Source organism: Streptococcus cristatus, assembly GCF_003943815.1.
Classification (GTDB): domain Bacteria; phylum Bacillota; class Bacilli; order Lactobacillales; family Streptococcaceae; genus Streptococcus; species Streptococcus cristatus_F.
In genome coordinates, this window is record NZ_RJNA01000008.1 from 57672 (window position 1) to 112466 (window position 54795).

Sequence of the window (54795 nt, forward strand, 5' to 3'; positions counted from 1 at the left end):
CACTGGATATTTTGTCTCTGCTGTGCTCTTTTTCGCGCTTTCTGTTTTGGAGGAAGATTGCGAAGTTGAGCTTTCTTTCGTACTTTCCTTAGATGAAGAATTGCAGGCTGCCATTGTCAATGCAGCAGTTGCGACGAGTAAGATACTGAGTGTTTTTTTCATATTGCCTTCCTTTCTTGGGCTTGGAGCTTGTATAGATAAAGCTGAAAACAGACTCTTATAGATACTGAATCATGGCCTGTCGATCCTTGGTCCAGATTACTTTGCTCTGAATGCCGTAAACGGCTTGCAGTGAATCATGAGTGATGGCCTCCTTTGGAGCGCCTTGGTATGCAATCTCACCTCCCTTCATGAGGTACAAATAGTCTGAATAACGACAAGCCAGTTGGATATCGTGTAAAACAGCTAAAACATTGATGTTCAGGTCTTTGACTATACGCAGCATATCCAGCTGGTATTTGATGTCCAGATGATTGGTTGGCTCGTCTAGGAGTAGTAGGCTTGGCTGTTGAGCCAAAGCGCGTGCCAGCAAGACTCTTTGCTTCTCACCACCAGACAGGGAAAGATAGGTTCGCTCTCTCTTGTCCAGCATGTCCACCTGACCCAAGGCATGACGGACAAGGGCGTAGTCTTTTTCGCTCTCTTTTTGAAAAAGGGACAGATGCGGCGTCCTGCCCAGCATGACGATTTCTTGGACGGTACAGTCAAACTGAAGATGGTTAAACTGAGTTACAACGGCTATTTTCTGGGCTGTTTTTTTTATGCTGACCTGTTCAAGCGGCCTTCCGTCTAGATAAATGTTCCCGCTGTCAGGTTTGATCTGACGGTAGATTGTTTTGAGCAGACTAGTTTTGCCGCTTCCGTTGGGTCCTAAAATAGTGTGAAACTGATTTCGCTCGACCTTGAGTGAAATCCCTTTTAAGATCTCTTTTTGGCCGACAGCATAGTGGATATTTTGGCAAGTTAGATCCATATCAGCTGCTTACCTCCTTTCGGCTTTTGGCTACAATGTAGATAAAGAAGGGTGCACCGACCAAAGCAGTGAAGATTCCAATCGGCAGTTCGGCATTTTTGACCAAAATTCGAGCCAAAACATCTGCCCAGACAAGAAAGAGTGAGCCGAGCAGAGTAGCGATAGGAAAGAGTCTTTTGTAGTTGGTACCGACTAATCTACGAGCAATGTGCGGAGTGATTAGTCCGACAAAGCCGATAATACCACAGCAGGCAACCAGCACCGCTGTCATGACTGCGACAACTGTTATATAGAGGAACCAGTAAAAACGCAGAGGGACTCCCAGGGTCAAAGCTGCTTCGTCCCCCATCATCATAGTATTGAAAATACGATACTGAGAACAGAAAAACAAAAAGGAGAGACCAACAACAAGAGCCGGCAAGGCTAAATCTGACCAAGAAGTTCCAGCCAGTGAGCCCATAGTCCAGAACTTGATTGTCATAAGGCTATCAGCATTGGCACCGACGGAAATGATAAAGTTGGAAAAAGCGATAAAGAGGGCATTTACAACTGTTCCTGATAAAATCAGACTGCTTGTCGTCATCTTTCCCTGCATGGATGCGATAAAAAGGACCACAGCTGATGCCAGAATGGCTCCTATAAAGGCGCCTGCGCCAGTAATGGATTTGAGCCCTAAGATGATACTTAGTGTGGCTCCGAAGGTTGCACCCGCTGAAATTCCTAAGATATAAGGCTCTGCGATAGGATTATTGACAGTAGATTGCATAACGCTGCCACAGACAGAAAGGCCAGCACCAGCCAGGATTCCCAAGAGCACTCTTGGAACCCGCATGTTCCAAACAATAGCGATTGTGGACGGAGATAGTTTGCCTGTGCCAAGGGGAAATCCGAGTTTGCTGAAAATAATCTGGTAAGTGTCTTGTATATCAATAGTGACCGATCCCAAGGAGACAGCTAAAAAGAGAGAACAAGCCAGAAAAATGACGAGAAGCAAGAGCAGGCAGATATAGCGAGAAAATCCGTGATTTTCTGACTTTTTAAAGAGCATCCAGACCTCCTTAACAGCAAAGATTAGAATTTTTAGACAATTTTTCATAAAAAATTATAACATTTTTAAATCAGAAGGGCAAGAAGGGCTAGAAACCTCTGATATGATAAGGATTTGTAACGCTTTCTCTTATCAATGATGAAAGCATCTTGTTGGTGTAAAAACTGGTTAGTGCAGAGCAAAAGAGTTCTTCGGAAAGTCTCGAGAGACGACTTCATTGGAGGAAAAGCAGGTGAACCTAAATGACTTGGTATAATTATTAGGAAACAAGAAAAAACGACAGAAAGTTTTCTATCGTTTTTTGAAATTATAAATGCTTAAGGACTAAGACAGCTATAACGATGCACAACAATGATAGCTCAAATAACCAGAAGTCCTTTGCCAAGTCCAATAATCATTCAAAATATAATATAGACTCATAAAATTCTATTCAAAATACAGTAGGTCCTTGCTGGTTTCGGTGAAGAGTTCAAAACCATTTTTAGTGACATAGCCGCAGTCCTCGATGCGGACGCCAACCTTGCCAGGAATGTAAATGCCGGGCTCGACAGAGAAGCACATGCCTTCCTCGATGACCATGTCATTGCCTTCCATGATAGATGGGAATTCGTGGACATCCATACCGATGCCGTGTCCAAGGCGGTGGTTAAAGTATTCACCATAGCCAGCTTTTTCGATGACCTCGCGGGCTGCTCGGTCTACTTCATGAGCTGTGACGCCTGGTTTGATAAAGTCAAGCGCTGCTTGCTGGGCTTCCAAAGTCAGATAATAGATATCTTTTTTGAACTGGTCTGGCTGACCGACAGCGACGGTCCGTGTCATATCGCTGGCGTAGCCATTGACCATGCAGCCCAAGTCAAAGAGGAGGAGGGCATTGTTTTCGATTTTATTGGCTCCGGGAATGCCGTGCGGATTAGCTGCATTATTGCCTGTCAGAACCATAGTTTCAAAACTCATCTCATAGCCTTCTCGCTTAATAGCAAAGTCGATTTGAGCGATGATATCTGTTTCGGTATTGTCCAGTGAAATATTGTCAAAACCAATATTGACAGCCTTGTCAGCATATTGGCCAGCTACCAGCATTTTCTGGATTTCGTCGGCTGACTTGATCAAGCGCAAGCGGTTGATGTAAGGAGTCAGATTGACAAATTCAGCCCCATCAAAAACAGTACGCAGGCCGTGATACTTGGTTAAAATCAGATTGTCAAACTCGACCGCTACTTGTTTGAAGGTTTGAGATGGTAGAGAAGTCTTGATCTTTTCCCAAGGATTTTCAGAATCGACATAGCCTACAACCTGAAAGTCTACGGTAGAAGAAGCACGCTCAACCTCTAGTGCTGGTACGAAAAGAAGTGGCTCATGGTCAGTGTAGACAAATAGGAACATCTGGCGTTCATGTGGATCGCTGTAAAAGCCTGTTAGGTAATGGATGGTTACAGGATCGGAGATAACAGCTACATCCTGCTTTTCATTTTCAAGATAAGTGATGATTTGATTGATTTTTGTCATAGTTCAACCTTCTTTCTATGCCTCTATTTTTGCAGAAAAAGTGAAAAAAATCAAGGATTTTAGTGAGGATTCCTCCTCCTTGACTGAGATTTTTGGTAGAAAGAGAGTTGAGTTGAAATTTCTATAAGAATGTTGGAATATAGTGTACGAAAATAGTATTTTTTAAGGAAAATTTGATATAATAGTGCTTATGGAGCAGTAGGACAAGTACAAAAACAATAGATGTCTAAGCTTAAAAATGTATAGATATGAAGGTAAAAAATGAAAAAAATATTAGTTGTAGATGACGAGAAGCCAATCTCGGACATTATAAAGTTTAACATGTCTAAGGAAGGCTATGAAGTACTGACAGCCTTTGATGGTAAGGAAGCTCTAGAAATGTTTGAAGCAGAGCAGCCGGATATCTTAATTCTGGATTTGATGTTGCCAGAAGTGGACGGACTGGATGTTGCTCGTACGATTCGCAAGACCAGCAATGTGCCGATTATTGTACTTTCGGCCAAAGATAGCGAGTTCGATAAGGTAATTGGTCTGGAAATCGGTGCCGATGACTATGTGACCAAGCCCTTTTCAAATCGTGAATTGCTGGCTCGGGTCAAGGCCTTGTTGCGCCGTTCTGAACTAATCCCAGATAGCCATGTGGACGAGAGCAGTCCAAAGGAACTGTTTATTGGGGATTTGCAGATTCTTCCAGATGCTTTTGTGGTGAAAAAACATGGGAAAGAATTGGAATTAACCCATCGTGAATTTGAGCTCTTGCACCATTTGGCGACTCATGTTGGTCAGGTCATGACGCGTGAGCACTTGCTGGAAACCGTCTGGGGCTATGATTACTTTGGAGATGTGCGGACAGTCGATGTGACCATTCGCCGTCTGCGCGAAAAAATCGAAGATACTCCAAGCCGTCCGGAGTATATCCTGACTCGTCGCGGTGTCGGTTATTACATAAGAAATAATGATTGAAACACTAAAAGAATTTGTGCTTTCTCCTGACTTTGTCTTTTCACTGATCGTTGTCGGCTTTATTATCGTTGTGGCTCTTTTACTTCTGGAAAATCGACGAGATACTCAAAAGCTGGTGCAGTTAAATCAAAAGATCAAGGGATTGATCGCAGGAGATTATTCAGAAGTTTTAGATATGCAGGGCAGTCCTGAAATCACGGACATGACCAATTCCATCAATGATCTTTCTGAAGTGATTCGCCTGACGCATGAAAATTTGGAGCAAGAAACCAAGCGTCTATCCAGTATCCTGTCTTACATGACGGATGGTGTACTTGCGACCAACCGTCGAGGACAGATTATCACTATCAATGACATGGCGACCAAGCAATTGGGAGTCAAGCGTGATGATGTACTTAATACCAGTATTTTAGATTTGCTGGATATTGCCGATGAGTACGATTTGCGCGAATTGATTACCAATGTTCCAGAATTGACCATTGATTCTCAAGATGAAAATGGTGAATATGTAAGCCTGCGGGTTCGATTTGCCTTGATCAGACGGGAGTCAGGTTTTATATCCGGGTTGGTAGCAGTGCTGCATGATACGACGGAGCAGGACAAGGAAGAACGGGAGCGTCGGCTTTTCGTTTCCAATGTTAGCCATGAATTGCGGACGCCTCTAACCAGTGTAAAATCCTATCTGGAAGCCTTGGATGATGGTGCTCTGTCAGAGCCTGTTGCACCGGAATTTGTCAAAGTTTCACTAACTGAGACAAACCGGATGATGCGGATGGTGACGGACTTGCTTAGCTTATCGCGGATTGATAATAATACCAGCCATCTGGACGTTGAGCTGACTAATTTTACGGCCTTTATCACCTATATCCTCAACCGTTTTGATAAGATAAAAAATCAGGATGAGACCAAAAAATATGAGATTATCAGGGATTATTCAATTACGCCGATTTGGGTAGAGATTGATACGGATAAGATGACCCAGGTTATTGATAATATCATGAACAATGCCATCAAGTATTCACCTGATGGTGGGACGATTACGGTTTCTGTGAGGACAACAGATGTTCAGTTGATTCTTTCAATTTCGGATGAAGGTTTGGGCATTCCCAAGCAGGATCTGCCAAAGATTTTTGATCGTTTCTATCGGGTGGATAAGGCCCGCAGTCGAGCCCAGGGAGGAACGGGCTTGGGTCTGGCTATTGCTAAAGAAATTATCAAGCAGCATCATGGCTTTATCTGGGCCAAAAGTGAGTACGGAAAGGGCTCTACCTTTACCATTGTCCTTCCATATGATAACGATGCTGTCCGTGTAGATGACTGGGAAAATGAAGAGAATGTAGAAAGTGAACATGACTAAGGGATTTCAATATAGTATTCTAGCATCAGGCTCGAGTGGTAATTGCTTTTATCTGGAAACAGACCAAAAACGCCTGCTTGTCGATGCTGGTCTATCAGGGAAAAAAATTACGAGCCTTTTGAGTGAAATTGATCGCAAACCAGAGGATTTAGATGCTATTTTGGTCACCCATGAGCACAAGGATCACATCCATGGTGTAGGGGTTTTGGCTCGTAAATACAATCTAGACATTTATGCCAACGAAGCAACCTGGCGAGCGATGGAAAAGGACTTGGGCAAGCTGGATGCCAGTCAGAAGCATATCTTTGAAATGGGTAAGATGAAAACCTTTGGCGATTTAGATGTCGAAAGTTTTGGAGTGAGCCACGATGCAGCTGCTCCCCAGTTTTACCGCTTTATGAAGGATGACAAGAGCTTTGTCATGCTGACGGATACGGGCTATGTCAGTGACCGCATGGCAGGAGTGATTGAGAATGCAGATGCTTATTTGATTGAGAGCAATCATGATATCGAGATTCTTCGGAGCGGTGCCTACCCGTGGAGCTTGAAACAGCGCATCCTATCTGACTTGGGGCACTTATCCAATGAAGATGGTGCGGAAACCATGATTCGCACACTTGGCAATCGCACCAAGCGCATCTATCTGGGGCATTTGAGCAAGGAAAATAATATCAAGGAATTGGCTCATATGACTATGGTTAATCAGTTAGCTCAAGCCGATATGGCGGTCGGTCACGACTTCCAAGTCTATGATACCTCGCCTGATACTGCGACACCTTTAACGAGTATTTAAAAGTTTTCATCAAAGGAACTTTTTGAAGTGAAAAGATGGACAAAATCGAAAGTAAGTTACTTCTCAATTAGGGTTTGCAACCTCAACAGTCACTTGTTGTTGAGCAATCAGATAGCGAATCAAGACCTTTTGAACATAGTAAAGCTAGACTGAGACACTTTTGTCCCAGTCTCTTTTCCTCTACTTTAAAGGACTGTGTGATATAATAAGTTAATACAAAAATAGTTGTGGTGAGTTTTTATGCGAGAAGCTGATTTCAATCGTATTGCCCAAGGAGTTTTTTAGCAATGAAGAAGTATTTGAACAAAAAGTTTATTCTCTTTCTACTTCCATTACTTGTTGTTCTAGTGGGGACTGGAATCGTTATCTTTTTACACCAAAAACAATCAATCCCTAAAAAAGAGTTCCGTATACTGAAACAACAAGTTGTGGAACATGTAGACTTTTTTGGAGAGCAAAATCAGTATGTTTATCTGAAGCTGTCCCCTGGTGGTTATGATGCTCATATCAATCTTGGTAAAAAATATTTTGTGACATTTGAGCGTCGATTTCAAAACACGTCTTCTGAACGTCCCTTAGATGGATGGTACTGGTATGCTTATATTTATGATATTGAGCAAAAGGAACCAAGTGCTCAGAAGGTAGATTTGTATGCATTAGTTAAAAAATATGATTCGTCTTACTATCTCAATCAGCAAGGGACAATTCTTTATCAAGATGGGAAAGAGTATCAGATATTGGAGCTTCGTAAATCGAAAGATGATAGTTCTAAATTTGTTTTATTGAATCTCGAAAGCCATCAGATCGAAGATAAGCACCCTCAATTACAAAATTTAAAGTATGCAGAACAATATAGAATAGGTAGTTTGGCGATAGGTGCAAATATATTTGACCAGATAACTAAATCAGGATTTTTACAGAATAGAGATTCCTTGATTGTGAATTCTGAAAACGATATAGTGGAAACAAATAATTTTGCAAAGGAGTATCCAGATATTCTGAAAAAAATACGCATAAATTCAGATAAGAGTTATATTGGTTTCCGTCAAGGATTGGTTAGTGCCGAAGATGAATATCAGACTTTGCGACACTGGTTTGCGCCAGTTGGCCAGGACAAACTGGAAGTAATCGGTACCAATAGCTATACGGGCGAAACAAAGGTGTTAAATACCTATGATGAATTTCAAGAATGGGGAGCATGGAATAAGAATGAGCAGAAGAACAATTAAAAATTCATCTATACCCGTTTTAAATATTAAAAATCGTTAGTTTGAACTTTTCTTAGTCAGAGAATGAACTTAAGTGATTCTTAAATATCGGAAAGGAGCTTGTATGCGGCCAATTTACTTTGTGGTAGGTCTCTTATCTTTAGGGTTAGGAGTTTTGGGGATTTTTCTTCCTCTCCTGCCGACGACACCATTTCTTCTCTTGTCCATCGCCTGCTTTTCACGCAGCTCCAAGCGGATTGAGAATTGGCTTTATCACACCAAAATGTATCAAATCTATGTCGCAGATTTTCGGGAGACAGGCTCGATTGCCAAAGAGCGCAAGAAAAAGATTATCGTGTCCATCTATATCTTGATGGGAATTTCTATTACCTTCGCGCCCATTATTTGGGTGAAAATTTTCTTGTTCGCCCTGACAATCTTTATTACTTATTACCTTTTCAAAGTCATCCCAGATAAGGAATAGACCGGGAATTACGCTAAGAAGACAAGTAAACAAGTGCGTTGGCACTTGTTTTTTGGTATAATGGTAGATAGTTCACAAAGAACATCATTTTAGAAAGGATGGATTGGACTCATGCTCTGCCTTGGCCTAGCATGAAAAAGAAACTATGGAACAATTAAAAGATGCACTGCTGGAGCAGTTTGGGCTGGTGTTTGAAGACAGTAGTCTGCTAGAGACCGCTTTTACTCACACCAGCTATGCCAATGAGCACCGCCTCTTAAAAATTTCACACAATGAACGCCTGGAATTTTTAGGAGACGCTGTTCTGCAGCTGATTATTTCTGAGTATTTATATAAAAAATACCCCAAAAAACCAGAAGGAGATTTGTCAAAACTACGGTCCATGATTGTTCGGGAGGAGAGTTTGGCTGGCTTTGCACGGGACTGTCAGTTCGATCAGTTTATCAAGCTGGGTCGCGGTGAGGAAAAGTCAGGAGGCCGCAATCGCGATACCATTCTGGGTGACTTATTTGAGGCCTTTTTGGGTGCCCTTCTTTTGGATAAGGATGTGGAGACTGTCAAAGACTTTATTTACCAAGTCATGATTCCCAAGGTAGAAGCAGGTGACTTTGAGCAGGTGACTGACTATAAGACTAAGCTGCAAGAACTCCTACAGGTTAATGGGGATGTGGAGATTGTCTATCAGGTTACAGATGAGACAGGGCCAGCCCATGCTAAGAACTTTGCTGTGGCTGTGTTAATCAATGGTCAGAAAGCGGGTCAGGGACAAGGCCGTTCTAAGAAACTGGCTGAGCAGGAAGCTGCCAAGGATGCATTTGAAAAGGAAAGTCACTAATGTTTTTAAAGGAAATTGAAATTCAGGGCTTCAAGTCATTTGCAGATAAGACCAAGGTGGTTTTTGACCAAGGTGTGACTGCTGTTGTTGGTCCCAATGGCTCAGGCAAGTCCAACATTACAGAGAGCCTGCGCTGGGCTCTGGGTGAGTCGAGTGTCAAGAGTCTGCGGGGTGGCAAGATGCCCGATGTCATTTTTGCAGGGACGGAGAACCGCAAGCCCCTCAACTATGCTTCGGTCGTTGTGGTTTTGGATAATCAGGATCAGTTTATCAAGCAAGCAAGCAAGGAAATCCGCGTCGAGCGCCATATCTATCGCAGTGGTGATAGCGAGTACAAGATTGACGGCAAAAAGGTCCGTCTGCGCGATGTCCATGACCTTTTCATGGATACAGGACTGGGACGGGATTCTTTCTCCATTATTTCCCAAGGAAAGGTCGAGGAAATCTTTAACAGTAAGCCAGAGGAGCGTCGGGCTATTTTTGAAGAAGCGGCCGGAGTGCTCAAATATAAGACCCGTCGCAAGGAAACAGAAAGCAAACTAGCGCAGACTCAAGACAATTTGGATCGCTTGGAAGATATTATCTACGAGCTGGATAGTCAAGTCAAGCCACTGGAAAAGCAGGCTGAGACGGCCAAGCGCTTTTTAGAACTGGATCATGAGCGTCAGGAGCTTTATCTGGATGTCTTGGTGGCTCAAATCAAGGCGAATAAAACTGATTTGACGGCGGCAGAAGCTGATTTGGAGAGTATCAAGCAGGAACTAGCGGCCTATTATACGAAACGGGATGAATTGGAGCGTGAAAACCAAGAGATTAAGGTTAAACGTCAGGAAGTGAATCAAAAACTGTCTGACGATCAGGCCAGTCTTTTGGAGTTGACGCGTTTGATCAGTGATTTGGAACGCCAGATAGACCTAGCTAAGCTGGAATCTAGTCAGGCGGCCAGCAGCCGTTTGGAAAATGAAGAACGCTTGGCTGGGTTGAGAGAAAAAAGCCAGCAGCTGACAGCTGATATTTCCTCCAAGGAAGATCATCTGGCTGATTTAGCAGTCCAGTTGACAGAAAATCAAGAGGCTATGAGCCAGTTGGAAGCAGAATTGGCGGACTTTTCAGATGACCCAGATCAGTTGATTGAAAATCTGCGGGATCGTTACGTCAAGCTCATGCAAGAAGAAGCAGATCTGTCTAACGACTTGACCTCGCTCGAAAATCGTCTGGAGAATGAGCGGATCCAAGCGGCCAGCAAACAGGCTGAGTTTAGCAAACTGCAGGCTGATTTAAAAGCTGTTAGGGAAGAAGAAGTGGCTAGACAGGCAGAATTAGAAGAGGCTCAGACTGCCCTCAGAGCCTTGCTAGATCAGTATCAGGAGCAGCAGAAGCAGGTTGAGAAGTTGGCGACTGCTTATCAAAATGAGCAGACCAGCATGTTTGCCCTGCTGGATGATTTGAAAAATAAAAAAGCCCGTGCAGCCAGTTTAGAAGCCATCCTCAAAAATCACAGCAATTTTTATGCAGGTGTGAAAAGTGTTTTGCAGGAGGCTGATCGTCTGGGTGGTATTGTTGGAGCGGTTAGCGAGAAATTGAGCTTCGATCCTCATTACCAGACTGCTTTGGAAATTGCGCTGGGGGCAAGCAGCCAGCATATCATCGTTGAGGATGAGGGAGCAGCGACCAGAGCCATTGATTTTCTTAAGAAAAATCGAGCTGGTCGGGCTACCTTCCTACCTCTCACGACTATCAAAGCTCGTCAACTTCCCGAGCAAAATCAATCCAGAATTGAGGCTAGTCCAGGCTTCCTAGGTTTGGCTTCGGAGCTGGTGACCTATGAGGCAGGTTTGGAGAATATTTTCCAAAATCTGCTGGGAACAACCGCTATTTTTGATACGATTGAACATGCGCGTGCAGCTGCTCGTCAGGTTCGTTACCAAGTCAGAATTGTAACGCTGGACGGTACGGAACTGCGCACAGGCGGTTCTTATGCCGGAGGAGCTAATCGCAATAATAACACAATCTTTATCAAGCCGGAACTGGACAGCCTGCTTGGAGAAATGGAGCGGCAGTCCCAGAAGCTGAAAGCTCAGGAGCAGCAAGTCGAAAGCTTGCAGTCTCAGCTATCAGAGGCTAAGCAAGCCTTGGAAGCTATCAAGTCTGAGGGTGAGCAAGCTCGCTTGACGGAGCAAAGAGTCAAGTTGGCCTACGAACAGGTTGCAGAGCGGGTTGCAGAACTCAGCCAGCTAGAGCAATTGCAGGAGCAAGATTTGGCTAGCCAGTCTGAGACTGCAGGGCTTGCTGAAAAGAAAAAAATGGAAGAGCGGCTGTCGGCTATTGAGGCTGCAAAAACAGCTATTACTGCTGAAATTGAGCAACTCAAGTCGAATAAAAACGCTGTTCAGGATCGCTTCGATCAGCTATCGGCTAACTTGTCTGAACTGAAATTGAAGAGCACGGAGCTGACTTCTAGCCAGCGCTTTGAGAAGAATGATTTGTCGCGTTTGCTAGAGGAGAAGGCTGCCTTGGACAAGGAAGTTGCGACTTTGCAGCTTTTGATAGAGCAAAAAGAAGCAGCGGTCAGCCAGAAGGTGGATATTTCCGTCTTGGAAGAACAGCTTAAGACTGCCCAAGAGAAAAAGAAAGACTTGGATCAGAGCCTCATCCGACTTAAATTTGAGCTGGACGACTTAGAGGGGCAGTCCGAGGATATTCTAGGGCATTTAGACCAAGCCCGTCAGCAAAATGAGAGCTTGATCCGCCGTCAGGCCAAGGCAGAGGCTGAAAAAGAGAAATTTTCAGATGCCTTGCGTCGTCTGCTGACTAATCTGACGGATAATTACCAGATCAGCTTTGAAGAGGCTGATCAAAGAGCGCGTTCTTTGGAAAATCTTGCAGCTGCAGAAGCCCAAGTCAAAGACTTAGAAAAGGCTATTCGTGCTTTGGGACCGGTCAATCTGGAAGCAGTAGAACAATTTGAAGAAGTCAGCAACCGACTGAATTTCCTCAAAAGTCAGCGGGACGATGTCCTCTCAGCCAAAAATCTTCTCTTGGAAACCATTGAAGAGATGAATGACGAAGTCAAGGAACGTTTCCAAACAACCTTTGAAGCCATTCGTGAAAGCTTCAAGCTGACCTTTAGCCAGATGTTTGGCGGCGGTTCAGCTGACCTGATCTTGACAGAAGGCGACCTGCTGACAGCTGGGGTAGAGATTTCGGTTCAGCCTCCGGGCAAGAAAATCCAATCTCTCAATCTTATGAGTGGTGGAGAAAAAGCCCTGTCAGCCTTAGCCCTTCTCTTCTCCATCATCCGCGTCAAGACCATTCCGTTTGTTATCTTGGATGAAGTTGAGGCAGCTCTGGATGAGGCCAATGTCAAGCGCTTTGGGGATTATCTCAATCGCTTTGACAAAGAAAGCCAGTTTATCGTTGTGACCCACCGTAAGGGAACCATGTCTGCGGCAGATTCCATCTATGGAGTAACCATGCAGGAGTCAGGAGTTTCCAAGATTGTGTCGGTCAAGTTAAAAGATTTAGAAAGTTTATAGTATGAGTATAAAATTAGTAGCAACAGAAATCGGAATAAGGTAATTGATACAATAGAATACTAAGAAAGCCTTTGAATAAGTTGTTTCAAGGCTTTTTACTGTCTATAGATAGAAGGAAATGGGTATCAGAAATACTTTGATTCTATGGAGACACCCTTGATTTGTTAAACGTTAAATTGCATGTTTCGAAAGTCAATCATCTTGAGGCAGTATAACTGCATAATAACATTTCTTTCGTCAATAGAAAGTAGGAGTTATAGTAAATTGTGAGAATTCTTGGTATAATGAGGATAATAAATAAAAAATAATTTGAAGGCACAGGTATGTTGATGGAAATAAACTAGGTTATAGATAATACAAAAGCGTATATCGTCTGTCATTACATTCCTTGGCGGATTTACAACGAATATTATAGGCTCTTCTCAAATGTGTTCTCTGTGATTATGGGGATTTTCTTCATGATTAATATTCTCGTAAGTAAGGAAATACTCGCACGTTTAACGCTTCGCATTCTCAATGTGGTGTTGCTAAAAGACAAAATTGAGCACATTCTTATGTCGGGGAAGTCATCGTGGATACGTATGACCGTTTCTTGATGAGTCAAATCATCGAGGCGGGAATTGTTGGGGTTATGATTTTTGCCGCATACTCTCTTGTAGGGTTGCCATATGCAGGACTTGTTGGGGTGCTGGCCGGAGTATTCTCGTTCATTCCGAATATCGGGCCGTTTATGGCGTGCGGAATCGTAATGCTCTTCATCTTTACAGAAAGCCCAATTCAAGCACTCATTTCGGTTGTCGTCTTTATGGTCGTTCAAACAGTGGAAGGCAATGTCGTCTATCCTAGGGTTGTCGGCAGTTCCGTAGGGTTGCCAACGGCTCTAACCCTTGCTACTACGTTAATCGGTGGAAATCTCTTTGGTTTAGTAGGAATGATTTTCTTCACACCAATCTTTGCCGTGATTTACCGTCTCGTGAAAGAATGGATGGAGAAACATGAACAAGCTGCTCCAGTGGTAGCTGTAGGAGGTATTATTGATGAAGAAAATTAGCGACTTAGGGATTACGGGGAAAAAGCTCCTCTTTGAAGGGATTGCGTTCCTTGTTGCTGGGATATTGCTCCTTATATTCGGACCAAGCTTCCCAGAATTGATGTTACGTCTGTTTTTAACATTCTTATGGGCCCGTGAACTATGGAATTTCTTATTCCGTTGGTTTAGTAAAGCGGCATCTAAAGACCCGTTATGGCTGAATATAGGGAAATTTTCCCTTTACGGATTTTTAGCAGGAAATCAATTCTTCCTGTCATTGCCGATTGCGATTGTAAGCATCTTGATGGGACTCAATGAAGTGATGAAGGCGGGAATTAGTGGTGTGACATACTATATTTATGTCAACGATGATATTCGCCCGCGATTTCGCTTGCTCTTTGATACCATTTGGCTTTCAGTTGTCGGGGTAGCCACTTTAATTTCTCTTGGGGGCGACGGCAATTTGCAAATGTTCTTCCTTTCGCTCTATTTTATCGGGTATGGGATTAGCAATATTCGGGACGGCTGGTTCTTCGAGGCCGAAGTTGGAAAGAAAGTCCTTCGCAGACGCTTGCGTCGTGGGATGCCGCTTGTATTTGCTGCACTGATTCCTCGAGTAACCTTACAAAAAATTAATGATGCGTTGGAACTTGGAGAAGGCGAAACGGCTTCAGAAATTTACGACCGTGCCAAAGAAAATGCAGAACCAAACTTAGAGATGTTTATTCATGTCACAAAAGACGGGTTTGGAGCCATCGGGCATGTCGACCTGTGTTATAAGGGCCGCATTATTTCATTCGGAAACTACGATACGAATTCGGAGCGCCTCTTTGGAACGATGGGGGACGGGGTACTTTTCAGTGCCGACCGTGAAAAATACATCGAATTTTGTAAACGCGAAAATCATAAGACCCTACTGGGATATGGTCTTGCCTTGTCTCCAGAACAACTCGCGGCCATCGATAAGGAAATCGCCAAATTGATGTCGCTGACAGTGCCTTGGGATCCACCGAAAATGGTGAAACCTAAGCATCCTGGAATCGACAAAGAAGAACCAATGTATGCCTACAAGCTCAAACAAGAAGCAGATGCACTCTTGTATAAATTTACCTCTTCAAAATTCAAGACGTATTTTGTGATGAGTACCAACTGTGTATTGCTAGCCGATACGATTGTCGGGACAGCAGGCACCGATATTTTAAGCGCCCGAGGATTTATTTCACCAGGAACGTACCAAGATTACTTAGATAAGGAGTTTGAGAGACCGCATAGTCTAGTCGTGACGAAGCGCGTCTATCAGTAAGAACATGGAACTTCATGAAAAAGAATTCTTTATGAGGGAAGCGTTGAAGGAAGCGCAGAAAGCCTATGACCAAGCGGAAGTGCCAATCGGGGCTGTCGTGGTCTTGAATGGTGAAATTATTGGGCGTGGTCATAACTTACGTGAAAAGGAACAAGACGCCACGCTGCACGCCGAAATCAAAGCCATTCGCCAGGCAAACCAACACCTTGGAAGCTGGCGACTCGAAGACTGCTAAGTCAGTTTGTAGACCACGCTTCGCCAGAACGTATTTGCCAAATAGCAAAACATAAATTGAATTTAGGATAACTAAATATATAAAAAGTTTATGTGATGTTATTTTATAAAATAAAAAAGTAAATAGATATAGTATAAACAATATCAAAAACGGTCAGGTCATAGAAATATGATCTGACTGTTTTTCATCTGTGGAATGAAGTGTTAGTTTTATGATATAATATAAAGGATTAACAGAGATGAGAAATGATGGGGGTTGCCTAAATCCTTAAAAGATGCATACCCTAAATGCCCTTTGCACACCCCTAATTCAAAAAAGGAGATAATTGTATGATAAGACTCATTGCCACAGATATGGACGGGACTTTTTTAGATGACAAGGGTCAGTTTGATATGGAGCGGCTCAAGCACCTGCTAGCTCAGTTTAGAGAAAAGGGCATCTACTTTGCTGTTGCCAGTGGTCGAGGGATTCTCTCTCTTGAGAAGCTCTTTCATGAAGTTCGGGATGATATTATCTTTATCGCAGAAAATGGTAGCCTAGTAGAGTTTCAAGGAAAAGATCTATACGAAGCAACCATGCCAAGAGAATTTTATCTAAAGGTATTTGACAAGCTTAAGGAGTCGCCTTTTGTCAATATCAATGAGTTGCTTCTGACAGGGAAAAAAGGCTGTTATGTGCTAGAGACAGTAGATCCGACTTATCTCTCTTTCAGCGCTAATTATAATGAAAATATCCAAAAAGTTGCTGATTTTAGTGAGATTACAGACGAGATTTTTAAATTCACGACCAATTTCAGCGAAGAAACAGTGGCCGACGGCGAAGCCTGGGTCAATGAAAATGTCGCAGGTGTCAAGGCGATGACAACAGGCTATAAATCGATTGATATCGTGCTGGACTATGTGGATAAAGGTGTGGCTCTTGTCGAGCTGGCTAAGAAGTTAGGCCTAGAGATGGATCAGGTCATGGCTTTTGGTGATAACCTCAATGACCTGCATATGATGCAGGTGGTAGGACACCCGATTGCACCAGAAAATGCACGGCCGGAAATTTTGGCAGTTGCGAAAGAAGTGATTGGCCACCATGCGGCCCAATCTGTTATGACTTATATGGAGGGCTTGTAATGGCTGATATTAAATTGATTGCTTTGGATTTGGACGGGACGCTTTTGACCACGGATAAAAAGATTTCTGAAGAGAATCTAGCAGCGCTCAAAGCGGCTCAACAGCAGGGTGTCAAAATTGTATTGACCACAGGGCGTCCGCTTAAGGCTATGGAATTTTTCCTGCATGAGCTGGGCACTGATGGTCAGGTAGATGAATACACCATTACCTTTAATGGTGGTTTGGTTCAGCGCAATACAGGAGAAATTTTAGATAAAACGGTCTTTGCCTACGATGATGTAGCTAGAATTTATGAAGAGACTGAGAAATTGGGTCTGCCTCTGGATGCGATTGATGGGGGCTTGGTTTATCAGATTCAATCAGACCAAGCATCGCTCTATGCGGAGTTTAATCCAGTTCTGAACTTTGAATCCATTGCTTTTGAAGACCTTTCTAGCCAGATTACCTATAATAAATGCGTTACAGCCTTTGCTCAGGAACCGCTGGATGCAGCCATTCCTCACATTTCGCCCGAACTGTTTGACCAGTATGAAATTTTCAAATCACGGGAAATGTTGCTGGAATGGTCACCGAAAAATGTCCACAAGGCGACTGGTTTGGAGAAACTGATTGCCCACTTGGGAATTGATAAAAGCCAAGTTATGGCCTGCGGTGACGAAGCCAATGATTTGTCAATGATTGCTTGGGCCGGTCTAGGAGTAGCCATGCAAAATGCCGTGTCAGAAGTCAAGGAAGTCGCAGAAGTTGTCACTCCGATGACCAATGATGAAGATGCAGTTGCTTGGGCCATTCGGAAATATGTATTGAAGGAGAACTAAAGAATGGGATTATTTGACCGTCTTTTTGGACGTAAAAAAGAGGAACTTGAAGAAAAGCCCCAGATAGAGGAACAGGCAGAGGAGAGTTATCAGACTACAGAGATTGAAGTTCCATCTGAGACAGACTTCCAGCCCCTTGCTGCTTCTAATGAAGAAACAGCGGAAACTTCGATAGTAGAATCTGTGTCAGAAGAGAAAATAGAGTCCTCAGATTCAGCAACTTCTGAGCAGGAATTTGTCCCAACTGCTCAACAAGCTGACTTATCTGAACCAATGCTTGAAGATCAGGAAAGTCCTGAACAAGTTTTGGCTGAGGCAGAAGAGCAGTCTGAAACTTCAGCAAATCAAGCTCTGGAAAGCAGTAGCGAATCAGAAGTAGCGACTGAAAGCAGAGATTATTACCAAGAATTGCAGGAGCGTTTAGCTGCAGCAAGAGAGCAAATCAACCACGAACCAGAGCAAGAAGTATCTAGTGAGCAGGAAGCAGGCACTTCTTCACAAGTAGACTCGACCGAGCATGATGAAGAGTCGACGGAAGAGCTGGCTCCCGCAGAAACAGCTAAAAGTTCTACTGAATACCAAGAAGAGAGTGTCCAAGACAAGTATGACCGCAGTCTTAAAAAGACGAGGACTGGCTTTGGTGCTCGCCTCAATGCCTTCTTTGCTAATTTCCGCTCAGTTGACGAAGATTTCTTTGAAGACTTGGAAGAATTGCTGATTACCAGTGATGTCGGTGTGCAGGTAGCTTCTAACCTAACTGAGGACTTGCGCTATGAAGCACGTCTAGAAAATGCTAAGAAACCAGACGCCTTGCGCCAACTCATCATTGAAAAATTGGTCGATATTTATGAGAAAGATGGCCGTTTCAATGAAAAAATCAATTTCCAAAACGGTCTGACTGTCATGCTCTTCGTCGGTGTAAATGGCGTAGGGAAGACGACCTCAATCGGTAAATTGGCCTATAAATACAAGCAAGAAGGTAAAAAAGTTATGCTGGTGGCAGCGGACACCTTCCGAGCTGGAGCCGTTGCCCAGTTGGCCGAGTGGGGGCGCCGAGTCGATGTGCCTGTTGTAACTGGTCCAGAAAAGAGCGATCCAGCCAGTGTCGTGTTTGACGGTTTGGAAAGAGCCAAGGCTGAAAATGTTGATATTCTCATGATCGATACAGCTGGTCGCTTGCAAAATAAGGACAATCTCATGGCAGAGCTTGAAAAAATCGGTCGCATTATCAAGCGGGTAGACCCAGCAGCGCCGCACGAAACCTTCCTAGCCTTGGATGCTTCCACTGGTCAAAATGCACTGGTTCAGGCCAAAGAATTTTCAAAAATTACGCCTGTGACAGGTATTGTCCTGACTAAGATTGACGGAACTGCGCGCGGTGGTGTTGTTCTTGCCATTCGTCAGGAATTGGATATTCCAGTGAAGCTGATTGGTTTTGGCGAGAAAATTGACGACATCGGCGAGTTTAATTCTGAGAACTTTATGAGAGGCCTCCTAGAAGGTTTGGTGTAATAGTCTATCAATAAAGCCTAAATTGAAATCAAACTCTTCTATCAAAAAGTAATCAAAATAGATGAAAAGGTTTGCTTGTTGCAAGCCTTTTTTCTTCTTTTTTGATATAATAAGAAGAATAAATTGAAAGAAGGAAAACCAATCATGGGAAAACTTGAAGTTATCGCTCATCCACTCATTCAGCATAAATTGTCTATCTTGCGTCGTACAGATACCTCTACTAAAGCTTTTCGTGAATTGGTAGATGAAATCGCAATGCTGATGGGATACGAAGTTTTGCGCGATTTACCACTTGAAGATGTAGAAATTGAAACACCAATTACGAAAACAGTTCAAAAGCAGATTGCAGGTAAAAAATTGGCTATTGTTCCAATCTTGCGGGCTGGTATCGGTATGGTGGATGGTCTCCTGAGCTTGGTTCCTGCCGCTAAAGTCGGCCACATCGGAATGTACCGTGATGAAGAAACCTTGAAGCCAGTTGAATATTTGGTAAAATTGCCAGAAGACATTGATCAACGTCAAATCTTTGTTGTCGATCCAATGTTGGCTACGGGTGGTTCTGCTATTTTGGCGGTGGATTCTCTGAAGAAACGTGGCGCAAGCAACATCACATTTGTCTGCTTGGTGTCTGCTCCAGAAGGTGTCAAAGCCTTGCAGGATGCTCACCCTGATGTTGATATTTTCACCGCTGCCCTTGATGATCATCTTAATGAACACGGCTACATCGTTCCAGGTCTCGGAGATGCTGGTGACCGCCTCTTTGGTACAAAATAATAGCTAGAAGTTTCAAAAAGGAAAGTTCTGCCAAACCGGTGGATTTGTACTTTCTAATCCAAAGATAATCTCAGCGCTGTTCTCTGTCATCTGATAGATAAAGCAAATATTTGACCTTTTTTGACCAAAAGGCTATAATAATGAATAGATCGAATGAAGGAGAAAATATTCATGATTCCTGTAGTTATTGAACAAACCAGCCGTGGTGAGCGTTCTTATGACATTTACTCACGCCTTTTAAAAGACCGTATTATCATGCTGACGGGTCCTGTTGAGGACAATATGGCTAATTCTGTTATTGCGCAATTGCTTTTCCTAGATGCACAAGACAGCACCAAGGACATCTATCTTTATGTTAATACTCCGGGTGGCTCTGTGTCAGCGGGATTGGCGATTGTAGATACCATGAACTTTATTAAGTCTGATGTGCAGACGATTGTCATGGGAATGGCAGCCAGCATGGGAACCATCATTGCTTCTAGCGGTGCTAAGGGCAAACGATTCATGCTTCCAAATGCAGAGTATATGATTCACCAGCCAATGGGTGGTACTGGTGGCGGTACTCAGCAAACAGATATGGCCATTGCAGCAGAGCATTTGCTCAAGACTCGTAAGACCTTGGAGCAAATTCTTGCAGACAATTCTGGTAAAACGGTTGAGCAAATTCATACAGATGCAGAACGTGATTACTGGATGAGTGCCCAAGAAACCTTAGAATATGGTTTCATCGATGAAATCATGGCTAATAATAATCTTAGCTAGTTTTCATTTATAGCTACGAAAAATGCCCCATTTGCGGGCTTTTTTTGATATAATAAATAGAGTACAAATGACCAGAGAGGATTGTCATGTTTAAAAAAGAGGAACGAATGGGCTTCATCATTCATCTATACTATAATCGCGATGCCAAGAAGCTGGCTCATGTTGGAGATATTATTTATCATTCTAAGAAACACCGTTATTTGCAGCTTTATGTGGCAAAAGATCAGGCAGATTCTCTGAAGGAGAGCCTGTCAAAAGAGTCCTATATCAAAAAAATCCAGACTTGCGAGATCCAAAATCTGGATACGGATTTTGTTGGAAGTTTATTTAGAAACCAAGAAAACGCTATTATTTAAAAAAATGGCTTCTTTGGGTTGACAATTGTCAGATAATTCGGTATATTCTTACTATATCATTTGCAAACAAAGCAAAAAAAATAGAGGAGATTATTCATGAAGAAAAAATTTGCACTTTCACTTGTAGCTTTTGCTAGTGCTGCGCTTCTAGCAGCCTGTGGAGAAGTTTCTACAAACAACTCATCTGCTACTGGAACAGAAATCGGTAAAACACTTAAGTTCGGTTTCAACTTTGAAGAAACTGGCGCTGTAGCAGCTTACGGTACTGCAGAACAACATGGTGCTCAACTTGCTGTTGATGAAATCAACGCAGCTGGCGGTGTAGACGGCAAAAAGATCGAAGTAACTGATAAAGACAACAAATCAGAAACTGCAGAAGCCGCAACTATTACTACAAGCTTGGTAACTCAAGACAAAGTTAACACAATCATTGGTCCTGCAACTTCAGGTGCCGTCGCTGCCGCAATTGCAAATGCTGGTAAAGCAGGAGTTCCTTTGGTAACACCAAGTGCTACACAAGATGATTTGACAAACAAACAAGATTATTTGTATCGTGCAACCTTTACTGATGGTTACCAAGGTAAAATCATTTCTAAATATGTAACTGATACTTTGAAAGCTAAAAAAGTCGTTCTTTACTATGATAATTCAAGCGATTATGCAAAAGGAATGGCAGAAGCTTTCAAGAAAGAATACAAGGGTGAAATCGTTGCGACAGAAACTTTCGCTTCTGGTGACTCAGACTTCCAAGCTGCTTTGACAAAAATCAAAGGTAAAGACTTTGATGCACTGATTGTGCCGGGGTATTACACAGAAGCTGGTAAATTGGTGAACCAAGCGCGTGGTTTGGGAATCAACCAAACAATCGTTGGACCTGATGGATTTAGCGATGCCAAGTTCGTTGAGCAAGCAACTCCAGCAGCAGCAACTAATGTTTATTATGTATCTGGTTTCTCAACTTCAGGTGACATGACAGATAAAGCGAAGAAATTCGTTGCAGCTTACAAAGCTAAATATAACGAAGAACCTTCAATGTTTGCAGCCCTTTCATATGACGCAGTTTATATGGCAGCAGAAGCATCTAAGGGTGCAAAAACATCTGTAGATATTAAAGATAACCTTGCTAAGTTAAAAGACTTTGAAGGAGTTACTGGATCTATTACCATCGATAAAGATCACAATCCTGTGAAGACAGCCTTGATGATTGGTTTGAAAGATGGTAAAGTAGAAACTGTTGAAACAGTTAAACCTGAATAAAGGGTCTGAGGCTGGGGACAAACCCAGTCTTTGACTTGTTTCTTACTTGCTTATGATGTTTGAGTAGAGACGGCAAGACAAGGCTTCGTCTGAGATTGTTGTTTCTGCTCTTATTTTATATTAGAAAGAGTGGTGTGGAATGCTCGAACAATTTCTTCAGCAATTGGCTAATGGATTGATTTTGGGGAGTGTTTATGCGCTTCTGGCCTTGGGTTATACCATGGTTTATGGAATTATCAAACTGATTAATTTCGCGCATGGAGACATTTATATGATTGGTGCTTTTATGGGATATTACCTAATTAACACCCTTCACCTAAACTTCTTTGTAGCCCTTATTTTATCTATGGTTGGGACAGCGATCCTTGGTGTAGTGATTGAGTTCTTAGCCTATCGTCCTTTGCGCAATTCAACACGGATTGCAGCTTTGATCACAGCAATTGGGGTTTCTTTCCTATTGGAGTACGGGATGGTCTTCTTTGTAGGTGCCAATACTCGCTCCTTCCCTCAAGTGATTAAAACAGTGCGTTATACGCTTGGGCCAATTTCGATTTCCAATATTCAACTAATGATTTTGGGAATTTCTATTTTACTCATGGTTGGTTTGCAGTTTATTGTGCAAAAGACGAAAATGGGTAAAGCTATGCGGGCTGTTTCCGTGGATAGTGATGCTGCCCAGCTGATGGGGATTAATGTCAATCGTACGATCAGTTTTACTTTTGCCTTGGGTTCAGCCTTGGCAGGAGCAGCAGGGGTGCTGATTGCCCTTTATTACAACTCGCTTGAGCCACTGATGGGAATGACACCAGGTATCAAGTCTTTCGTTGCGGCAGTTTTGGGCGGAATTGGTATCATCCCAGGGGCAGCTTTGGGTGGTTTTGTAATCGGTCTCTTGGAAACTTTTGCAACAGCAGTTGGACTGTCAGATTTCCGTGATGCGATTGTGTATGCGATCTTGATTATCATTCTATTGGTTCGTCCAGCTGGTATTCTAGGTAAAAATGTGAAAGAGAAGGTGTAATGTATGAAAAATAATTTAAAAGTAAATGCGTTATGGCTTGCTCTGATCCTCTTTGGCTATCTATTGATGACAGTGCTTGCTAGCACAGGTATTCTCAATCCTTTCTATCTGCAAATTTTTGAGCAGATTGGGATTAATATTATCTTGGCTGTTGGCCTCAATCTTATCGTTGGTTTTTCTGGGCAATTCTCGCTTGGGCATGCTGGCTTTATGGCCATTGGTGCCTATGCAGTAGCTATCATGGGCTCTAAATCTCCAAACTATGGGACTTTCTTTATTGCTATGTTGGTTGGCGCTGTGCTTGCAGGTGCAGTAGCTCTGCTTGTTGGTATTCCGACCCTGCGCTTAAAGGGAGACTATTTGGCAATTGCGACGCTGGGTGTTTCTGAAATTATCCGGATTTTGATTGTCAATGGAGGCGACCTGACTAATGGTGCGGCAGGTATTCTATCCATTCCTAACTTTACCTCTTGGCAGTTGGTTTATGTCTTTGTCGTAATTACAACTATTTTGACTCTTAACTTCCTCCGCAGTCCTATCGGACGTAGCACCTTGTCTGTTCGCGAGGACGAGATTGCGGCAGAGTCTGTCGGTGTCAATACAACAAAAATTAAAGTCATTGCTTTCGTTTTTGGGGCTATTACAGCTTCTATTGCAGGTTCTTTGCAGGCTGGATTTGTTGGCTCTGTTGTACCAAAAGACTATTCCTTTATCAATACAATCAATGTCTTGATTATCGTCGTTTTTGGCGGTCTGGGATCAATGACTGGAGCAATCGTTGCGGCAGTAGTATTGGGTATCCTCAACATGCTTTTACAAGATATCTCAAGTGTTCGGATGATTGTTTATTCGCTTGCCTTAATCTTGGTGATGATTTTCCGTCCAGGCGGCTTGCTTGGTACTTGGGAATTTAGCTTGGCTAAGCTCTTTAAAAAGAATAAGGAGGTCAAAGAATAATGGCACTTCTTGATGTGAAAAAATTAACCAAAAATTTTGGAGGACTAACAGCTGTTAGTGACGTGACTCTGGAATTGAACGAAGGGGAACTGGTCGGTCTTATTGGGCCTAACGGTGCTGGAAAAACAACTCTTTTCAACCTTTTGACAGGTGTTTATGAACCGAGTGAGGGAACGGTTACTTTAGATGGTCATTTGCTGAATGGCAAAACACCTTACAAAATTGCAACACTGGGTCTCAGTCGGACTTTCCAAAATATTCGCCTTTTTAAAGATTTGACTGTGTTGGACAATGTATTGATTGCTTTCGGGAATCACCATAAACCTCACGTGTTGGCCTCTTTCTTCCGTCTTCCAGCATTTTATAAAAATGAAGAGGAATTGAAAGTAAAAGCTCTGGAATTGCTGGCTATCTTTGACTTGGATAAGGAAGCAGAAACTTTAGCTAAAAATTTGGCTTATGGTCAACAGCGTCGTCTGGAGATTGTCCGTGCGCTTGCCACAGAGCCTAAGATTCTCTTCTTGGATGAGCCAGCTGCTGGGATGAATCCACAGGAAACAGCTGAGCTGACTGCCCTAATCCGTCGGATTAAAAATGAATTTAACATTACCATCATGCTGATTGAGCATGATATGAGTCTGGTTATGGAAGTAACTGAGCGCATCTACGTACTAGAGTACGGTCGCTTGATTGCCCACGGCACACCAGATGAGATTAAGAATGACAAACGCGTTATTGAAGCTTATCTAGGAGGTGAAGCCTAATGTCCATGCTCAAAGTTGAAAATCTATCTGTCCACTATGGCATGATTCAGGCTGTCCGTGATGTCAGCTTTGAAGTCAACGAAGGAGAGGTTGTTTCCCTTATCGGTGCCAATGGTGCTGGTAAAACGACTATCCTCCGCACGATCTCTGGTTTGGTTCGCCCAAGTGCTGGGAAGATTGAATTTTTAGGTAAGGAAATTCAAAAAGTGCCTGCTCAAAAGATTGTGGCTGCGGGGCTTTCACAGGTTCCAGAAGGGCGCCATATTTTCCCTGGTTTGACTGTCTTGGAGAACCTTGAAATGGGAGCTTTTCTTAAGAAAAATCGTGAAGAAAATCAAGCCAATCTCAAAAAGGTCTTCTCTCGTTTCCCACGCTTGGAAGAGCGTAAAAACCAAGATGCTGCAACCCTTTCGGGTGGTGAGCAGCAGATGTTGGCTATGGGTCGAGCGCTCATGTCTACTCCTAAGCTCTTGCTCTTGGATGAGCCATCAATGGGGCTAGCGCCAATCTTCATTCAAGAAATCTTTGATATCATTCAAGATATCCAAAAGCAGGGTACAACTGTTCTTTTGATTGAGCAAAATGCCAATAAGGCTCTCTCTATTGCCAACCGCGGTTATGTCCTTGAAACAGGCAAAATCGTCCTGTCCGGAACTGGACAAGAACTTTTGACTTCCGACGAAGTCCGCAAAGCATATCTAGGTGGTTAAAAAGGTCCAGTGGACCTTTTTAAGTTGCGGATAAAGAAAACAGAGTTTTCTTCAAAATGTCTGGGAGACATTTTTAGGTTGTTGATAGAAAGTTACGATAGTAACTTAACATTTTGAAAAGGTCCAGTGGACCTTTTTAAGTTGCGGATAAAGAAAACAGAGTTTTCGTCAAAATGTCTGGGAGACATTTTTAGGTTGTTGATAGAAAGTTACGGTAGTAACTTAACATTTTGAAAAGGTCCAGTGAACCTTTTTAAGTTACAGATAAAGAAAATAGAGTTTTCGTCAAGATCTGGGAGATTGTTTCAGGTTGCAGATGGGAACTCGCGGCAGCGAGTTTTCGCTTATTAAGGTCCAATGGACCTTTTTTGTTTTCAAGATAAATTTATTTGTTTGGATAAGCCGATAGCCGTTTTTGGTTACAACCAAAGAGTTGCATTGGCAACTGTACGTTTTTTAAAATTCGCTGGGCCCTTTTTAGATGAGGCTAGAGTTTCGTGGTATAGTTTTCTTTGGTGGAAGTTTCCATTTTTTAAGTGCTGTGCTAGTAAGCGATGTAACAGTTCCAAACGGCCACTTCTCTGAATCTATTTCTTCATTTTAAGCATCGAGCGAAAATATGGTAAAATATGGGTGAAGAAAAATTGTTCGGGTCTAAATAAAGATTGGAAATTTCGGAAATAATTTGTCAAAGTATAGGATTTGCTTATTGGTGGTAACTGGCGAGATGGAGAGTAATCTTAGCTTTTGATTGTGAAGTGAAGAAAGAAGCTGTTTTCTGTTCGTCTCTACACAATTCTCTTACGCAACTAGAATTCAATAAAGATATGCTTATCAGGGATAGAAAATGGCAGTCGAATTTCTTTGCTTGATGTGCTAGAGCGGGTAATATTGGTTTTTGAAAACATTTAAATAATTATAGAGGATCAAAGATGAAACTAGTCAGTGACAGGCTTTTGAAAAAGGTTGTTATAAATCGATTGCCAGACAGCCATAAAGGCGACTATGGTCGCCTGCTCTTGATTGGCGGGACCTATCCCTATGGTGGAGCTATTATCATGGCTGCCTTGGCCGCAGTAAGGAGCGGAGCTGGTTTGGTGACTGTTGCAACTGAACGGGAAAATATTCCTGCCCTCCATGCCCATCTGCCAGAGGCTATGGCCTTTGATTTGCAGGAGCGAGAGCGATTAATGGAGCAGATCCGCAAGGCTACTGTTATTTTAATCGGACCGGGTTTGGCTGAAAATTCTTTAGAGAAATCGGTGCTACAGCTGGTTTTACAGCTTGTAAACAAGCAACAAATCTTGATTATGGATGGGGGCGCTATCTCGCTTTTTGCCAAGCAAGCTCTGCCTTTTCCAAAGTCCCAGACAATTTTTACCCCTCACCAGAAAGAATGGGAAAGTTTGTCTGGCTTGCCCATCGAGTCGCAGGACGAAAAATCTAGCCAAAAGGCTGTTGACCAATTTCCTAAGGGAACTCTAGTTGTACAGAAAAGGAATGGAACACGAGTTTTTCAGAGTGGGGAAAAGGATATTTATCAGCTGCAGGTTGGTGGTCCCTATCAAGCCACTGGCGGTATGGGAGATACCTTGGCAGGGATGATTGCTGGCTTTGCAGGTCAATTTCAGCAGGCTTCACTTCTTGAAAGAGTAACAGCTGCGACCTACTTGCATTCAGCCATAGCGGATGAATTAGCCAAAGAGGTTTATGTGGTATTACCGACAGAACTGAGTCAACAAATTTCGACTTGGATGAAAAATTTTAGTCAATAAATCTTGGGAGGCCTGGAAAAATCCGAGTCTCTTTTTGTGGATTAGGAAATCTTGTCTTAGTTAGGAAAAGTCTAAGATTCATCAACTTTCTCACATGATTACTTTTTTAATTTATAGACAAAAGTTAATACGATAGAAAACTTTTTTGTGCTATAATAAAAATAAAGTATGAGAGTTAAAAGTATAAAAACTAGTAGAAAAGGATAAGTGCGGAAAGTGCCATGTCAGAGCTAAAAGTAGCAATTGGGAAAAAAATTCGAGAACTGCGGGAACAACGTAAAATGACAAGGGAATTGCTGTGTGAGGATGAGACTCGTTTGACAGTCAGACAGCTGGCTCGTATTGAGGCAGGCGATTCGATTCCTAGTTTACTAACCTTAGAGTTCATTGCGCAACAGTTGCATATCGAAATGTATCAAATTATCAAGGAAAGTACAAAATCTTAGTGATTTTTATCCTGAAAATTGGGAACTTGGAAGCACCGCCTTCTTCCATTTTTTGGTATAATAAAAGTTACGCAAATACTAGAAAATAGAAAGGGAGCGACATGCCAGATTATTTATCGGTTTCGACTTTGACCCGTTATCTGAAGATGAAGTTTGACCGTGATCCTTATTTGGAGCGGGTTTATCTGACAGGTCAGGTCTCTAATTTTCGCAAGCGTCCTAATCACCAGTATTTTTCCCTCAAGGATGAGAAGGCAGTGATTCAGGCGACTATCTGGTCAGGTGTCTATAAAAAGCTTGGTTTTGAACTAGAAGAGGGCATGAAGGTCAATGTCATTGGCCGTGTTCAGCTCTATGAACCAAGTGGTTCCTATTCGATTGTCATTGAAAAGGCTGAACCAGACGGCATTGGCGCCTTGGCTGTTCAGTTTGAGCAACTCAAGAAAAAACTGGGAGAAGAAGGACTTTTCCAAGATAAGTTTAAACAAGCCCTGCCTCAGTTTCCTAAGAAAATTGGGGTGGTGACCAGTCCTAGTGGAGCTGTCATCCGAGATATTATCACGACAGTCAGCCGCCGTTTTCCCGGTGTGGACATTCTACTTTATCCAACCAAGGTTCAGGGCGAAGGAGCTGCCGCCGAGGTAGCGACTAATATCCGTCGAGCCAATGAGCGAGAAGATTTGGATGTCTTGATTATTGGCCGAGGCGGCGGATCCATTGAGGATCTTTGGGCTTTTAATGAGGAAATCGTCGTGCGAGCCATATTTGAGTCCCAGATTCCAATTATTTCCAGTGTGGGGCATGAAACGGACACGACGCTGGCTGACTTTGTGGCAGACCGACGAGCAGCAACCCCAACAGCAGCAGCGGAATTGGCAACGCCAGTCACCAAGCTGGATCTTCTGGGGCATTTGAGTCAGCAGCAAAATCGTCTGTCTAATGCAGCTTCCAATCGTCTGGCTTACCAGCGGGAACGCTTGCATAAATTGGCTTCATCTGTTATTTTTCGTCAGCCAGAGCGGCTTTATGATGGCTATCTGCAAAAGTTAGACCAGCTCAATCTGCGATTAAAGCAAAAAATTCGCGAATATTATAGTGAAGAAGTCCAGCAGGTCAAGATTCTCCAGCATCGCTTGGAATCTTTGTCACCTCTGCGTCAGGTGCAGCGCTATCAGGAGAAGGTGCACCAGCAAGAGCGCTTGTTGCGTAGCAATATGGCGGTTATCTATGACCATAAGGTGGCTGAAGCCAAGAGGCTGTCTGATGCGCTACTCATGCTGGATACCAGTCGCATTGTGGCGCGGGGCTATGCTATTATTCAAAAAAATGAAACAGTAATCGAGTCCAGTCAGGATATCAAGGAGAAGGACCAGCTGACCATTCTCATGCGGGATGGTCAAGTCCAAGTTGAGGTAAAAGATGTCAAAAGACAAGAAATTTGAAGAAAACTTAGCTGATTTGGAAGCTATTGTCCAGAAGCTGGAAAATGGAGATGTGGCCTTGGAAGAGGCCATCGCTGAATTCCAGAAGGGCATGCAGTTGTCTAAAGACTTGCAAAAGACGCTAGATCAGGCAGAGAAGACCTTGGTCAAGGTCATGCAGGCGGATGGCACAGAAACGGATATGGAATGACAAGAGAGCATAAAATCAGGCAAATTGGCCTGACGATTCAAGATTTTTATCAGAGCAAGGGAGTGTCATCAGATTTGATAGAGACCATTCTCTATTCTGTCGAGGCTGGTGGCAAGCGGATTCGCCCTCTCTTGCTTTTGGAGTTGCTGGAGGGCTTTGGTCTGGAATTAACTCCCGCTCACTTTCAGGTGGCAGCAGCTCTGGAGATGATTCATACTGGCAGCCTGATCCATGATGATTTGCCAGCTATGGATAATGATGACTACCGCAGAGGTCGTCTGACCAGCCACAAGAAATTCGGGGAGGATATGGCCATTTTGGCGGGAGATTCTCTCTTTTTGGATCCTTATGGTTTGGTAGCAATGGCAGAGCTCCCTAGTCAGGTCAAGGTGGAGCTGATAGCAGAGCTGTCTTTGGCGGCTGGTTCCTTTGGTATGGTGGCCGGGCAGGTTTTGGATATGCAGGGAGAAGGCTGCAAGTTGACCATGGACCAGCTCCAGACCATTCATGCCAATAAGACAGGAAAGCTCTTGGCCTATCCTTTTGTAGCAGCGGGAATCATTGCTCAGACTGGTCAATCCGTCCTAGGGAAGCTCCGTCAAGCGGGAGAACTCTTGGGTCTGGCTTTTCAGGTGCGGGATGATATTTTAGATGTGACGGCTAGTTTTGAGCAGATCGGTAAGACACCGCAGAAGGATCTGGCGGCTGAGAAATCAACTTATCCAGCCTTGCTAGGCCTAGATGGAGCTAGTGCTTTTTTCGATGAAACGCTAGAACAAGCAAAAATCCTACTGGAGCAACTAGAGAAAGAAAGTGATTTTTCAGCTAAAGAAATTCAAAAAATAATAGAAAGTTTGAGACTGGATGGCTAAGGAAAGAGTGGATGTATTGGCCTATCGACAAGGGCTCTTTGAGACCCGAGAGCAGGCCAAGCGCGGAGTGATGGCAGGCCTAGTCGTGGCACTTGCTAATGGAGAGCGCTTTGATAAGCCGGGTGAAAAAATCGATGATGCAACAGAGCTCAAGCTCAAGGGAGAAAAACTGAAGTATGTCAGTCGTGGCGGCCTAAAATTAGAAAAAGCTTTGCAAGTGTTTGGCCTTTCGGTTGCAGACCGGGTGGCCTTGGATATCGGTGCTTCGACCGGTGGCTTTACCGATGTTATGTTGCAGAATGGAGCTAAGCTGGTCTATGCGGTTGATGTTGGGACTAACCAGTTGGCCTGGAAACTCCGCCAAGATGAACGGGTTATCAGCATGGAGCAGTTCAATTTTCGCTATGCCGAGCCAACTGATTTTGACTTTCGGCCCAGCTTTGCCAGTATTGATGTTAGTTTTATCTCGCTTAGCTTGATTTTGCCGGCCCTCTATCAGATTTTAGAAGAGAGCGGTCAGGTCGTGGCCTTGATTAAGCCTCAGTTCGAGGCTGGTCGAGAGCAGATTGGCAAGAAGGGGATTATCAAGGACAAGAAAGTTCATTTGGTGGTGCTGGAAATCGTGACAGCCTTTATGCTGGAAGCAGGTTTTTCAGTCAAAGGTTTGGATTTTTCTCCGATTCAGGGCGGGCATGGAAATGTTGAATTTCTAGCCTTTCTGGAGAAAAACGAGCAGCCGAAAAATGACTTGGAGCAAGACTTAGTCGCTGTCGTAGAGGCGGCCCACAAGGAATTTAAAGATGAAGAAGAAGGATAGATTAGAGAAAATCAGACGATTTGTCAGCGAATTTGAGATTGGCACCCAAGAGGAAATTGTAGCACATCTCAGGGAGTCTGGTATTACAGCGACACAGGCAACGGTTTCACGAGACATCAAGGAGCTAGGGATTGTAAAAATCCCTTTTAAAGATAATACCTATATCTATGAGCTTCCCAAAACAGCGACCAATAGTTTGAAGTTGGCAGAAAATAATATTTTGGCCTGTCAAAATCTAGGAAATATGCTCAATCTCAATCTAGTGCCAGGGAGTGCAGCGGTGGTCAAACGCCATCTGAGTAAAGAATTTGCTGAGGAAATTTTCAGTATCATTGCGGATAATGACAGTATCTTAGTCGTTGCAGTGAGTGAAAGTGCAGCCCAAAAAGTCACGGCTGAAATCAATAATTGGTAGGAAAGCCTATGTTATTAGAAATTTCGATTAAAAATTTTGCCATTATTGAGGAGATATCCCTTAATTTTGAGCAAGGTATGACGGTTTTGACCGGGGAAACCGGAGCCGGCAAGTCTATTATTATTGACGCCATGAACATGATGCTGGGCAGCCGTGCGACGACGGATGTGATTCGTCATGGAGCGCCCAAAGCTGAGATAGAGGGACTTTTTTCGCTGGAAAATAGCCGAGCTTTGCGAGAGATTTTTGAGGAGCAGGGCTGGGAGCTGACCGATGAGCTGATTATCCGTCGGGAAATTCTGCAAAACGGCCGCAGTGTCAGCCGTATCAATGGCCAGATGGTTAATTTATCTGTTCTAAAGGCTGTCGGCCAGCACTTGGTGGATATCCATGGTCAGCATGATCAGGAAGAGCTGATGAGACCCCAGCTTCATATTGCCATGCTAGATGAGTTTGGCTCAGCAGACTTTTTGCATCTCAAAGGCCGCTATCAGGAAACCTTTGACCGCTATCGAAGCCTGCGCAAGCAAGTCCTGACTTTGCAGAAAAATCAGCAGGAGCATAAGGCCAGAATTGAGATGCTGGAGTTTCAGATGGCGGAGATTGAGAGCGCAGCCCTCAAAAGCGGTGAAGATACTGCCCTGCATCAGGAACGAGACCGCCTGCTTAACCACAAGCTCATTGCCGATACGCTGACGAATGCCTATACCATGCTGGATAATGAAGAATTTTCCAGTCTGACCAATGTCCGCTCAGCTATGAACGACCTTGAGTCTATCGAGGATTACGATCCAGCCTACAAGGAGCTTTCCGGCAGCTTGTCAGAGACTTATTATGTCTTGGAAGATGTCAGCAAGCGCCTAGAGGATATTTTAGATGGACTGGACTTTGACGGAGATCGGCTGCTGCAGGTGGAGAGTCGCTTAGACTTGATTAACAGCATCACACGTAAATACGGCGGCCAAGTAGATGATGTGCTGGATTACTTTGCTCAGATTTCTAAAGAATACAGCCTTTTAACTGGAAGTAACTTGTCCTCAGAGGATATGGACCGAGAGCTGAAGGCCTTGGAGAGAGAGCTGGTAGAGCTGGCCCAGGAGCTGAGTCAGGCTCGTCACGGACTAGCAGCCCAGCTGGAAGCGGAAATCAAGCAAGAGCTGCAGGACCTCTACATGGAGAAGGCGCGTTTTAAAGTGCAGTTCAGTAAGGGCAAGTTCAACCGTGAAGGCAATGAGCAAGTAGAATTCTACATCTCAGCCAATCCGGGCGAGGATTTCAAACCTTTGGTGAAGGTTGCCTCTGGAGGCGAGCTATCCCGTCTCATGTTGGCTATCAAGTCTGCCTTTTCTCGTAAGGAAGGCAAGACCAGCATTGTCTTTGACGAAGTGGATACGGGCGTTTCTGGCCGAGTGGCCCAGGCTATTGCTCAGAAGATTCACAAGATTGGCTCCAACGGTCAAGTCTTGGCAATTTCCCATCTGCCGCAGGTCATTGCGATTGCCGATTATCAGTTCTTTATTGAGAAGATTTCGGATGAGAATTCGACCGTCTCAACGGTTCGCCTGCTGACGGCTGACGAGCGTGTTCAGGAAGTTGCTAAGATGCTGGCTGGTGAAGATGTGACGGAGGCTGCTTTGACGCAGGCTAGAGAATTATTAAAAAAATAAACAAGCGAGACTGAGACACGAGTGTTTCGGTCTTCTTTAGAAAGTGGCGACTATGACAGAATATTTTGTAATCGGTGATGTCCATGGCAAGGTAGGCATGCTTGATGAATTGCTCCAGCACTGGGACGGTCGTAGCCAACTAGTCTTTCTAGGCGACTTGATAGATCGTGGTGAGGACAGCCGAGCCGTTTTGGAGCGAGTCAAGGATCTAGTGAAGCAGAAAGGAGCCATCTGTCTTTCTGGCAATCATGAGTATATGTTTCTGACTTGGCTGGACAATCCTGAAAAATCTTATGACCACTACCGACGCAATGGCGGAGATACGACGATTAATTCGCTTTTAGGCCGGCCTCTCAATGCTCCTGTAGATGGAGTGGCAGACGCGGAACGTGTCAAGACGGAGGCGGTAGATTTAGTAGATTTTATTCGCCAGATGCCTTTCCTATTGGAGACAGAGCAGTACATTTTTGTCCATGCTGGCCTAGATTTGGAACGGAAAGACTGGCGAGAGACTAGTGATTATCAAAAAGTTTGGATTCGCGCGCCATTTCATGAAGGCAGCAATCAGACTGGCAAAACGATTGTCTTTGGTCATACACCGACATTTTACCTCTTGCATGAGGCACCGGGAACTGACCAGCTATGGATGACTGAGGATGGCAAGATTGGCATGGATGGCGGAGCTGTTTATGGCGGAGTCCTCCACGGAGTTCTCTTTGGCCATAATGGCATCATAGAGCAGTATGCCATCAAAAAAGATGGTTTTGCGGCGGAGGACTGAGAAGGTATCTACAAATGCCAATCCAATATAGTGTAACTTACCAGCATCTTGAATATTCCCTGCTGATAGAAAGAAAGCAAGAAGATTGAAGAAGTATAGCCTAGCTATCTTTTTCGATCTTTTTTGTTTGAATGAGATGATTTATACTGAAAAAAACAGGCGAACACCTATATTTATATAGGGTAAATTTCCTATCCTATAAGTGATCATAAACCCTTAAATAATAATTCAAAATATATGCAATTCCTCTTCTTTATGCTATAATAGTTATCGAAAAAGCTAAAAGGAGGAAAAGATGTTTTTTCAGGATAGAAAGATAAAGTATTCAATCCGCAAATTATCAGTTGCTACTGTATCACTTGCGATTGGATTTTTGTTTGCACCCGCAGCGATTAGAGCGGGTCAAGTTGCCCATGCAGATGAGCTTGTGGCTACAGCTCAAGCGGAAAATAAGTCAGAAAATCAAGTCTCGGTGGGAACTTCTGAACCAGCGAAAACAGAAACTCAAGAGACTGTCTCAGTAACGCCTTCTGCACCTGTGCAAGTAGAAAGCAAAGAGGCTGTCTCAACAACAGCTCCTGCGCCAGCACAGACAGAAAGGCAAGGGGATAACCAAGCCTCATTGAAATCTGCTGCGACAGAGACAAGTCAAGCGACAGATTCGACTGCTTTTAAAAATGCTCAGCCAGCTACAGGTACAAGTCAGCCAGCTGCAGCCACTGCTCAACCAGCGACAGCAAATGCAAGTCTAAACAAGAGCACTTTAGAGAACTACCTCAAAGAGTTGCGCAGCAAGGACTTTTCAAGTAAGACAGACGATAGTCTAGAAATCTTGAATGGTGTAATGACAGCCGCTGATGGTGTGCTTCAAACTGCGACAAAGCAAGAAGAAATTGATAAAGTTTATCGCAATCTAGTGACTTTTGTCAATTCAGGTCTTCGTGATAAAAATCCGAAGTTCATCCCAGATCAGGATAAAACTCCTCGCTCGGCACTTTATGAGTTTGAAAGTGCTACACCAGGAAAAACAACTCCGCTTACTCTGAACTACTTGAAGCCAGAAGACACAAAAATCTACAAAAAGGGCGATAAAGTAAAGGCCATCCAGCCAACTGAAACAACTTATGTAGAGTATGATGGAAGTGGTAGATGGACCTTTAAGGGCTATGACCATGATAGTCAGGTGATTGACAAAGATGATGTTTTCTTCACAGGTAAGTGGGAATATACACCAACACCATACAAGGCTACCTATAGAGCAGTTAATGGCTCACCTGGGAAAACTCCGCCATCTTATGTTGCAAATTGGAGCCCAGAAGATAAAAGAAGATTTGCTGAGGGTGAAGTAGTAAAAGCACAAGAATTTCACTATGTTTTTTATACTTCAGAAGAATATCCTAACCGAAAAGGCTATTGGGCTTTGACTGGCTTTGATGCTCCAAGTAAAGTGGCAAACAATGGCGATGTAGAGTTCGTAGGAACTTGGAAATACTTTGAGGATGTCACTGTATCCTACAAACCTATGAACCAGCACGATTTTGAGAATTTTTATCATTTACCAAGTAGTCCTAAGACCTCACGTGACGAATATAGATTACCTCTTCCTAAGGAGATAAAAGATCTAGAAAGTAAGCTATACGATTACAAGCTTTCTCTCAATCAGTTTGATAAACGTGATGAGTATTTACCCAAAGATATACTGGATACGCGAGCAGCCTTGCTTCGCTACGATGAAGCTCAAGGTGTCTACAAACCCTTTTATGATGCGGAAAATGAAGGAAATTGGACCTTTGAGGAAGATGTAGTAGATTTAACCTTCAGTCGTGAACTAGAGCGGGCGGCTACATATGGGGAAATACCAAAAGTTACAATACCATTGATGTTTAAATTTACACCAGTTCCTCGGAAACCGACTTATGAGTTTGTCAGTGGAACGGCTGGCAAAGAACTACCTGCTGAGATTAATAATCTGAAGCCTGTTTATATGGATGAGTGGGCGTATGCAGATAGAAAGAAATACCCGAAAGGCAAGGATATAGTTCAGTCTGTTAGACCAATTCAAGAAACCTATGAAGATAAGGACAAGAAGGGGACTTGGCACTTTAAAGGCTACGATTTTACTAAAAAACCAGTGAGCGACTGGGAGCACGATGGATGGAATCTCAAGTTCACAGGTACTTGGACATTTGAAGAGAAAAAGTACCCAGAAAACTATGAGTATGTCAGCAAAGACCCTAGCCTAGCTCTACCAGATGGACTCAGAACCTTCCCGCCAATCAGCACAGAGACATATGTTGATGGTGCTACTGTTCAGGCAAAAAAACCTGAGAAGACGACTTACATGGACTTTGAGAATAAAGGTACTTGGAAATTTGAAGGCTATGACAAGGATGAAAAGGTAGTCAATAAAGCTGGCGTCCTCTTTACAGGTAGCTGGTCCTTCACTCCACACCGCGATAAGGTTGTTTCCTTTGACTTTGTGAGTGATACTCCAGGGAAGACCATTCCTGATGATTTGAAGGCACAAATCCCTGCTCCTATCACGACTTCTCCATCAGATTATTCTGCCAATGTCTTTAATGAAATTCAATATCTCAGTTCATACGTCGATAATGAAAATGATGGTACATGGGTTGCTCAGCAGATTCCTCAGCAAAAGGAGGAAGTTGAGAAACCAGCTGACGATGAGGATTCTACCTACACGGTTCATTGGAAATTTTTACCGACCAAGCGTAGTGTTTATTATGACTTCTACACAGATTCAAAAGATGATTCTGGTCAAACGATCTATCCGCCATCAACTTTGTATAATCTAATCACTTACGAAAGAGAATTTGTCAAGGGTGAAAAAGCTCGCGTTAAAATGCCATCTAAAACAAGATTTGAGGATCCTGATGGCCGAGGGACTTGGGTCTTTGATGACTACTATGAAGATGATAATACGACTATTTCTCCACGTGTGAAAACAGTCGAGGCAGGAGACGTTATCTTTAGAGGGAAATGGATTTTGGTTCCTACCAATCAGTCTGATACGATCTATAGGGTAGAGTATAAATTTACTAACTCGACTCCTGCTTATCCTCTTCCAAATAAGATTCGCGATATGCTTCCAGCTGGCACTGATTTCGTTGGACGAGCTGACGATTACAAAGATGCAAGCAAGCTTGACACATCTACAGTAACTGTTCCGACAGGTACATGGACCTTCCATGGTTTTGATGCAGATAAATACGGAAAAGCTATTGCAGGTACAAAAGTGAAGACCATCACAGGATCTTGGAGCTTTACGCCAAATGGTATAGACTATGAGTTCCAATCAACTAATCCTGATTTCGTATTACCAGATCATATCACCAAGTTGACTCCGAAAAACCCAATTGATTATAAGATGGGCGGTCTGTTCCTTACAGAAGTAGATGCTGAGCAACCAAGTGAAACGACTTATATTGACAAAGCAAACAAGGTAACTTGGACATTTGCAGGATACGATAAAGAAAAAATCATTGTAGCAAAAGGCAGACAGACTTTCCTTGGAAGCTGGGTGCCTACTCCAAATCCAGAATATGTATTCAAATCTTCTAAAGCAGGTGTTCCATTGCCACAAAGTATTTTGGGAATGTTGCCAAGTGATGAGGCTTCTTATAAGGTTGGTGACACCATTGTAGCCAAACAACCTGCTAAAGAATCAGTAGTTGAAGAAGAAAAAGATTATGTCTGGACCTTCAAAGGTTATGATCAGAAGAATGCGACATATAATGGCAAGCGCGTGACATTTACAGGTATCTGGGAAGCAACGCCTAGACCGCATCATGTAAGCTATACTTTTGAAAGCGAAACGGCTGGTGTTGATTTGCCTGAATTTATCCAGAAGAAAGCACCAAAAGATGGCTCAACTTACTTCAATGGGACGAGAGTTTTTGCAGAAGAGCCGACAACAAAGACTTACAAAGATGATGTGAACGACGGCACTTGGACCTTCGATGGTTACGATGCCAAAAGTAAGATTGTGAAAAAAGCTGATTTGACTTTCACAGGTAAGTGGAAGTTTGAAGCCAACAAGTATCAAGCTACTTATCGCTTCGAGAGCGCAACGGCAGGTAAACAACTTCCAGCAGCCATCGCCGCATTGACACCAAGCGACAGTGCAACCTATGAAAATGGCAATACTGTTTCAGCTCAACAACCAGCGCAAGCGACCTACACAGATACTGTCAATGATGGCACCTGGACCTTCAAGGGCTATGACGCATCTAGCGCCGTTGTTAACAAGGCTAATGTAGGGTTTGTAGGAAAATGGGCCTTTGAAGCCAACAAGTATCAAGCCACTTATCGTTTCGAGAACGCCACAGCAGGTCAAGCACTTCCAGCAGCGATCGCAGCATTGACTCCAAGTGACAGTGCAACATATGTGAATGGTGCCTCTGTTTCAGCTCAACAACCATCACAAACGACTTACACAGATACTGTGAACGACGGCACATGGACCTTCAAGGGCTATGACGCANCTAGCGCCGTTGTNAACAAGGCNNATGTNGNGTTTGTAGGAAAATGGGCCTTTGAAGCTAACAAGTATCAAGCTACTTACCGCTTCGAGAGTGAGACAGCAGGTAAGTCTCTTCCAGCAGCCATCGCCGCATTGACCCCAAGCGACAGTGCAACTTATGTGAATGGTGCTTCTGTTTCAGCTCAACAACCATCACAAACGACTTACACAGATACTGTGAACGATGGCACATGGACCTTCAAGGGCTATGACGCAGCTAGCGCCGTTGTCAACAAGGCCGATGTTGAGTTTGTAGGAAAATGGGCCTTTGAAGCTAACAAGTATCAAGCTACTTACCGCTTCGAGAGTGAGACAGCAGGTAAGTCTCTTCCAGCAGCCATNGCNGCATTGACTCCAAGCGACAGTGCAACTTATGTGAATGGTGCCTCTGTTTCCGCTCAGCAACCAGCGCAAGCGACCTACACAGACACAGTGAACGATGGCACATGGACCTTCAAGGGCTATGACGCAGCTAGCGCCGTTGTCAACAAGGCTAATGTAGGGTTTGTAGGTAAGTGGGCCTTTGAAGCCAAGAAGTACCAAGCTACTTATCGCTTCGAGAGCGCCACAGCAGGTCAAGCGCTTCCAGCAGCCATCGCCGCATTGACTCCAAGCGACAGTGCAACTTATGTGAATGGTGCCTCTGTTTCCGCTCAGCAACCAGCTCAAACCACTTACACAGATACTGTGAACGATGGCACCTGGACCTTCAAGGGCTATGACGCAGCTAGTGCAGTCGTGAACAAGTCCGATGTAGAGTTTGTAGGAAAATGGGCCTTTGAAGCCAACAAGTACCAAGCTACTTATCGCTTCGAGAGTGCTACAGCAGATAAAGCTCTTCCAGCAGCCATCGCCGCATTGACCCCAAGCGACAGTGCAAGATATGTGAATGGTGCCTCTGTTTCAGCTCAACAACCAGCTCAAACCACTTACACAGATACTGTGAACGACGGCACATGGACTTTCAAGGGCTACGACGCAGCTAGCGCCGTTGTCAATAAGGCCGATGTAGAGTTTGTAGGAAAATGGGCCTTTGAATCCAACAAGTACCAAGCTACTTATCGCTTCGAGAGCGAGACAGCAGATAAAGCTCTTCCAGCAGCCATCGCCGCATTGACTCCAAGCGACAGTGCAACATATGTGAATGGTGCTTCTGTTTCAGCTCAACAACCAGCTCAAACCACTTACACAGATACTGTGAATGATGGCACTTGGACCTTCAAGGGCTATGACGCAGCCAATGCAGTCGTGAACAAGTCCGATGTTGAGTTTGTAGGAAAATGGGCCTTTGAAGCTAAGAAGTATCAAGCTACTTATCGCTTCGAGAGCGCAACAGCAGGTAAGCAACTTCCAGCAGGTATCGCCACGCTACTTCCAAGCGACAGTGCAACTTATGTGAATGGTGCCTCTGTTTCCGCTCAACAACCATCACAAATCACTTACACAGATACTGTGAATGATGGCACCTGGACCTTCAAGGGCTATGACGCAGCTAGTGCAGTCGTGAACAAGTCCGATGTTGAGTTTGTAGGAAAATGGGCCTTTGAAGCCAACAAGTATCAAGCTACTTATCGCTTCGAGAGCGCCACAGCAGATAAAGCTCTTCCAGCAGCCATCGCCGCATTGACTCCAAGCGACAGTGCAACATATGTGAATGGTGCCTCTGTTTCAGCTCAACAACCATCACAAATCACTTACACAGATACTGTGAATGATGGCACCTGGACCTTCAAGGGCTATGACGCAGCTAGTGCAGTCGTGAACAAGTCCGATGTTGAGTTTGTAGGAAAATGGGCCTTTGAAGCTAAGAAGTATCAAGCTACTTATCGCTTCGAGAGCGCCACAGCAGGTCAAGCGCTTCCAGCAGCCATCGCCGCATTGACTCCAAGCGACAGTGCAACATATGTGAATGGTGCCTCTGTTTCAGCTCAACAACCATCACAAATCACTTACACAGATACTGTGAATGATGGCACATGGACCTTCAAGGGCTATGACGCAGCTAGCGCCGTTGTTAACAAGGCTGATGTAGAGTTTGTAGGAAAATGGGAATTCAAAGCAAATCCGAAAAATGCTGAAATTTATACGCCTCAGGTAACGGAAGAAACTATCAAGGTTGGAGACAAACCAAACTTGATCGATAATGTGACGAACTTGTCAAGCCTTCCAGCTGGCACTAAGGTAGTAGATATCACGCCTGCGGGTCAAATAGATACTACAAAACCAGGTACTTATAGCGGTACAGTTCGTGTTGATTATCCAGATGGTTCTTCTACTGAAGTTCCTGTACCAGTTAATGTTTTGCCTGCACCGGTAATTGAAACCTATAAAGTGACTTACCGCTTCGAAAGTGCGACAGCAGACAACAACTTGCCAGCAGAAGTATTGAGCTTACTTCCGCAAAGTGGAGCATATACGACAAGCTCTTCAGCAGCGATTGCTTTTGTTCCAGAAGCACCGATGCCTGTAGAAGTGGCTGTTGCAAATGGTACTTGGAAATTCCTAGGCTATGAAAAAGTGGAAGAGGGAACAAGTTTGACTTTCGTAGGAAAATGGACCTTTGAAGCCAAGCAAGCTCCTAGTCCGCAGCCGCAACCGGAACCGCAGCCACAGCCGGAACCAGCACCACAACCGCAACCGGTTCCGAAACCAGAACCTCAGCCAAGTCCGGTTCCACCAGTGACTCCAGAAGTGAAGCCAGATCAAGAGACTGATGATAATGCTCAAACGGATCAGCTAGTGAAGCCTGAAAGCAAACCTGTTCCAAATGATAAGCCAGCTGTTCCAACTCCAGCCGGAGATAAGGCTAAACAAGCGACCTTACCAAATACAGGTAGCACTTCTCCAGTTTCAATCGTGGGAGCAACGACGAGTGCTCTTCTTGCGAGCCTAGGATTCATGATTCTTAGTCGCAAGCGCAAAGATGATGAGGCATAAAAGGGCATCTCCTTGATGCAAGTTTTGGCTAGTGCCTCAATCAACTAGTTAAGAGTCTTCTAAGTAGTGTTTGACTTAGAAGGCTCTTATTTTTCTGAGATTTATGGATTAAGCTAAGATTGATTCACAAAAACTTAGGATTTTTTGGTATAATAGACTCAATAACAGGATAAAAGTAGGGAAAATATGACAAAAATTAAAGTTGTAACAGACTCTTCGATTACGATTGAGCCTGAATTAGCAAAAGATTTGGATATTACAATAGTTCCTTTGACAGTCATGATTGACGGTGTAGTCTACTCGGATTCCAATTTGAAGGAGGGAGAATTCCTTCAGTTGATGAAGTCTAGTAAAAATCTGCCTAAGACCAGCCAGCCACCAGTTGGAGTATTTGCAGAGATTTTCGAAGATTTATCAGCGGAAGATGTCCAAATTATCTCGATTCACATGTCTCATGCTTTATCTGGCACCGTAGAGGCAGCTCGTCAGGGAGCTACCTTGGCCAAGGCTGATGTAACAGTTGTCGATAGTTCTTTTACGGACCAAGCTATGAAATTTCAAGTCGTTGAGGCTGCTAAAATGGCAAAAGCTGGAGCGACTTTGGAGGAGATTTTACAAAAACTTGAGGAAGTCAAAGCCAAGACAGAGCTATACATCGGTGTATCAACCTTAGAAAATTTGGTCAAAGGTGGCCGTATCGGCCGTGTGACTGGTCTGATTAGCTCGCTTTTAAATATTCGTGTCGTCATGCAGATGACAAATCATACTTTGACTCCTATTGTCAAAGGACGGGGCGCTAAAACCTTTAAGAAATGGCTGGATGACTTGAAAGAGTCTCTGAAAGAGAAGGAAATTGAAGAAATCGGAATTTCCTATGCGGGTGGACCAGAATTTGCCAATCAAATGAAGGAAGAGCTGCAGGAATTTGTTGAACAACCAATCCCTGTCTTAGAAACAGGTTCCATCATCCAAACTCACACTGGAGAAAATGCATGGGCCGTTCTAGTTCGCTATAAATAAGGTAAATTATTTGTAAAATGTCTGCTTAAGACTTGACCTAGACGCTTTTTTTAGATATGATAATATCTGTTAGGGTTATTAACCCAGAAAAAAATTGGAGGATTTGTTAAATGGCTAACAAACAAGATTTGATCGCAAAAGTGGCAGAAGCTACAGAATTGACTAAAAAAGATTCAGCAGCAGCAGTTGACGCTGTATTTGCAGCAGTTACAGAATACCTTTCAAAAGGTGAAAAAGTTCAATTGATCGGTTTTGGTAACTTTGAAGTTCGTGAGCGTGCAGCACGTAAAGGTCGCAACCCACAAACTGGTAAAGAAATCACAATCGCAGCTTCTAAAGTTCCAGCTTTCAAAGCAGGTAAAGCTCTTAAAGACGCTGTAAAATAAGACAAAAATCAAAAGCCTACTGTATCAGCTTCCTAGCTTGTGCAGTAGGTTTTTTCTTATGTTTTGGCATAACATCAATCATCTGAACTTTCTAGAAGACATAGCATTTGTTTGTTAGAGAAGACAGTAAAAATCAGGATGCTCCTCCTGCCCAACTTAAAATATGATATAATGTAGCTAAGAAATGGGGGTAACTATGTATTTTAAAAAAGTAATAACCTTTTTAACCATGCTTGCAGCTGTCATGGCTTTGACAGCTTGCTATTATCCAAGGAAAAGGGTTCCTAGGTCTGAAGCCTCTTCTGTCCAAAAGGTGAAAATACCAAAGAAATCAGAATCGACGAAGGCTACAGGCTCCAGTCAGCAAGAAAAATCAAAGAGTAGCCAGACCTCATCATCTAGTGCTCCAGCTTCTGAGAGTAAGGCGACAAGTTCGCCAGATGAAGTAACGGATGGCTTGCCTCAAGATGCACAGTCTGCCAATAAAGACAAGATCTATGCAACAGGTAATGCCAAGGTGTATTATCGTTCTTTTGAAGGAGGATTTAGTGCTCAAACGCCTGATTTCAAAGGCTATACAGAGGAGCAAGTCAAAAAGGTGCTTGGCGAGCCAGAGGCCGTCATAAAGGATCCGAATTACATTAAGGACACTTTTAAAGCTCAGGAGTTAGAAAATATAAAAGAGCTCTATCGAGGTCAGCATGTGACGGAAGAGCAGGCAAAAGCTTTCTATGTAACAGCAGCGGATATTGCCCAGGCAGCTAGCTTGAACCAAGACTATCAGTTGGAGAGTGATTATATTTTATATAGCTATAAGCAACATAAAATTAATCTGATTTTCTCTAAAGGAGAGTTGTATTATATGACCCCCAATCCTGATTATCTTTATTTTAAATAATTTTTGAAAGTTCTTGCGCTAGTTTGCTAGGCTTGCTATAATAGCTAAAACGAAATGAGAAGGAGCAAGGATGAAAGCTTATACGAATGTCAATCTGGTGACCTGTGACAGCGCATTTCATGTTCATCGGGAAGGCTTGTTGGTCGTGGAAGATGAACGCATTGCCTACTGTGGTCCCCATGACAAGGCTTGGTTAGAACAATGCAGCGAGCTAGTGGATTATGAAGGAGCTTGGCTCATGCCGGGGCTGGTCAACTGCCATACGCACTCGGCCATGACCTTGCTACGTGGGATTCGTGACGACAGCAATTTGCACGAATGGTTGGAGGACTATATTTGGCCAGCAGAAAGCCAGTTCACAACGGAACTAACGACCCAGGCTGTCCAGCTGGCTTTAGCTGAAATGCTCCAATCGGGAACAACGACTTTTAACGACATGTATAATCCTCAGGGAGTGGAGATTGACCGAATTTATCAGGCTGTGCGGCAGTCTGGTATGCGTTGCTATTTCTCACCAACACTCTTTAGCTCAGTGGCGGAAACAGCCGAAGAGACTCTGGCTCGTACTCGGGCCATTATTGAGAAAATTCGCTCCTATGACGATGAAGATTTTCAGGTCATGGTGGCGCCTCATTCGCCTTATGCCTGTGATAAGGCTCTACTTAAGGGCAGTCTTGAGTTAGCGCGTGAGCTGGATTTGAAGCTTCATATCCACGTGGCAGAGACTCAGGAAGAAAATAAAATTATCCTGGAGCGCTATGGTAAAAGACCTCTCGCTTTTTTAAAAGAATTGGGCTACTTGGAGCAGCCAGCCATTTTTGCACATGGAGTTGAGCTGAATCCGTCAGAGATTGCAGATTTAGCAGCATCTCCAGTCAGCATCGCCCATAATCCTATCAGCAACCTCAAGCTGGCTTCTGGAGTAGCTCCGGTGACAGACTTAGTAGCCGCTGGGGTGACCGTTGGCTTAGCGACGGACTCTGTCGCTTCCAATAATAATCTGGACATGTTTGAAGAAGGTCGGACAACAGCCCTCCTCCAGAAGATGCGAGCAGGAGATGCGACCCAGTTTACGATCGAGCAGGCTTTAAAAGCTTTGACCATTGAAGGAGCTAAAGCTCTAGGATTAGAGAAGAAAATCGGCAGTCTGGAAGCGGGTAAGCAAGCCGATTTCATTGCCATTCAGCCTAAGGGACGACTTCACCTCTATCCTTTGGAAAATATGCTGTCGCACCTAGTATACGCAGTCAAGGGTAGCGACGTTCAGGATGTCTACATTGCTGGGCAGCAGGTTGTCCGAGACGGCCAAGTGCTGACCGTTGATCTAGAATCGTTCCGTTAAAAAGAAAAGCCGAGTTTGTCTCGGCTTTTATGTTGGTCAGGAGAGCTCTTTTCACTTTCTGCTGGCTAACAGTTTCTTTGTCAAAGAAAAACTCTGGGTTACCCCAGAGTTAGTGTTAGATTTAAGCTTTCTTTGATTTAGAAATATAGAGTAATTGTAGAACGATACCAAGGAGTGCCATACCAATAACGATGTAGAAGGCCATTGAATAGTCTCCCTTGTTTGCTTGGGCAAGTCGAGCACCCAACTGTGGTCCGGCAATAGCTGCAACACCATAAGCTGTGAACATCCAGCCGTAGTTTGTACCGACGTTGGTCACTCCCCAATTTTCGGCAGTAATACCTGGGAAAGATCCAAGGAAGCCACCGAAGGACAGGGCAACAAGCATGACGCCTAAGATTGCAAGGATGCTTCCTTCTCCTTTAAAGAGAACGGTCAGCGCCAAGCCACCAGCTACAGCGGCAAACATGGCGATTACGGTCGGGTAGCGGCCGATTTTGTCCGATACAGCTCCCCAGAAGATCCGTCCAAAAGTATTGGCAATAGAAACCAGCATAACGAATAGAGTTGCTTCTCCAACTAGTTTATATTGGTCAGAGATAGACGCTGCTGAACCGATAATCATCATACCACCAGTAGCACCTAAAATGTAGATGAGCCACAGCAACCAGAAGTTGCCTTCGCGTAGCATTTCTTTGTGAGTTTTTCCTGTCGGTGCAGAGCTTCCTGCTGCTGGAGCAGCTGCTGGAGCTTTTTCCATGACAAGAGAAGAGCAGCAGATAACGACAAGCAGGGCAATACCTAGAACTTTAAATGTTGAATAAACGCCCATTGAAGCGATGAGAGTTTTGGCAAGTGGTCCGATGATTAGTGGTCCAAGTCCAAAGCCAGCTGCGGTTAAACCACCCGCGAGACCTTTTTTATCAGGGAACCATTTGGTAGCGACAGAAGTTGAAGCGCCATAGGCTGATCCGATACCGAGACCAAGGACAACCCCGTAGGTCAAGTAGAGTACAGGAAGAGAAGTTGCAAATCCTGTAGCAAACATACCCGCACCAAAGAGAATTCCTCCTAGAAAGACAAATTTCTTAGGGCCTAATGAATCGACTTTAGGTCCGAAAATAATCATGCCGATTGGCACCATTGCAAAAGAGATACTGAAGGCTAGAGAGGTTTGAGCTTGCACCCATCCTTGGCTAGCGTTGGCTTCCAGCAGCGCTTTTTGAAAAACAGACCAGGCGTATCCAGCACCTAAAGAAAGGTTGGTTAAGATAGCTGCTGCTAAAATTAACCAGCGATTTGGTGTTTTTTTCATAATGATATCCTCATTTATATAATTTTTTTCTAAAAAGTGATAGAAAACCAGCTGTACCCAAATAGTTGTCCTGCATGTTTCCTGCAGGGCAGGTAAAATAGCAGAAGCATGGCTACAGAATTTGTTACTATAAAGCTGACATGTCAAATAATTTAAGCGCTTACATGTTTGTTAACATCTCTATCATATCGTGCTTTGAGGCAAAAATCTACTTAATTAAAATGAATAAGTCTATTAGGTAGATTAATATTTTTCCTTATTTACAATCATTCTTAATAGAAAATCTATGTTTGTCATGATATAATGGAAATAAGCTAGAATGAATGTGGATGGAGTATAGAGAAGATGAATGAAGGGTATGAAAAGAATTACCAGGAAGTAATCGAACATCTGAGGCTGAAAGGTGTTCGAATCACAGAGACGAGAAAGGCTGTGATTGCTTTTATTATCAGCAGTCATAATCACCCCAGCGCAGAGATGATTTACCAAGCCCTCTTGCCTGAATTTCCCAATATGAGCTTGGCGACTGTTTATAACAACCTAAAAGTGTTGATTGATGAAGGCTTTGTCTCAGAGCTCAAAGTCCGAAATGACACGACGACCTATTATGATTTTATGGGGCATCAGCACCTCAATGTCATTTGTGAAAAATGTGGTCGAATTGCAGATATGGACTTGGATTTGCCAGACGTTCAGCAGGAAGCGGCAGAGCAAACTGGTTATAAAATCACTAAGAGTCAGATGGTCGTTTATGGCATTTGTCCAGAGTGCGCCCAGCAAGAACAAGTGGCTAGTTAGAAGTCTTGAATGAGAATTCATTTTCTCAAAAGTCTAAGCAAGTGGAAAATTTCACAAATATCTCACTGAGACTAGATTTTTGAGAGAAAATTTTGTAAAATAGAATAGATAAACGGGGCAAACCCCGGAAAATAAAAGGAGAATCCATCTAATGGTAAAATTGGTTTTTGCTCGCCATGGTGAGTCTGAATGGAATAAAGCTAACCTTTTCACTGGTTGGGCTGATGTAGATCTTTCTGAAAAAGGTACACAACAAGCAATCGACGCTGGTAAATTGATCAAAGAAGCTGGTATCGAATTTGACCAAGCTTACACTTCAGTTTTGAAACGTGCGATTAAAACAACGAACTTGGCGCTTGAAGCAGCTGACCAACTTTGGGTTCCAGTTGAAAAATCATGGCGCTTGAACGAACGTCACTACGGTGGTTTGACTGGTAAAAACAAGGCTGAAGCAGCTGAGCAATTTGGTGATGAGCAAGTTCACATCTGGCGTCGTTCATACGATGTATTGCCTCCAAACATGGATCGTGATGATGAGCACTCAGCTCACACTGACCGTCGTTACGCTTCACTTGACGACTCAGTTATCCCAGATGCTGAAAACTTGAAAGTAACTTTGGAACGTGCCCTTCCATTCTGGGAAGATAAAATCGCTCCAGCACTTAAAGATGGTAAAAATGTATTCGTAGGAGCTCACGGTAACTCAATCCGTGCCCTTGTAAAACACATCAAACAATTGTCAGATGACGAAATCATGGACGTGGAAATCCCTAACTTCCCACCATTGGTATTCGAATTCGACGAAAAATTGAACGTAGTTGCTGAATACTACCTTGGAAAATAATTGATGATGAAGCTCTGCTTAGCAGGGCTTTTTCTCATTGTTGGAGAAAAATTCGGCTCTTTTCTACCATTTGTCAAGTCTATCAAGGCTTTAAGTAAAAAAAGGGATAAGACAGTATCTATTCTGAGGTTACTGTCTTATTTTTAACACTTTTTGATCTATAAATGGGCATGCTAAAAAAACACCTCATCTGGTATTTTTGAAACAAGGTGTTACCATAATACGGCATAAATAGTTTTACCGATTTTGGGTAGAAGTATAATCGTAAAGTTTGTTATGCGTAATGAGGTAATACATTGTTCGAATGAGACGATGTATAGAGGCAATCGTATGTGACTTAGTTGAAGCTATTGTCGATTGTCTTTTTCGTTTCTCATAAAAGTCAGCGATATGGCAGGGATTGGTATGACTAGCTGAAGCGATGTTGTAAATGCACTTGAACAAGATTTTTCTGGCATAGGGATTACTTCGTTTAGTGATGTGTTCCTTGGCGAGAAAGTTCCCAGATTCATAGTGTCTCAGGTCAATGCCAATAAAAGCGTTGATTTGATTGGTAGACTGAAAGCGACGAATATCTCCCAATTCGCCAATGATAGATGTCGCTGTGGTTTCTGCGATGCCAGGAATTGACCGTAAGATGTCATACTCTGGTAAAGGCTGAGCTAGAGCTACCATATCGTTTAAGACAACTTGTCTGTGTTCAGAAAGACGAAGCAATTCTTGAGCATAGTAGCGAACCTCTTCAAGCATTGGAGAGGTTTTCTTGACCGCACAAAAAGATTGTTTAGCGAGTGAGATAGCTGAGCCTTACCTTGATGAGCATATTGCCCAGCGCTGGTCTAATCTAGTTCGATCTGCTCAGACCAACTAAGTAGGATTCAGAAAGAAAGGCATAACCACTATGATTTGTTTGTTTGACCGCTATGATCAAGCAAGTTTTGATTTATTACGTTCATTAAAAGCAACAGGACTTGATTGTCCTGTTGTTGTTGTACAAGACGATGGCTATCTTTCACCAGATGTCGAGTCTCCTTACAGTTATTTTACAGGAGATTTGGACACACCAGAGGGCCGTCCAATTTATTTTAATCTTGTCCCCAAACCGCATCTATGGGAGATTCGCTCCAGCAATGTAAATGGCGAAATCTTGGATATGATACAGATTGTATTATTTATAATTCTCTAGCAACCCCCTTCTTGGTGGCCTACGCTCTTCGTCCTAAAAATGGTCATGCAGAGGATGTTCTCTTCTGGCAGGAGCCTATCGGAGAAGCCTTACCTGGAAATATGAAAGTAGCTATGAAAATGCCTCATCGCAATATCCGCATCGCTGTTCAGGACAGGCAGGTATATGAGAAAATTCAAAGTTTGGCAACACCGGAAGAAAAAGTCTATTTCCACAATATTGGTTATATTTATGATTACCAGCGTCTTAATAATATGAATCCAGAAGCCTTGATTTTGACCAATAGTGATCAGCTTGAGCAAATAGAGCAGCTCTTGACTCAGCTGCCAAATGTACATTTCCATGTTGGAGCCATCACAGAAATGTCAAGCCATTTGATGGAATTAAATCGCTATCCGAATATTTCCCTCTACCCTAATATTCGTCCAGCTAAGGTGAATGAACTTTTTGCTCGCTGTGACTTGTATCTGGATATCAATATCAGCGATGAAATCCTAAATGCTTGTCGCACAGCTTTTGAGAACAACATGTTGATTCTCAGCTTCAAAAATACTTGCCATAGTCGTCGATTTATTGCGGATGATCACATTTATGCGCCAGAAAATGTCTCAACCATGATGGATAAGATTCAAGCTGTCCTTGCTTACTCATCAGAGATGGAAGCAGCACTTGCTAGACAGAAACAGGNTGCTAATCAGGCTAGTTTGGAGCAATATAAGGCCATTCTTTAACCAGATACATGAGAACTTGCTTTCGATGAAAGCAAATTCCTTTCTATGAACAGAAAAGGAGGAGCAGATGTCTAACAAGGATAATGGCATTTTACAAGAACATATACGAGAACAGCTAGATAATCGAAAGAAACCCCTAAAAAGGGAGAAGCAAGAATTTAGTATGATTGCAGTTCTAGGTGGCATTCTCTTTCTCATCACCCTTTTGGTTACAATCATCATGCAGTTGGGACACTTTTTCTAGGATTTTTTCTGGATGGAGGAGGTCTCTGGAAAAGATGAACCTTGACGAGCAAATCGTCAAGGTTTTTTTGCCTCTATCTAATTGAACTAGTGTGAAAGGGGGAGTAGGGGGTTCGAAAGATAATAAAACGCTTTCAATAATTTGAAACTTAAAAGCGGATTTTCTGAAAAAATTAGCTATTTTCATTTGTTATTTCACATATAATTACTTGAAAAGGGGAATCCGTTTTGGTAAAATGATGAGTGGTATATACTGGATAAAAACGGCTGGTATATCCCAGATGGAATCTGCTTTTTCTGAGTCAAAGGGATAAAAACTGAAACTGACTGCAACTTTTATTAACTCTGGTTTTGGGAGGCAGCGCAATCTACACTTTGTTAATGGTCATGAGATTAACAAAGGGTCGCAATTGGATAAAAGAAAGGAATCGAATGTTTCGAAGTAAAAAATTTAACAAAGATTTCGAGATCGTAGATGAGAAAAAGCGTTATAAGCTTTACAAGTCGGGCAAAAACTGGGTAAAAGCCTCGAACTCTCAATTGGATCTCTTCCGTATCGGTGGGATGGGCGAAGTTGTCTCTAGTACCATGTCAGACACTGAAGAACTTGATCACGCACACCTTAGTTTTAACACGCTAGCGGGTATAGGGGGAATCCTGGCCGCGGGGGCTGCAGGATTTGTGATGACTCAAGAGCAAACTGTTTATGCGGATGAAACATCTGAGTATACAGAAAAGGATAAAACAGTCATCGCAGCTGAACCGAAAGCGGCTGAAACAACTGAAACAAGTGCCAACTCAATCATCGCTCAAGCGCAAGCAGAAGTAAAGAAAGCTCAAGCAGAACAAGCATCTGCAACAGCTTCTGTATCAGTCAGTCAATCTGTTGAGGATCAAGCGAGTGCGAGTCAGTCAGTTTCAGTCAGTCAATCTGCCTCAGCAAGTCAGTCAGCTTCAGTCAGTCAATCTGCCTCAGCAAGTCAATCAGCATCAGCTCCTACATCAGTCTCAGCAAGTGCAAAAGCATCTGCATCAGTAAGCTCTACACCATCAGAGTCAGCAAGCGCTCAAGCACCTGCCTCTGTAGTTGAGAGTACATCAGTTGTTAGCGAACCATCAGCTCAGGCTTCTGTGTCTACCTCAGCTTCTGCATCGCTCAACCTTAAGGTCAACCCTGCGGCAAGTCTTGTATCAGGTAGTGCTAACCAAAGTTTGGCAAGTGCAGCTCTTAGCACAAGCCAAGCAGCAACAACAAGCAACAACATCGCAGCTGGTGTTGTAGCAGATAAGAACCAAGCCCAAGGTAAGGATACAACCAAGCAAGCTGAGAAAAACCAAAAGGTTGACAATACTGTAGCGACTGCACCAAAGACAGGGTATTCTGGATTTAGAGCAAATCCGATCGATACTGGATCAAAAGAACCTTTCTTTCTAAATACCGATCCATATAGCATCAACTCTCCAGAAACAAGTGGTCGTTTAAATAGACAACGGGTCTTTCTGGGACGAGCAGGTGTTCCTTTCTCGGTAACATATTACATGCATAAGTCTCAATTTGATGCGGACGAATATCCTTACGGTTCATATAAGGATAGTGAGTTTGCAGGACTTTCTCCAAGAACAACTCTAGAGACTCGAAACTGGCAAGAAGCACAAGAGAAATATAATATTACCTCGGAAACAGGTCGTGTGGAAGTGGCTCCTGGACGTTATATTCCATATGTAACTTTCAAGAGTGATAATCCAAAAGCATTTAATAGTAGTGTCAATCTGGATGTGACCTTTGATGGACGTAGCTTTCCTCAAACCAGCATATTCATGAACCTTACTACTACTCAGTTTAAGGGACCTGCTGTAACGTATGATGCCGAAGGGAAAAAAGAAGCACTGGCTCCTCTTGCAAAATATAAAGTAGGCGATAGAGTTAATGAAACTTTATATTTCCATAATGATAAACAGTATAGATATGAGCAAGATGCTAAAAATTCTATGTTGTTGTACACTGGTAATGGTGGTACAACCAAATATAGTGGCTTGAGGTTTGTTACAGGGGTGGAAAGGCGTGCTGATTTCACCTATGTTCCAAAACTCACTATTACAGGGACGGTTTTAACTGAAAATCCTAATATGCTCGTCAGACAGACTAATGGATCGGGAGGTAAGGATGCTGACTTCTTTACCTATCTAGGCCGTCCAGAAGAAGTTGTAACTGAGGCTGCGCAGGAGTCAATTATCAACAAGAGCAAAGACTCACTAACTCCTTCCCCTGAACCACTAGTTCCTGAGATTGAAGTCGGTAAACGAGTTAATGAAACTTTATATGTTCATGATGGTAATAACAAAGGAGATAAGTCTGTTGGTTCTTGGCAGAGTTCTTACCTTGCAGATCAAGCGGTTGAACTGATTCATGGCAAGAAAGAACTAGAAGCACTTGGATTAACAGTTACTACTAGAACCGATGAACCAGGGGCTGGTAAAACTGGTTATATCCCATCTATCCAAATTTCTGGGACGCCTACTGGAACAGGAACTGTAACACTTAAATATAAGATTACTGACGAAGCGGGACAGCTTAACTTTAAGGACATTCAAGTAAATATTAAAGAAAGCGGATCCCTTAGCCAATCAGTTTCAGCTTCTGTATCTGCAAGTCAAAGTGCTTCAGCATCTATCTCAGCAAGCATCAGTGCGAGCCAATCAGCATCAAGCTCAGTAAATGCTAGCCAAAGTGCATCAGCAAGCCAATCAGCCAGCGCATCCGTATCAGCTAGTCAAAGTGCTTCAACATCAGTAAGTGCTAGCCACTCTGCGTCAATTAGTGCGAGCCAAAGTGCTTCAGCTTCTATCTCAGTAAGCATCAGTGCTAGCCAATCAGCATCAAGCTCAGCAAGTACAAGCCAAAGTGCTTCAGCAAGTGCAAGCGTAAGTGCATCAGTAAGCGCAAGTCAATCGGCTTCAGCATCAGTAAGTGCAAGTCACTCAGCATCTGTATCAGCAAGCGCGAGCCACTCTGCGTCAATTAGTGCTAGCCAAAGCACTTCAGCTTCTGTATCTGCAAGTCACTCAGCTTCAGCATCTGTATCAGCTAGCCAAAGCGCGTCAGCATCAGTAAGCTCAAGTCAATCAGCTAGCGCATCAGTATCTGTAAGTCAATCAGCTTCAGCATCAGTAAGTGCAAGTCACTCGGCATCAGTATCAGCTAGCCAAAGCGCTTCAGCATCTAACAACCAGAACTCAGCTTCTATCTCAGCAAGCGCGAGCCAGTCTGCGTCAATTAGTGCGAGCCAAAGCGCATCAGCATCAGTAAGTGCAAGCATCAGTGCTTCAGCATCAGTGAGCGCAAGCATCAGTGCTTCAGCTTCAGCATCTAACAACCAGAACTCAGCGTCTATTTCAGCAAGCGCGAGCCAGTCTGCGTCCATTAGTGCGAGCCAAAGCGCATCAGCATCAGTAAGTGCAAGTCACTCAGCCTCTGTATCAGCTAGCCAATCAGCTTCAGCTTCAGTATCTGCAAGTCAAAGTACTTCAGCATCAGTGAGCGCAAGCATCAGTGCATCAGCTTCAGCATCTAACAACCAGAACTCAGCATCTATCTCAGTAAGCGCGAGCCACTCTGCGTCCATTAGTGCGAGCCAAAGCACTTCAGCATCTATCTCAGCAAGCATCAGTGCTAGCCAATCAGCCTCTGTATCAGCTAGTCAATCAGCTTCAGCTTCTGTATCTGCAAGTCAAAGTACTTCAGCATCAGTAAGCGCAAGCATCAGTGCTTCAGCTTCAGCATCTAACAACCAGAACTCAGCGTCTATCTCAGTAAGCGCGAGCCACTCTGCGTCAATTAGTGCGAGCCAAAGTGCTTCAGCATCTATCTCAGCAAGCATCAGTGCTAGCCAATCAGCCTCTGTATCAGCTAGCCAAAGCGCTTCAGCATCAGTAAGTGCTAGTCAATCAGCATCTGTATCAGCTAGTCAATCAGCTTCAGCGTCTGTATCTGCAAGTCAAAGTACTTCAGCATCAGTAAGCGCAAGCCAAAGTGCCTCAGCTTCAGCATCTAACAACCAGAACTCAGCGTCTATCTCAGTAAGCGCGAGCCAGTCTGCGTCAATTAGTGCGAGCCAAAGCACTTCAGCTTCAGTAAGTGCTAGTCAATCAGCATCTGTATCAGCTAGCCAAAGCGCTTCAGCATCAGTAAGTGCTAGTCAATCAGCATCTGTATCAGCTAGTCAATCAGCTTCAGCGTCTGTATCTGCAAGTCAAAGTACTTCAGCATCAGTAAGCGCAAGCCAAAGTGCCTCAGCTTCAGCATCTAACAACCAGAACTCAGCGTCTATCTCAGTAAGCGCGAGCCACTCTGCGTCAATTAGTGCGAGCCAAAGTGCTTCAGCATCTATCTCAGCAAGCATCAGTGCTAGCCAATCAGCCTCAAGCTCAGCAAGTGCAAGCCAAAGTGCTTCAGCAAGTGCAAGCGTAAGTGCATCAGTAAGCGCAAGTCAAAGTGCCTCAGCTTCAGNATCTAACAACCAGAACTCAGCGTCTATCTCAGTAAGCGCGAGCCACTCTGCGTCAATTAGTGCGAGCCAAAGTGCTTCAGCATCAGTAAGTGCAAGTCACTCAGCATCTGTATCAGCAAGCCAATCAGCTTCAGCTTCAGTATCTGCAAGTCAAAGTACTTCAGCATCAGTAAGCGCAAGCCAAAGTGCCTCAGCTTCAGCATCTAACAACCAGAACTCAGCGTCTATCTCAGTAAGCGCGAGCCACTCTGCGTCAATTAGTGCGAGCCAAAGTGCTTCAGCATCTATCTCAGCAAGCATCAGTGCTAGTCAA

At 43.5% G+C, this 54795-nt stretch carries 44 protein-coding genes and 3 pseudogenes (1 of these 47 cut by a window edge); 41 read left to right on the forward strand and 6 right to left on the reverse strand.

Annotation, left to right across the window (positions count from 1 at the left end; translation table 11 throughout):
• From D8872_RS06555 to D8872_RS06570, 4 genes are all read right to left on the reverse strand, one after another.
• Positions 1–162, reverse strand: partial view of an ABC transporter substrate-binding protein gene (locus D8872_RS06555; RefSeq protein WP_125390367.1) — the 5' end (the start) only. The gene continues 867 nt to the left of window position 1, outside the view; the window shows 162 of its 1029 coding nt (coding positions 1–162); it begins with the start codon at positions 160–162; its stop codon lies beyond the left edge, outside the window.
• Between the two features lie 55 nt (positions 163–217).
• The gene (locus D8872_RS06560; protein WP_125390368.1) at positions 218–973 is read right to left on the reverse strand and encodes an ABC transporter ATP-binding protein; all 756 of its coding nucleotides are present in this window, start codon (positions 971–973) and stop codon (positions 218–220) included.
• Position 974: 1 nt separating this feature from the next.
• Positions 975–2021: a FecCD family ABC transporter permease gene (locus D8872_RS06565; protein ID WP_125390369.1), complete on the reverse strand. Its 1047-nt coding sequence runs from the start codon at positions 2019–2021 to the stop codon at positions 975–977.
• Positions 2022–2447: 426 nt separating this feature from the next.
• Positions 2448–3530, reverse strand: coding sequence for a M24 family metallopeptidase (locus D8872_RS06570; protein WP_125390370.1), 1083 nt, complete (start codon positions 3528–3530; stop codon positions 2448–2450).
• 261 nt (positions 3531–3791) lie between these two features.
• Here D8872_RS06570 and yycF point away from each other — a divergent pair, with 261 nt between their 5' ends.
• The 35 genes and pseudogenes from yycF to D8872_RS06750 all read left to right on the forward strand — a co-directional run bounded on the left by yycF (position 3792) and on the right by D8872_RS06750 (position 44857).
• Entirely contained in the window at positions 3792–4493 is a 702-nt protein-coding gene (gene yycF / locus D8872_RS06575) for a response regulator YycF (RefSeq protein ID WP_125390371.1), read from the forward strand.
• Positions 4486–5850 carry a cell wall metabolism sensor histidine kinase VicK gene (gene vicK, locus D8872_RS06580; RefSeq protein WP_125373726.1) on the forward strand — a complete coding sequence of 455 codons (1365 nt, stop codon included), beginning with the start codon at positions 4486–4488 and terminating at the stop codon, positions 5848–5850. The genes yycF and vicK overlap by 8 nt, the downstream gene beginning before the upstream one ends.
• On the forward strand, positions 5843–6643 hold the full coding sequence (gene walJ, locus D8872_RS06585) for an exodeoxyribonuclease WalJ (protein ID WP_125390372.1): 801 nt from the start codon (positions 5843–5845) through the stop codon (positions 6641–6643). The genes vicK and walJ overlap by 8 nt, the downstream gene beginning before the upstream one ends.
• A 287-nt stretch (positions 6644–6930) precedes the next feature.
• Positions 6931–7872: a hypothetical protein gene (locus tag D8872_RS06590; RefSeq protein WP_125390373.1), complete on the forward strand. Its 942-nt coding sequence runs from the start codon at positions 6931–6933 to the stop codon at positions 7870–7872.
• Between the two features lie 103 nt (positions 7873–7975).
• Positions 7976–8335: a DUF454 family protein gene (locus tag D8872_RS06595; protein WP_125390374.1), complete on the forward strand. Its 360-nt coding sequence runs from the start codon at positions 7976–7978 to the stop codon at positions 8333–8335.
• 145 nt (positions 8336–8480) lie between these two features.
• Complete coding sequence (rnc, locus tag D8872_RS06600; protein WP_045501072.1) at positions 8481–9170, forward strand: ribonuclease III; 690 nt, start codon at positions 8481–8483, stop codon at positions 9168–9170.
• Positions 9170–12706, forward strand: a complete 3537-nt coding sequence (smc, locus tag D8872_RS06605) for a chromosome segregation protein SMC (RefSeq protein ID WP_125390375.1) — start codon at positions 9170–9172, stop codon at positions 12704–12706. Before rnc ends, smc begins: the two co-directional genes overlap by 1 nt.
• Before the next feature lie 366 nt (positions 12707–13072).
• Positions 13073–13757 (forward strand): annotated as a pseudogene (locus tag D8872_RS06610) (AI-2E family transporter); the annotation flags it as partial.
• Positions 13744–15039 carry a hypothetical protein gene (locus D8872_RS06615; RefSeq protein ID WP_125390376.1) on the forward strand — a complete coding sequence of 432 codons (1296 nt, stop codon included), beginning with the start codon at positions 13744–13746 and terminating at the stop codon, positions 15037–15039. The pseudogene D8872_RS06610 and the gene D8872_RS06615, both read left to right, overlap by 14 nt.
• Before the next feature lie 4 nt (positions 15040–15043).
• Positions 15044–15271 (forward strand): annotated as a pseudogene (locus D8872_RS06620) (nucleoside deaminase); the annotation flags it as partial.
• 332 nt (positions 15272–15603) lie between these two features.
• A complete protein-coding gene (locus tag D8872_RS06625) occupies positions 15604–16395 on the forward strand; it encodes a Cof-type HAD-IIB family hydrolase (protein WP_015605189.1) in 792 nt (263 codons plus the stop codon).
• Entirely contained in the window at positions 16395–17213 is an 819-nt protein-coding gene (locus D8872_RS06630; protein ID WP_125390377.1) for a Cof-type HAD-IIB family hydrolase, read from the forward strand. The genes D8872_RS06625 and D8872_RS06630 overlap by 1 nt, the downstream gene beginning before the upstream one ends.
• 3 nt (positions 17214–17216) lie before the next feature.
• The gene (gene ftsY, locus D8872_RS06635) at positions 17217–18725 is read left to right on the forward strand and encodes a signal recognition particle-docking protein FtsY (RefSeq protein ID WP_125390378.1); all 1509 of its coding nucleotides are present in this window, start codon (positions 17217–17219) and stop codon (positions 18723–18725) included.
• Positions 18726–18869: 144 nt separating this feature from the next.
• Positions 18870–19499, forward strand: coding sequence for a uracil phosphoribosyltransferase (upp, locus tag D8872_RS06645; protein WP_015605186.1), 630 nt, complete (start codon positions 18870–18872; stop codon positions 19497–19499).
• 171 nt (positions 19500–19670) lie between these two features.
• Positions 19671–20261 carry an ATP-dependent Clp protease proteolytic subunit gene (locus D8872_RS06650; RefSeq protein ID WP_125390379.1) on the forward strand — a complete coding sequence of 197 codons (591 nt, stop codon included), beginning with the start codon at positions 19671–19673 and terminating at the stop codon, positions 20259–20261.
• Positions 20262–20347: 86 nt separating this feature from the next.
• Positions 20348–20617 (forward strand): DUF2129 domain-containing protein, encoded by a 270-nt coding sequence (locus D8872_RS06655; RefSeq protein ID WP_061911464.1) that lies wholly within the window; start codon positions 20348–20350, stop codon positions 20615–20617.
• A 96-nt stretch (positions 20618–20713) separates the two neighbouring features.
• Positions 20714–21874, forward strand: coding sequence for an ABC transporter substrate-binding protein (locus D8872_RS06660; protein WP_061911462.1), 1161 nt, complete (start codon positions 20714–20716; stop codon positions 21872–21874).
• Between the two features lie 139 nt (positions 21875–22013).
• Entirely contained in the window at positions 22014–22895 is an 882-nt protein-coding gene (locus D8872_RS06665) for a branched-chain amino acid ABC transporter permease (protein ID WP_005589506.1), read from the forward strand.
• Between the two features lie 3 nt (positions 22896–22898).
• Positions 22899–23852, forward strand: coding sequence for a branched-chain amino acid ABC transporter permease (locus D8872_RS06670; RefSeq protein WP_125390380.1), 954 nt, complete (start codon positions 22899–22901; stop codon positions 23850–23852).
• Positions 23852–24616 carry an ABC transporter ATP-binding protein gene (locus D8872_RS06675; protein WP_125390381.1) on the forward strand — a complete coding sequence of 255 codons (765 nt, stop codon included), beginning with the start codon at positions 23852–23854 and terminating at the stop codon, positions 24614–24616. Before D8872_RS06670 ends, D8872_RS06675 begins: the two co-directional genes overlap by 1 nt.
• The gene (locus tag D8872_RS06680; RefSeq protein WP_125390382.1) at positions 24616–25326 is read left to right on the forward strand and encodes an ABC transporter ATP-binding protein; all 711 of its coding nucleotides are present in this window, start codon (positions 24616–24618) and stop codon (positions 25324–25326) included. Before D8872_RS06675 ends, D8872_RS06680 begins: the two co-directional genes overlap by 1 nt.
• A 932-nt stretch (positions 25327–26258) precedes the next feature.
• A complete protein-coding gene (locus tag D8872_RS06685; protein ID WP_125370983.1) occupies positions 26259–27101 on the forward strand; it encodes an NAD(P)H-hydrate dehydratase in 843 nt (280 codons plus the stop codon).
• Between the two features lie 221 nt (positions 27102–27322).
• A complete protein-coding gene (locus tag D8872_RS06690; RefSeq protein WP_125390383.1) occupies positions 27323–27547 on the forward strand; it encodes a helix-turn-helix domain-containing protein in 225 nt (74 codons plus the stop codon).
• 101 nt (positions 27548–27648) lie between these two features.
• Positions 27649–28989, forward strand: coding sequence for an exodeoxyribonuclease VII large subunit (xseA, locus tag D8872_RS06695; protein ID WP_125390384.1), 1341 nt, complete (start codon positions 27649–27651; stop codon positions 28987–28989).
• Positions 28967–29179 carry an exodeoxyribonuclease VII small subunit gene (locus D8872_RS06700; protein WP_005589516.1) on the forward strand — a complete coding sequence of 71 codons (213 nt, stop codon included), beginning with the start codon at positions 28967–28969 and terminating at the stop codon, positions 29177–29179. The genes xseA and D8872_RS06700 overlap by 23 nt, the downstream gene beginning before the upstream one ends.
• Positions 29176–30051, forward strand: a complete 876-nt coding sequence (locus D8872_RS06705; RefSeq protein ID WP_125390385.1) for a polyprenyl synthetase family protein — start codon at positions 29176–29178, stop codon at positions 30049–30051. The genes D8872_RS06700 and D8872_RS06705 overlap by 4 nt, the downstream gene beginning before the upstream one ends.
• A complete protein-coding gene (locus D8872_RS06710; protein ID WP_125390386.1) occupies positions 30044–30868 on the forward strand; it encodes a TlyA family RNA methyltransferase in 825 nt (274 codons plus the stop codon). Before D8872_RS06705 ends, D8872_RS06710 begins: the two co-directional genes overlap by 8 nt.
• Positions 30852–31283 (forward strand): arginine repressor, encoded by a 432-nt coding sequence (locus tag D8872_RS06715; protein ID WP_125373743.1) that lies wholly within the window; start codon positions 30852–30854, stop codon positions 31281–31283. Before D8872_RS06710 ends, D8872_RS06715 begins: the two co-directional genes overlap by 17 nt.
• A gap of 8 nt (positions 31284–31291) precedes the next feature.
• A complete protein-coding gene (gene recN / locus D8872_RS06720; protein ID WP_125390387.1) occupies positions 31292–32950 on the forward strand; it encodes a DNA repair protein RecN in 1659 nt (552 codons plus the stop codon).
• Between the two features lie 52 nt (positions 32951–33002).
• Positions 33003–33731, forward strand: a complete 729-nt coding sequence (locus tag D8872_RS06725; RefSeq protein WP_125390388.1) for a metallophosphoesterase — start codon at positions 33003–33005, stop codon at positions 33729–33731.
• A gap of 295 nt (positions 33732–34026) precedes the next feature.
• Positions 34027–41211 (forward strand): SHIRT domain-containing protein, encoded by a 7185-nt coding sequence (locus D8872_RS06730; protein ID WP_125390389.1) that lies wholly within the window; start codon positions 34027–34029, stop codon positions 41209–41211.
• Positions 41212–41397: 186 nt separating this feature from the next.
• On the forward strand, positions 41398–42231 hold the full coding sequence (fakB, locus tag D8872_RS06735) for a fatty acid kinase binding subunit FakB (RefSeq protein ID WP_125390390.1): 834 nt from the start codon (positions 41398–41400) through the stop codon (positions 42229–42231).
• Positions 42232–42341: 110 nt separating this feature from the next.
• Positions 42342–42617, forward strand: coding sequence for a non-specific DNA-binding protein Hbs (hbs, locus tag D8872_RS06740; RefSeq protein ID WP_005589527.1), 276 nt, complete (start codon positions 42342–42344; stop codon positions 42615–42617).
• Between the two features lie 196 nt (positions 42618–42813).
• Positions 42814–43515 (forward strand): DUF4947 domain-containing protein, encoded by a 702-nt coding sequence (locus D8872_RS06745; protein ID WP_125390391.1) that lies wholly within the window; start codon positions 42814–42816, stop codon positions 43513–43515.
• A gap of 70 nt (positions 43516–43585) precedes the next feature.
• The gene (locus D8872_RS06750; RefSeq protein ID WP_125390392.1) at positions 43586–44857 is read left to right on the forward strand and encodes a TRZ/ATZ family protein; all 1272 of its coding nucleotides are present in this window, start codon (positions 43586–43588) and stop codon (positions 44855–44857) included.
• A gap of 121 nt (positions 44858–44978) precedes the next feature.
• Here the strand turns inward: D8872_RS06750 and D8872_RS06755 are convergent, their stop codons facing one another.
• A complete protein-coding gene (locus tag D8872_RS06755; RefSeq protein WP_125390393.1) occupies positions 44979–46172 on the reverse strand; it encodes an L-lactate MFS transporter in 1194 nt (397 codons plus the stop codon).
• A gap of 345 nt (positions 46173–46517) precedes the next feature.
• Between D8872_RS06755 and D8872_RS06760 the strand changes: the two genes are divergently transcribed.
• Positions 46518–46970 carry a peroxide-responsive transcriptional repressor PerR gene (locus tag D8872_RS06760; protein ID WP_125390394.1) on the forward strand — a complete coding sequence of 151 codons (453 nt, stop codon included), beginning with the start codon at positions 46518–46520 and terminating at the stop codon, positions 46968–46970.
• A gap of 151 nt (positions 46971–47121) precedes the next feature.
• On the forward strand, positions 47122–47814 hold the full coding sequence (locus D8872_RS06765) for a phosphoglycerate mutase (RefSeq protein ID WP_005589536.1): 693 nt from the start codon (positions 47122–47124) through the stop codon (positions 47812–47814).
• A gap of 237 nt (positions 47815–48051) precedes the next feature.
• Here D8872_RS06765 and D8872_RS06770 read toward each other — a convergent pair.
• Positions 48052–48612 (reverse strand): annotated as a pseudogene (locus D8872_RS06770) (transposase); the annotation flags it as partial.
• Positions 48613–48715: 103 nt separating this feature from the next.
• On the opposite strand from D8872_RS06770, the gene D8872_RS11030 reads away from it, so the two are divergent.
• The 4 genes from D8872_RS11030 to D8872_RS11195 form a co-directional block, all read left to right on the forward strand.
• Entirely contained in the window at positions 48716–49000 is a 285-nt protein-coding gene (locus tag D8872_RS11030; RefSeq protein ID WP_260471683.1) for a hypothetical protein, read from the forward strand.
• Positions 48925–49731, forward strand: coding sequence for a glycosyltransferase family protein (locus tag D8872_RS11280; RefSeq protein ID WP_514133000.1), 807 nt, complete (start codon positions 48925–48927; stop codon positions 49729–49731). The genes D8872_RS11030 and D8872_RS11280 overlap by 76 nt, the downstream gene beginning before the upstream one ends.
• A gap of 67 nt (positions 49732–49798) precedes the next feature.
• Positions 49799–49975, forward strand: coding sequence for an XRE family transcriptional regulator (locus D8872_RS06780; protein WP_125390395.1), 177 nt, complete (start codon positions 49799–49801; stop codon positions 49973–49975).
• 431 nt (positions 49976–50406) lie between these two features.
• The coding region (locus tag D8872_RS11195; RefSeq protein WP_260471684.1) for a KxYKxGKxW signal peptide domain-containing protein at positions 50407–54795 on the forward strand (4389 nt) is incomplete at its 3' end.

Coding starts and splice junctions, on each gene's coding strand:
- D8872_RS06625 (WP_015605189.1), top strand. CDS start 15,604: ATGATAAGACTCATTGCCACAGATATGGACGGGACTTTTTTAGATGAC.
- D8872_RS06725 (WP_125390388.1), top strand. CDS start 33,003: ATGACAGAATATTTTGTAATCGGTGATGTCCATGGCAAGGTAGGCATG.
- D8872_RS06760 (WP_125390394.1), top strand. CDS start 46,518: ATGAATGAAGGGTATGAAAAGAATTACCAGGAAGTAATCGAACATCTG.
- hbs (WP_005589527.1), top strand. CDS start 42,342: ATGGCTAACAAACAAGATTTGATCGCAAAAGTGGCAGAAGCTACAGAA.
- D8872_RS06765 (WP_005589536.1), top strand. CDS start 47,122: ATGGTAAAATTGGTTTTTGCTCGCCATGGTGAGTCTGAATGGAATAAA.
- D8872_RS06650 (WP_125390379.1), top strand. CDS start 19,671: ATGATTCCTGTAGTTATTGAACAAACCAGCCGTGGTGAGCGTTCTTAT.
- D8872_RS06750 (WP_125390392.1), top strand. CDS start 43,586: ATGAAAGCTTATACGAATGTCAATCTGGTGACCTGTGACAGCGCATTT.
- vicK (WP_125373726.1), top strand. CDS start 4,486: ATGATTGAAACACTAAAAGAATTTGTGCTTTCTCCTGACTTTGTCTTT.
- fakB (WP_125390390.1), top strand. CDS start 41,398: ATGACAAAAATTAAAGTTGTAACAGACTCTTCGATTACGATTGAGCCT.
- D8872_RS06595 (WP_125390374.1), top strand. CDS start 7,976: ATGCGGCCAATTTACTTTGTGGTAGGTCTCTTATCTTTAGGGTTAGGA.
- walJ (WP_125390372.1), top strand. CDS start 5,843: ATGACTAAGGGATTTCAATATAGTATTCTAGCATCAGGCTCGAGTGGT.
- D8872_RS06670 (WP_125390380.1), top strand. CDS start 22,899: ATGAAAAATAATTTAAAAGTAAATGCGTTATGGCTTGCTCTGATCCTC.
- xseA (WP_125390384.1), top strand. CDS start 27,649: ATGCCAGATTATTTATCGGTTTCGACTTTGACCCGTTATCTGAAGATG.
- smc (WP_125390375.1), top strand. CDS start 9,170: ATGTTTTTAAAGGAAATTGAAATTCAGGGCTTCAAGTCATTTGCAGAT.
- D8872_RS06570 (WP_125390370.1), bottom strand. CDS start 3,530: ATGACAAAAATCAATCAAATCATCACTTATCTTGAAAATGAAAAGCAG.
- yycF (WP_125390371.1), top strand. CDS start 3,792: ATGAAAAAAATATTAGTTGTAGATGACGAGAAGCCAATCTCGGACATT.
- D8872_RS06560 (WP_125390368.1), bottom strand. CDS start 973: ATGGATCTAACTTGCCAAAATATCCACTATGCTGTCGGCCAAAAAGAG.
- D8872_RS06590 (WP_125390373.1), top strand. CDS start 6,931: ATGAAGAAGTATTTGAACAAAAAGTTTATTCTCTTTCTACTTCCATTA.
- D8872_RS06755 (WP_125390393.1), bottom strand. CDS start 46,172: ATGAAAAAAACACCAAATCGCTGGTTAATTTTAGCAGCAGCTATCTTA.
- D8872_RS06705 (WP_125390385.1), top strand. CDS start 29,176: ATGACAAGAGAGCATAAAATCAGGCAAATTGGCCTGACGATTCAAGAT.
- D8872_RS06710 (WP_125390386.1), top strand. CDS start 30,044: ATGGCTAAGGAAAGAGTGGATGTATTGGCCTATCGACAAGGGCTCTTT.
- D8872_RS06665 (WP_005589506.1), top strand. CDS start 22,014: ATGCTCGAACAATTTCTTCAGCAATTGGCTAATGGATTGATTTTGGGG.
- D8872_RS06690 (WP_125390383.1), top strand. CDS start 27,323: ATGTCAGAGCTAAAAGTAGCAATTGGGAAAAAAATTCGAGAACTGCGG.
- upp (WP_015605186.1), top strand. CDS start 18,870: ATGGGAAAACTTGAAGTTATCGCTCATCCACTCATTCAGCATAAATTG.
- ftsY (WP_125390378.1), top strand. CDS start 17,217: ATGGGATTATTTGACCGTCTTTTTGGACGTAAAAAAGAGGAACTTGAA.
- D8872_RS06700 (WP_005589516.1), top strand. CDS start 28,967: ATGTCAAAAGACAAGAAATTTGAAGAAAACTTAGCTGATTTGGAAGCT.
- D8872_RS06680 (WP_125390382.1), top strand. CDS start 24,616: ATGTCCATGCTCAAAGTTGAAAATCTATCTGTCCACTATGGCATGATT.
- recN (WP_125390387.1), top strand. CDS start 31,292: ATGTTATTAGAAATTTCGATTAAAAATTTTGCCATTATTGAGGAGATA.
- rnc (WP_045501072.1), top strand. CDS start 8,481: ATGGAACAATTAAAAGATGCACTGCTGGAGCAGTTTGGGCTGGTGTTT.
- D8872_RS06630 (WP_125390377.1), top strand. CDS start 16,395: ATGGCTGATATTAAATTGATTGCTTTGGATTTGGACGGGACGCTTTTG.
- D8872_RS06565 (WP_125390369.1), bottom strand. CDS start 2,021: ATGCTCTTTAAAAAGTCAGAAAATCACGGATTTTCTCGCTATATCTGC.
- D8872_RS11030 (WP_260471683.1), top strand. CDS start 48,716: ATGATTTGTTTGTTTGACCGCTATGATCAAGCAAGTTTTGATTTATTA.
- D8872_RS06655 (WP_061911464.1), top strand. CDS start 20,348: ATGTTTAAAAAAGAGGAACGAATGGGCTTCATCATTCATCTATACTAT.
- D8872_RS06685 (WP_125370983.1), top strand. CDS start 26,259: ATGAAACTAGTCAGTGACAGGCTTTTGAAAAAGGTTGTTATAAATCGA.
- D8872_RS06715 (WP_125373743.1), top strand. CDS start 30,852: ATGAAGAAGAAGGATAGATTAGAGAAAATCAGACGATTTGTCAGCGAA.
- D8872_RS06780 (WP_125390395.1), top strand. CDS start 49,799: ATGTCTAACAAGGATAATGGCATTTTACAAGAACATATACGAGAACAG.
- D8872_RS06615 (WP_125390376.1), top strand. CDS start 13,744: ATGAAGAAAATTAGCGACTTAGGGATTACGGGGAAAAAGCTCCTCTTT.
- D8872_RS06675 (WP_125390381.1), top strand. CDS start 23,852: ATGGCACTTCTTGATGTGAAAAAATTAACCAAAAATTTTGGAGGACTA.
- D8872_RS06745 (WP_125390391.1), top strand. CDS start 42,814: ATGTATTTTAAAAAAGTAATAACCTTTTTAACCATGCTTGCAGCTGTC.
- D8872_RS06660 (WP_061911462.1), top strand. CDS start 20,714: ATGAAGAAAAAATTTGCACTTTCACTTGTAGCTTTTGCTAGTGCTGCG.